Here is a 56,441-nt window from a genome sequence, read left to right as displayed (position 1 = left end):
CGGCGATCGCTGTCGATCCCTCCGATGCGGGCTACGAGAGCCTCGCCGAAGCCCGTGCCAGGGACGAGTTGCTCGCACGCCTGGACTGGATGCCGGCGGCCTGGCGAGCGAACCTCCAGCCTTGTGCCGGTAACGGCCAGTACGCCGACTACGTCAGCGCCACGTCGCGGATCGAGGTCTGCGTGCAGTACCCGTACGGCGATCCGGGCAAGGCGATCATCCCCGTGCTGAGCTTCCCCGGCATCGGCGCGATTCCCAACCTGCCGCAGACGCTGAAGGCGAGTGCCAACCTGTTGCTGTGAGGTGGTCGCATGTTCGAATTTTCCCGCTCGTCGTCCGCCGAGGCCGAGAGGCCGGAACCCTTTTCGCAGGAAGGCCCCTCCCTCTGGAGCGCTTCGCTGAGGAGTTGGGACCTGTGTTTCGAGATGGACGAACAGGACCGCGTGATCCGGGTCGGTGGGCGGCAGGCGTATCGTCTGCAGTGCGTCCATGGGCGTGGCGAACAGCCGCGGCCTTTCGCCGAGTATCTGGAGCGGCGCGCCCCCGGTGCGCCGACGCTGGCCGGCCTGCGCCGGGGCGAACGTCTCGACCTGACGCTGCGCAGCGATGCCGCCGCGCCATTGACCTGTCGTTTCCAGCCGATGCAGCCGCTCGACGGCCTGGGACGCTCGCTGCTGCTGGGCATGGACATCTCCGACCTCAACTGGCAGTCCGACAGCCAGCAGCACCAGTTGCAGAGCCTGAGCCTGGGCAAGCTGATCCTTTCGCGTCTGCGCCATGTCTCCCACGGGCACCTGGCGGAGGCGGTCCAGGAGATTCTCGAATCGCTCTCCGGCGCGTTCCAGATGCAGGCTATCGCCCTGCTGCTGGGCGACGGCAAGGGCTTCTGCACGGTCTTCGCCAGTCATGTACGGCCTGGCAGCGACAGTTTGCTGCGACCGACCCTGCAACTCGCCGACGACGATCTGCGCGAAGGGGCGGGCGCGCGCTTGCTACGCCGTGGCGAAGGCGCCTCGACGCTGCTCCGGCAGATCGGCGAGGACGCGCTCTACCTGGTGCCGGCGGCCATGCGCGGTGGCCGCCTGGGGGCATTGCTGGTGCGGCCGATGTCGCTGGAGCAGCTCGCCCAGGGGCCCGCGCCGCAGGACTGGCAATACCTCGCGGAACTGCTGGCGAACCAGGTGGCGGACCGCTGCGAACTCCACGAGCAGCACGACAGTTCGCGCAAGCTGGGGCTGTTGCAGGAGATGATCGGCGGCGGCTGGTGGCGTTACTGGGCGGAGCAGGAACTCTTCGAACTGGCGCCGGCCTTGCACGACAGCCTGGGGTTGACCGGCGAGTATCGTCGGGTGCCGCTGGAACACCTGCAGGGCCTGCTGCAACCGGCGGACGCCGACGAACTCGGCCTGCGCCTGCGTGCCAGCCTGCGCAGCGGCCAGGCGTTGGCCCAGGACCTTTGCCTGCGTCAGCCGGATAGCCGCGGCGAGCGCCGCTGGCTGCGCATCGAGGGCCGGCCGCTGGGGCGCGGCAGCGCGCTGGGGCTGTCCGGCGTGCTGCTCGACATCAGCGAAGGCCGGCGCCAGGAGGAACGGGTACAGGCGGCCCACGCGCGGCTGCGCAGCCTGATCGACAGCGCGCCGGTGGTGATCTACGTCCAGCGGGTCGAGCAGGGGCACCTGGTGCCGGAGTTCTACAGCGAAAGCGCGAGCAACCTGCTCGGCCTCGACCTGCAGGGACAGAGTTGGCAGGCGCTCGCCGAACGGGTGCATCCGGATGATCTGGAGGCCTTTTTCGCCCGTGGCCGCGAGTTGCTTCGCGAGGGCCGGGTGAAGACCCGCTATCGCCTCGCCGATGGCCAGGGCAACTGGCACTGGCTCTACGACGAAGCCAAGCTGCTGCGCGATGCCCAGGGCCTGCCCAGCGAGGCGGTGGGCCTGTGGCTGGACGTGACCGAGCAGCACCTGGCGGCACAGCGTATCGCCGAGAGCGAGGAACGCTACCGGGTCCTGGTGGAGGATTCGCCGGCGCTGATCTGTCGCTATACCGCCGACCTGGTGCTGACCTACGTGAACCGGACCTTCGCCGATAGCCTCGCGACCAGCCCGGAGCGCCTGGTCGGTCGCCGGCTCGACGAGTGGCTGGCGGCGGAAGACGCCAGCGCCTTGCGCGCGCGTCTGCTGGGCTCGCCGCGGGAGGGCGCCAGCGAGGTGCCGGAGCTGCGCTTCAACCTGCCGGGGCAACGTTTTCTCTGGCTGGTGTGGGCCGAGCGGCCGTTGTTCGACGCCCGTGGCGAATTGTGCGAGGTACAGGCGGTGGGGCGCGACAACACGCCGGTGCGCCGGGCCCAGCAGCAACTGGCGCAAGGCGCCAAGATGGCCAGCCTGGGGGAGATGGTCAGCGGCCTCGCCCACGAGGTGAAGCAGCCGCTGCACGTGCTGCGCATGACCCTGTTCAACATGCGCCAGCGGATGAACAGCGTCGGCCTCGACGGCGACTACCTGGGCGAGAAACTGGAGCGCATGGATGCCCAGGTCCTGCGCGTCGACCGCCTGGTCAGCCACCTCGGCGTGTTCAGCCGCAAGTCGGCGCTGGAGGCGCTGCCGTTCGACCCCTATGCCGCCTTCGAAGGCGCCCTGGGCCTGCTCGGCGAGGGGCTGCGTCAGCACGCCATCGAGGTGGAGTGCCCGGCGCCGACGCAGCGGATGGTGGTGCGAGGGCAGGCGGACCAGTTGGAACAGGTGATCATCAACCTGCTCGCCAACGCCCGCGATGCCCTGCTTGGCAATCCCGGCCTGGCCAGCCGGCGTGTTCGCCTGGAGCAGGTGGCCTGCCGCGAACCGGGCTGGGTCGAATTGCACGTGCACGACAACGGCGGTGGGATCGAACCGCTCCTGCTGGAGCGGATATTCGAACCCTTCTTCACCACCAAGGCGGAGGGCAAGGGTACCGGCCTGGGTCTCTCGGTCAGCCACGATCTGGTGCGCAACATGGGCGGTAGCCTGACGGCGGCCAACCAGGGGGAGGGTGCGTTGTTCGTGGTTCGCTTGCCGCTGGCGGCGCCCGCCGAGGCGGGCGGATGACGTCGGTGGGAGCGCGGCAAAAAAGTGCCGGTGTCAATTCTTTCGCGCAAATCAAGAAGGACTTGAAACCGTATATGGGACAGTAGGTTAGCTCCTTTCGGGGCCGCTTAGAAGAAGAGCGGCGTTGTCGGCTAGGAGCGACATAGGAGCGTTGGGAGAGAAAGCCGCATCGCACTGTGTAGTGCTGGATTGCCGAGGAACGGCGGGCCTGTCGCATCATCATAGCCCAACAGGCTCGGCGGCATCCAGAATGAAGAACGCGCAGCCTGGGCTGCGCGTTCGATGGATGCCGTTGAATAGCATGCGGTGCAATCATGGCGGCTTCGGTGGTGTGCTGCGGGTCGCCGTGCCCTTCCTGAATCCTCGATCCCCCGCCATGAACGCTTCCAGCATATGCGGGATCAGCGTCGCCGCATCAACGGCCTCGCCATACGCCTGCGCGTGTAGCGCGGCGTAGCGGTCGAGGTCGACTTTCAAGCTGGTCGGGCAAACGAAAGTCAGCTTGGTGCTCTCGGTCTTCGGCAGCGGGCCGAGCCGCAGCTTCTTGGTCGTGCTCATCGTGAAGTCCCCCGGTTGAAGAACAGCGGCTGGTACGGCCGCAGCACCAGATCCCGGTTGACGATGATGCGAACCGGCAGGCCCGGCCGTTGCGTTAAGGTCGGCTGGATGTTGAGGTTGCGCCGGGTCATCTCCTGGCCGACCTGATTGATGCTGTCCTGCGCGCTGTCGCGCCCAGCGATGATGACGCGATCACCATCCTGCCGGTTCTCCGGCGCGGCCAGCTCGGCACCGACGCCCAGCAGCGTGGTGAGTGCCGCACCGGCAAAGATGCGGCCCCAGTGGTAGTCCACATCGTCCTCCAGCCCGGCATAGCCGGCTGGGTCGGTGCCGGCCAGGTTGTCGAGCGTGAGCGAAGACGTGTCCGGCAGGATGATCCGGTTCCAGACGACTTGAACGCGGCTCTGCCCGTAGCTGACCTGGCTGTTGTATTTGCCCAGGATGCGCGAACCCTGCGGAATCAGCAGGAAGCGCCCGGTGGCTGTGTCATAGACCGGCTCCGTCACCGTGGCGATCACGTCGCCGGGCAAGTCCGACTTGATGCCCGTCACCAAGGCACCTGCGACCACTGTTCCGGCCATAACCTGATACGGCGAAATTGGCAGAGTCAGATTGCCGGAATTACGGGTTTCAGTGGGGCCAGCTTTCATGAAAGCCTCTTTCTGGTCTTGCCGGTTTTGCACCGCTGTCGGGTCAGCAGGTTGGGCCGCCGTGGAGGCCGGCCCGGCCGCCAGCGGGTCAAACGCCGCATTGGCGGCGAAGCCCGGCGCAGCGGCCACCTGTGTCTGCGCTACCGGCGCCGCATTCTGCCCACCCGAGCGGAAGAACACGGACGAGGCCGCGGCCGCCTCGGCTTCTTTTCGCAGGGCATCGTTCGGGTCGTGACCGGGGGCCGCGTAGGCAGCCGTCGCCGGTTGCTGCGACTTCACGATAGCCGGGCCAAGATCGCCCGGCAGCGGTGGCCCTAGTTCGGGAACGGCAGGCAGCAACGCCGGCGGCAGCTTGGAATAGTCCGTCGGCAGCGCATCCAGTCCTTCCGACTTTGACACGCGATCGACGTTGTAAAGCTCGGTCTGCTCGCCTGTGCTGCGTCGATGAGGTTGCAGCGACCACATCAGCGCGCCGAGCACGGCGACCGCTAGGACGCCGGCAAGGATGGCCAGCGAGCGCCGGTTCAGGCGTGTGACTGGACGCGGCTGGGCGCGCAGCGCCACTGCCTCCGGCGCCACCTTGTCCGCCTGCGGCGCGGCAAGGTCGGGAGTGTCATCCTGGCTCATGGTCAGTTCCTCCGTGCAACACCATCGGTGCGCTCGATCCGCACCACGTCGCCGCCATCGCCGCCCAGCCGCAGTTCGGCCGCGCCGAACAGGCGATCCACGACGTAGTACGGCGAGCGAAAACGGTAGTTCACCAGTTGCCCGTCGCCCTGCGCGCCGATGACAAACAGCGGCGGCAGCTCGCCCTGGGCGATGCCCGGCGGGAACTGGATATAGACCTTCTCTCCATCATCGAAGGCGCGCAGAGGCTTCCACGGCGGGTTGCTGCCCGATACCGCGTAGCGGAAGCGGATCTTGTCCAGCGACAGGCCCGTATCGACAGGCGTTGTTGCCTGCGCTGCCTGCGCCTGGCGCTGCAACGCGAGCATTCGGTCTTTCGGATAGTCCCAGGACACCGACGCCATCCATGCCCTCTCGGTCGAGGTCAGCTCCAGCAGGTAGGTGCGCCGACTGGTGGTGATGACGAGATTGGTTTTCAGACCGGAGCGGATAGGCTTGACCAGCACATTGACGCGCAGATCGGCCCCGCCGCCGCTGGACGTGTCGCCCACGATCCAGCGCACGGTATCGCCGGCGGCGACCGTTACCAGTTCCTCGCCCGGTTGAAGCGAAACCACCGTCACGCGCCCCGGCGACGCATAGACCTGATAAAGCGCGCCATCGGTGAACGGCCACACCTGAATCGCGTTGACGTAGCCCTCACGGGTAGGCGCGATACGCGCTTCTGCATTGGCACGGGAAACGCGCACCTTTTCGTCGGCCGGCTCCGGCGCAACGGGGGCCTCATCGAGTTCCGGCAGGGGCTTCAACTGCGCCGGCAGCGCCAGCGGTTCAGGGACGGCGACGACTTCGACGGGCTTGGGCGGTTCGGGCAACGGCTGGGCCAGCACCGTCTCGTCGAGCGAGATGGATGGCGGCGGCTTCCCCTGCGAGGCGCAGCCCGCGAGGGCCAGCAGCGTCAAAGGAACAACGTAAAGGCGGAAACGAAGTTTCATGGTTTGGCTCCTTCGGAAGAATCCAGTTCGCGGCTCCATGACAGGCCGTTGACGTAGATACCCAATGGGTTCTTGAGCAGGCGCTGTTCAGTACGCGGGGTTTGCAGGACGGTCGAAAGCACGGCGTTCCAGCGTTCGGTGCCGGCGGGCGCACCGTTGACATAGCGCTGCTCTGTCCAGCGCACGTTGAAAGACGTGTCGCTCGCGCGAACCACGCTGGTGATTTGCACCGTTACCGATTCCTTGCCGATGCGGGCGAATGGGTCATTGGTGCGGGCGTAGTCGTTGAGCACCGCCGCGCCCTTGTCGGTGGTGTAGTCGTAGGCATCGAGCCAGTTCTGCCGCACCACGATGGGGTCGATGGACAGCGAGCGAACCAGCGTCACGAAGCGCGCCAGGTGGTGCGCGATCTGCGCGTCGCCGGGCCGGTACGGCGTGGCGGCCTCTCCCACGGCGCGCACCTGCCCGGCTTGATCGACCTCGATGACATAGGGCGTCACGATGGACTGCGCCGAGCGCCACACCAGGCCGCCGGCCATCAACAGCGCGAGCACTAGGCAGCCGAAGGCCATCAGGCGCCAATTCTTCGCCTGCACGCGGGCGGAGCCGATACGGTCGTCCCACACCTGGGCGGCGGCTTGATACGGGGTGGCAGGCTGCGGCGTATCGGCGTAGCGCACCTGCGGTCGTTTGAATCGCATGGGTGTTCTCCTTGAAGGTTAGGTATCGGAATCCCGCAGGCTCGGGCCTTGCCCGGAGCCGCCGCCGTCGCCGCCGCGCAGCGTGTGGGCGGCAGTGGTCGCGGCATGGGTAGCCTGCTGGCGGCGGTGCATCCGCTTGGCCCAGGCCGGTTGCTGTTGCTTCTGCGAGCCTGCGGTGCCGTCTGCGGTCTGGCCGGGGCCAGCACCGTCGCTGCCGGCTTCTGTGCCGTTCCAGCCAGCGCGGAAGGAGTCGGCCACCTTCTGCCCAACAGCGGAAGCACCAGAGGTGACGCTGCGGCCTGCGGCTTGTGCGCCAGTCTTGGCGACATTGCCGAGGCCAGCCGCCGCGCCCTTGGCACCGCCGCCGGCCGCAGCGGAACCGGCCTGGAACGCCGATCGGGCACTGCCGGCCGCCGAAGTCGCGGCACGCGCACCGGCACCGGCCAGCTTTGCGGCCGCCGGGGCCATTCGTGCCCCGGCCATGACGGCGCCGCCCACGCCCGTTACGGCGGCGCCGATGGCAACGCCGGTGCCGACAGCCCCGACCGCAGCACCAGCCATCGCGCCCGCACCAAGCTGTGGCGCACCGGACACCAGGCCGGTGGCGATACCGGGGCCGAAAATGCCCAGCGCCAGCAGCGCGAGCGAGGCCAGCATCACGACCAGCGCGTGGTCGATGGATGGTTCGTCGGGATGCACCTGGAACTCGGCGAACAGGCCTGAACCGATGCCGACGATGACGGCCAGCACCAAGACCTTGATGCCTGACGACACCACGTTGCCTAGCACCTTTTCCGCGAGGAACGAGGTCTTGTTCCAGAGTGCAAACGGGATCAAGACGAAGCCGGCGAGCGTAGTCAGTTTGAACTCGATCAGCGTGATGAAAAGCTGTACGGCCAGCACGAAGAAGCAGAGGATCACCACCAGCCAGGCGATGAACAGAACCACGATAGGGTCGATGTTCACGAACACCTCGGGGAACCCAGCCATGTCCCCGATCTGTTCCAGAATCGGCGCGGCTGCGTCGATGCCGGTCTTCGCCAGCCGGCCCGGCTGAAGGAAGTTCTCCATCGTGATGGCCGAGCCGGTAGCGGTAATTCCCAAGCCGGCGAACGAGCGGAACACGATGCTCGCCAGCCAGTTGAAGTTGCCGATGATGTAGGCGAACGCGCCGACACAGAGCACCTTGCGCAGCAGCTTGGCGATCACGTCGTCGCCCTGGCCGGTGGCGTGGCTCATGGCCCAATACAGGCCAGCGATCGTCATGTCGATGACGATGAGCGTGGCGGTGAGAAATGCCACTTCGCCCTGCAATAAGCCGAAGCCCGAGTCGATGTAGCGCGAGAACGTATCGAGGAAACGGTCGATGATGGTCACGTCGTTCATGGCGAATCCTCGGGCGGAGTGAGCGGAACGGCGCCCTCTGGCAATTCATCTGCGGGCGTATCGAAGCTCGGCGGAATCGGCGGGAGTTCAGCCAGCGAGTTGTATTCATCCGGCCCGGTATGGCCGGCGAAGAAGCGCCGCCGGAAGGCTTCAGCGGCGGCGCGGCAGGCATCCTCGCCCACGGCCTGCCGGTCGGCCGCGCATTGCCCGCGCAACGCCTTGAGCCGCACCGGATCTGCGGCCAGGGCGTCGGCCAGGTTCTCGGCCGGCTGCTGGCCGCACGCGGTCAGCAGCACGGCCATCAGGACGGAAGCGCATCGCATGGCCGCCTCCGGTCAGTTGTTATAGAAGTTGACGGACTGCGGCGTGTACGGCGTGCCGGTGCCCAGAAAGCGCCGCCGCACTTCGCGGGCGCGCTCCATAGCCGCCGCTTGCCGCGCCAGTTCCAGTGAAGCGGCCCGGTCTTGCGTGATCTGGAGCTGCTGCGCCTGGATCGACTGCTTGGCCTGCAAAGCCAGGAGCTGGTTCGTCGCCTGCATCGCTTGCAGCGCGCCGGTGGCCGACTGGCTCTGGCTCACGAGATCGGCCAGCGCGCTTTCGTCTTGGGCGAGGTTCTGCGACACCTGCGCCTGCATCCGCATCGCGGTGTGCAAGCCGTTCAAGGTGTTCTGCCAGCGTTCGCGGGCGTCCTGTGCCATGCGGTCGCCGCTGATGGTGGCGGCGTACTGTTCCGGGTACAGGCGGGCGAACGTGGCATCCATGCTCTGCACGTCGTAGGCCAAGCCGCGCGCCTCGGCGATCAGGCGCTCGGTGGTGGCGAGCGTCGAGCGCAGGCGGTTGACGATGTTGAAGTCGAGATTTGCCAGGTTCCTGGCCTGGTTCATCAACATCTGCGCCTCGTTCTGAAGCTGGTTGATCTGGTTGTTGATCTGTTCCAGCGTGCGCACGGCGGTCAGCGTGTTCTGCACGAAGTTGGACGGGTCGAACACCGTCAGCGCGGATGCGGGCTGCACGGCCAGCAGCGATACCGACAGCACGGCAGCGAGTGAGACAGAGAGCAAACGGGGCTTGGTCTTCATGGTGAAACCTCCAGCGGTTGAGAAGCGAGAAAGGAAGCTGCCGCCGGAGCGGACGGCAGCAGGTCGGCGGCCCAGCCGAGGCCGCGATGGCGCAGCCACGCGCCGGCGAAGCCGGGAGCGCCGGCCTGCGTCAGCACGCGGTCAATATCGCGTTGGTCTTGAGGGGTGGATGCGCCCGCGAATGCGAGCGCGACAGGCCCCAGGTCGAGGTCGAACAGGCGATTGCCGAGGCGCGACTGGTAGTAGTAATCGCGCTTGGGCTGTGCGGTCGCCACGATCTCAATCTGGCGGCTGTTCAAGCCGAAGCCTTCGTAGATCGTGCGAATCTGCGGCTCGGTGGCCTGCGGGTTAGGTAAGAAGATCCTGCTCGCGCAGCTTTCGATGATGGCTGGCGCGATGGTCGAGTCCTTGATGTCGGCCAGCGACTGCGTGGCAAAGATGACGCTGACGTTCTTTTTTCTGAGCGTCTTGAGCCATTGCCGGATGCGGGCCGCGAAGGACGGCTCATCGAGGAACAGCCACGCTTCATCGAGGATCAGCAGCGTGGGCGCGCCGTCAAAACGTTCGTCGAAGCGGGCGAACAGGTAGCGCAGCACTGCTTGCACGGCGGCGGGGCTGTGCATCAGTTCTTCCATCTCAAAGCCCTGCACGTCGGCCATGCCCAGCCGGTCGTGGTCAGCGTCCAGCAGCTTGCCGTGGGCGCCGCCCAACACATAGGGCGCGAGCGCTTGGCGCAGCGCGTTGGACTGCAATAACACCGACAAGCCGGTCATGGTGCGCTGCTCCACTGGCGCACCGGCAAGGCTTCGCAGCGCCGACCAAATGGCAGCCTTCTCGTCCGGGCCGACCGTCACGCCTTCGTGCAGCAGCCGGCCCTCCACCCATTCGGCGGCCCAGGTGCGGTAGCCCTCGTGGGCTATTCGCGCGAGTGGCTGGAAGGCGATGCCGCCATCGGCACCGAGGTCGTAGTGCTCACCGCCAAGGCCGAGGATGGTGGCGCGCATCGAGCGCCCCATGTCGAAGGCGAAGATCCGCGAGCCGAAGTAGCGCCGGAACTGCATGGCCAATATGGCGAGCAGCACCGACTTGCCCATGCCGGTCGGCCCGGCGACAAGGGTGTGCCCCACGTCGCCGATGTGCGTCACCAGCCGGAACGGCGTCGCGCCATCGGTGCGGGTGACGATCAGCGGCGGGCCATCGAGGTGTTCGTTCTTCTCCGGCCCAGCCCATACCGCTGACATCGGCATCATGTGCGCCAGGTTCAGCGTCGAAACGATGGGCTGACGCACGTTCGCGTATGCGTTGCCGGGGACGGACGACAGCCAGGCATCGACTGCGTTGAGGGTTTCGGGGATGGTCACGAAACCCCGGCCCTGGATGACGCGCTCCACCATGCGCAGCTTCTCGTCGGCCACGGCCGGGTCGGCGTCGAGCACCGTCACCGTGGCGGTGAGGTAGCCGAAGGCGACTTGATCGCTGCCCAGCTCCTGCAAGGCGGCATCGGCGTCGGCGGCCTTGTTGCTGGCATCGGTATCGACCAGCGGGCTTTCCTGCTGAAAGATCGTTTCGCGCAGCAGCGCGATGACGTTCTTGCGCTTGGCGAACCATTGGCGCCGCAAGCGCCCCAATTCCCGTTCCGCCTCGGCTTTGTCCAGGCACAGGAAGCGCGTACTCCAGCGATACGCAAAGCCCAGGCGGTTGAGGTCGTCCAAGATCCCCGGCCAGGTCGAGGTCGGGAAGCCTCGTACCGACACCACGCGCAGGTGCTGATCGCCCAGCATGGGCGCCAGGCCGCCGACCAGCGCGGCATCGGCCAGCAGTGCGTCGATATGGAACGGCACGTCGGGCACGCCGACGCGATAGCGCCGCGTGGAGACTGTGGCATGCAGGTAGGTCAGCGTCTGGCTATCGTCCAGCCAGGCAATCTCCGGCATCACACCATCGAGCAGGTCGAACACGCGATCGGTCTCTGCCACGAAGGAATCAAGCCGACCACGCCAGTCCACACCCTCAGTGGGCCGGTTCTCGTACAGCATCCCAGCCGCACGGGCGCGAGACTCTTGCGGCGGTAGGTGTTGCAACGTGAAGTGATAGACGCTCTCGAAATGGCCATCCGACTCCTCGAACGCCGCGCGTCGCTCCTCATCCACCAGCCAGGACAGTGGTTCGGGAAAGGAGGATTGCGGATAGCTCGATGCCCGCATCCGCTCGGCCTCGATATAGAAGGCCCAGCCAGACCCGGTACGGCGAAGCGCGTTGTTCTGCCGCGCCGACGTGGCAATCAGCTCGCCCTGTGTCGCACTGTCCAAGTCGGGGCCGCGAAACTGGAACGTGCGTTGAAACGAACCATCTTTGTTCAGCACAACGCCCGGCGCGACCAGCCCGGCCCAGGGCAGCCAGTCGGCAAGCAAGGCCGGGCGCTGACGATATTCGGCAAGGTTCAGCATGGCGTCCTCCCCTCACACGTCCAGAAGCGGGCGGTGTTTGATATGCCGCGCGAAGACCTGCATGAACTGCGGATCGACGCGCGCACCCCATACGGCCAGCGAGTGGCCGACGATCCAGAGCACCACGCCGGGAATCCACAGTTGCAGGCCCAGCCCGACGGCGGCGGCTAGCGTGCCGTTGGCAATCGCCACGGTGCGCGGCGCACCGCCCAGCAGGATCGGCTCGGTCAGCGAGCGATGCAGCGGCACTTCAAAGCCCGGAAGATCGGTGGCCTTACTCATACGACGGCCCCTCCGGAGAAGCTGAAGAACGACAGGAAGAACGAGGACGCGGCGAACGCGATGGACAGGCCGAACACGATCTGGATCAGCTTGCGAAAGCCGCCGCTGGTATCACCGAACGCCAGCGCAAGCCCCGTCGAGATGATGATGATCACCGCCACGATCCGGGCGACTGGCCCTTGGATGGATTCGAGGATGGAGGTCAGCGGCCCTTCCCACGGCATCGAGGAACCGGCGGCCTGCGCCGTGCCCGCCAGCAACAGCATCAGCGCGGCCAGCAGCAGCCCTTGCCCTGCGGGACGGGCCAGGTGGCGCAGCCGCGCCATGCTGGACAGGCGAGAAATAGGATTTACGGAAAGACGGAAAGCATCAACGTGCGTCATGGCAGTTCTCCAGGTTGGTCAGGGGTCGAGGAAGGCGCAGCGGCAGCGGCTGCAAGAGGAACCGGCGGCAGCTCGGGAAACGGCGTTTCCAGCGCATCTGTCAGGCGATAGCCCGCACCGTCGAAGCCGACGACACGGGAGATGGTTTCGACGTGACGTTTGCGGCCACGGCCTGCGATGTGAATCACCACGTTGACCGCCTCGGCGATCAGGGCGCGGGGCGGATTCACTGCCACTTCGAGGATCAGTTGCTCCAGACGCAGCAGTGCGCCCAAGGCGGAGCCGGCATGGATGGTGGCAATGCCGCCGGGGTGGCCGGTGCCCCAGACCTTCACCAAGTCCAGGGCTTCGCCGCCACGCACTTCGCCGACGATCACGCGGTCAGGCCGCAGGCGCATCGTGGCCCGCACCAGCTCGGTCATTGTGACGACGCCGGCGCGGGTGCGCAGCGGCACATGGTCGCGGGCCGCGCATTGCAGCTCGATGGTGTCTTCGAGCACCAGCACGCGGTCGCCTGTGGCGGCGATCTCGGCCAGCAGCGCGTTCGCCAGCGTGGTCTTGCCGGTGCTGGTGCCGCCGGCGATCAGGATGTTCTGCCGCTCGCGCACGGCGCGGCGCAGGAACTCGGCCTGCCCGGCGGTCAGGATGCCGTCGGCCACGTAGCGATCCAGGCCGATGATGCTCACGGCCCGCTTGCGTAGCGCGAAGGCTGGCCCCGGGGCGGCCGGAGGCAGGATGCCCTCGAAACGCTCGCCGGTTTCCGGCAACTCGGCGGTCAAGAGCGGCTGGCCGCGATGCACCTCCGCGCCGACATGCGCGGCGACCAGGCGGATGATGCGTTCACCATCGGCCTCGGGCATCTCCACGCCCAGCGGCGAGCGACCCGACGACAGCCGATCCACCCACAGGGTGCGATCGGGGTTGAGCATGATTTCCACAACATCCGGATCTTCGAGCGCAGCGGCGATCAGCGGCCCCATCGCCGTGCGCAGCATCTGGATGCGGCGATCCTGGGACGCCGCGGCGGATGAGCGAGATTCAGGCGGAATCTGCGGAACGGCACTCATGACGCACGCTCTGCAGCTCGCTCATCGGCGGACGCCATCGCTGCTGCGTCATCCATCCGCATCGGATCGGGGTGCAGTTCCTCCACCACGTCGCGCACCAGACTGCGGCCACGCAGCAGGTGGCGACCCAACTGCTCGACGAACTGCTCGAAGCGCGCTTTGCCCTGGGCGCGGGCCGCGTCCTTGTGGGCTTCTGGCACCGGCGTGCTGATGGTCAAGAAATAGCGGATGAACAGCGCCAGCGTTTCGATCTGGATGTTCTGGTCGCGCTCCATGCGTTCGGTCTGCCGCGACAGTCGATCCAGCCGCTTGGCAATGGCGGCCTCACGCTGGTCGCCCGCATCGGGTGACAGCCAGGACGCCAAGGCCGCTGCGACGATGGAGGACTTGGACACGCCTTTCTTGGCGGCAAGTTCATCCAGGCGCTTGGCGTGCTCGGGCTGGATGAAAAGATTGAGGCGGTATTGGCTCATAGGTCGATTCCGTCGTTGGGGTCGAGAGAAGCCAGCCGGGCCGTGCGCTGCATGGCCGGGTCGAGCTGGCCGGGAAGCGGGAGCGCCAGGTCGTCGTCATCGAGCAGCTCCAGGTCGTTCGCACACGCGTCCAACTCGGGCTCGTAGGCGACGGTTTCGGAGAGTTCGAGCTGGCGGCGCGGGCCGCCGTCATCGGTGCCGCCCGGACCATCGGCGGATACCGAGGTCGGCGCCGTAGGTACGGCCGGGATCGCCAAGCCGCTCCAGTCGTCGGGGCGGGCTGGCGGCGCGTCGGCGTACCTCCCGACTGCGAGCACGGGCGGTGGCAGGACGCGATCCTTGAAATTGGCGTCGACGTAGTAACGCAGCTTCTTCGCGCGGATCGGGGCAACGCTGGACACCATGACTACGGCGTCCTCAGGTGGAAGCTGCATCACCTCGCCGGGCGTCAGCAGCGGACGTGCAGTTTCCTGACGCGACACCATCAGGTGCCCCAGCCACGGAGCGAGGCGGTGGCCCGCGTAGTTGCGCTGCGCGCGAAGCTCGGTGGCGGTGCCGAGGGTTTCGGAAATCCTTTTCGCCGTCCTTTCGTCGTTGGTGGCGAAAGTCACCCGGACATGGCAGTTGTCGAGGATGGAATGGTTCTGCCCATACGCCTTGTCGATCTGGTTCAGGCTTTGAGCGATGAGAAAGCTGCGGATGCCGTAGCCGGCCATGAAGGCAAGCGCGGACTCGAAAAAATCGAGGCGACCCAGCGCCGGAAACTCGTCCAGCATCAGCAGCAGCTTGTGCCGGCGCGCGATGCCATCGCTGCCGTCGAGCGATTCGGTCAGCCGCCGCCCGATCTGGTTCAAGATGAGCCGGATCAGCGGCTTGGTGCGGCTTATGTCGGAGGGCGGCACCACCAGATAGAGCGATACCGGGTGCTCGGCGGAAATCAGGTCGGCGATGCGCCAATCGCAGCGCGATGTGACTTCGGCCACGGTCGGGTCGCGGTACAGGCCGAGAAACGACATGGCGGTGGAGAGCACGCCCGATCGCTCGTTGTCCGACTTGTTGAGCACTTCGCGGGCAGCGGATGCGACAACCGGGTGAGGCGCATCGCCCAGGTGCTTCGTCGTCATCATCCGGTGCAGCGTCAGCTCGAACGGACACGCCGGGTCGCTGAGGAAGTTGGCGACGCCGCGCAGCGTCTTGTCCTCGCCTGCGTACAGAACATGCAAGATTGCACCGACCAGTAGCGCGTGGCTGGTCTTCTCCCAATGATTGCGCTTCTCTAACGCACCTTCAGGGTCAACCAGAATGTCGGCGATGTTCTGCACGTCGCGCACTTCATGTGCGCCGCGCCGGACTTCAAGCAGCGGGTTGTAGGCGGCCGACTGCCTATCGGTGGGGTTGAAAAGCAGGCAGTGCGAAAAGCGCGAACGCCAGCCCGCCGTGATCTTCCAGTTCTCTCCCTTAATGTCGTGAATGACGGCGGACGCCGGCCACGAAAGCAACGTAGGCACCACCAAGCCCACGCCCTTGCCCGAGCGCGTGGGTGCGAAGCTCAGGACATGTTCCGGCCCCTCATGTCGGAGGTATTGGTCGTCGTGTTGGCCGAGGAAGACGCCCGCCGGGAGGGTCAGTCCAGCTTTGCGGATGTCGACGGCATCGGCCCAGCGTGCCGAACCATAAGTCGTAACCAGCCGCGACTGCCGAGAACGCCATACCGACATGGCGATGGCGACGAGTAAAGCGAACAAACCGCTACCACCCGCAATCGCACCGCCTGTGTCGAAGACGTGCGGCGCGTAGGCATCAAAGAAGAACCACCATTCGAACAAGCGCCACGGGTGATAAACCGGTACACCTAGAAGATCGAACCAGGGCGATCCGAGGCGTACTTGATAGCCAAGGGTCGCTGCTGTCCATTGTGTGGCGCCCCAGACGCCGGCGATCACGATGCCGATTACCACAGCGATCTGGCCGAACAGAACGTTCGTCCCTTGCATGACCTGTCCTCCGATTTCTCCTGCGCTGGTGTCTCATTGAAAGCGTTGCACAGGGGGTGTCGCAGGCGTCAGGATCGGTTCTGGGCTAGTGCCGGTCAAAGACCGTTCGCAGCACAATGGTCGAGGGAAAAGAAAGAATGAGCGCGGTGGCGAGTCAAAGAAAAGCGCCGCAAGCGAAAGCGCACTGCGGCGCATACAGAGTTCCAAGCAAGTTACCCAAAAAAAGCCGTCAATGGGCCTTGCTTCCACTCATAGGCAATATTTAGATATCATGAAAAACGATGATATTTAAGATTGGAATAAAAATGAAAAATATCAAGAGTATGGATCTCAACTTGCTCAAGGCGCTGGACGCATTGTTAGACGAACGCAATGTGACACGGGCGGCGGCCCGTCTGGGACTAACCCAGCCGGCCTTGAGTGGCATGCTGACGCGGTTGCGCGAGAGCTTCGGTGACCCGCTTTTCGCGCGCTCGCAGCGGGGTATCGTTCCAACGCAGCGGGCGCTGGATCTAGGGATGCCTGTCAAGCAGGTGCTCGCCGAAATCGACGCGCTGCTCCAGCCACCTTCCTTCAATCCGGCCACCGCACAACTGACCTTCTCCATCGCCGCGACGGACTATGCGCTGCGTGCCGTTGCTGTCCCATTTCTATCGGCACTTAAACGGCACGCACCGCGTGTACGAGTCTCATTAGTGCCAGTCGAGAGCGGGCAGCTACAGAACCAGCTTGAGCGCGGTCAGATCGATTTAGCCCTCCTGACGCCAGAGATCACTCCGCCAAATCTGCATGCCCGAGAGCTGTTCAAGGAACACTATGTGTGTGTCCTGCGGGAAGACCATCCTGCGGCTATGGGGCGCAAGCTGACCGTTAAACAGTTCTGTGCTCTCGACCATGCGCTTGTTTCCTACGATGGTGGAGGTTTCCGCGGCGTCACCGACGATGCGCTAGAACAGTTGGGCAAACGACGCAGCGTCACACTGTCGGTCAAGAGCTTTCTGATCTTGCCAGACATCCTGCGTGCCAGTGACATGGTTGCGATCTTGCCGAGCCGCTTGGTCGCCGGTATGGACAAGCTGGCTATCTCCCTGCCGCCGGTGAAGATACCGGGGTTCACCAAGACGGCTGCTTGGCACGAACGCACCCATCACGATCCAGCACATCGCTGGATACGAGCACTGCTGTTCACTTCCTGTGCTAACAACAAGTAGGCAAGATCGCTCCTATCGTCATGCTCAGCACAACTCTACCTCGCACTACAAATAAGCAATCAGTCGGCTCAATTGGAGACGCGCCCTTTCGTAGCGCCGCTGCGAGATAGCCTAGTCGGTGGATGGCAGAACCTAGGCCTTGATATCATATTTTATGATATCAAAAATAGAAACTTAGGATTTCACTTATTGCAGATGGAGGCTCATGATTTGCTCCATGACCACTTGAATGACGCAGCCACCCCTGTTGCGTCATCGACATTTTGTGAAGGAGCTTCGATATGAGCAAGCAACAGAACGCCATCCTCTGGCCCGAAGGCTACACGCCGGGCTTTACTGAGAATTTCGCCTCCAATGAGATCATCGCCGCCGGCTTGAGCGCGGCCGACGTATGGCCTCTACTCGTCACACCATCGCTGTGGCCAAGCTACTACGCCAACTCGGCTAACGTGTGCTTTCATGACGGCAAAGGCCCGGTACTGGCCGACGGCGATCGGTTTTACTTCGAGACCTTCGGCTTCCCGGTAGAGGGGCAGTGCAACGAATACGTGCCACCTGCGGATGGGCAACCCGGCCGCGTGGCCTGGCACGGCTGGTCCGGCGAGGAAGGCACAGATACGCGCCTGGATGTGCATCACGCCTGGCTGGTTGAGAACCTGGACGGCAGGCGCGTGCGCATCCTCACGCAGGAAACTCAGAAGGGCAAACCGGCCGAGGAGCTGCACAACGCCAAACCCAACCCGATGATCAACGGCCATCAGGACTGGCTCGACAGCTTGGTCGAGGCAGCGCGCAAAGCCAAGCAGGCGTAGTGGTCTCCGGCCGCTTGATCCCAAGCGTCTGAACGGAGAAAACCATGATGAGAACTCCCCTCAGGATTCTGCTGGTCCTGACTTCGCAGGCAACGATGGGCGACGAACTGCTCAACCGCGAATGGTTCCGCAGTCGGACCGAAGCGAAGGTGCTGATCGAACGTTGGCGACAGTTCTACAACGAGCAGCGGCCGCATAGCGCGCATGCTTACAAACCGCCGGCGACGATCCGGCGCAACTGGATCCAATCCGATAGCATCCCCTCCGAACTCACTGCCTGACTGGCTACAAAGTTCGTACTCAGGTCACCTTGGCGCAGGCACTGAAGGTGGAGCCACCCGGAATGGGTGCTCCCACCGCCTTACGCGCACTGGCTCGAACTCTCCCGAGGCGCCGGCAAGCTCGTCACATAGCGACTAGAGAGAGGAGGTGACCGTACGAGTTCCCAGCGCCCGATCCACTCTGGGAGCTGGGTCGCCTAGCGACTACGCTACCAATGGAGCTAGCGATCAACTCGATAACTTGAGCGTGATAACGCCCAGGATGATCAACGCCACGCCAAGGTATCGCATCAGGGAGGTTGGGTCGCCATAGAAATGAATTCCGACTAAGAAAGTTCCCGCCGCTCCGATACCCGTCCACACCGCATAAGCAGTCCCAATCGGTATCTGACGCTGAGCAAGCCATAGGAAGGCGCCGCTAATTGTCATGAAAGAGACGGCTACTGCGACCCCACTCCAACGCGATGTTGGCTCTTGCGCCATTTTCAGCCCGACCGGCCATCCGATTTCAAACAATCCAGCCAAAACAAGATAGATCCAACCCATTGCGATTCTCCTTCAAATTTTTCATATCCGGCATACATACTCCGGCATGACCACCAGCTTAGAACTTCGGCGGCTCTTTAGGCGTGGTGTGGGGCACATCGCCATCTTCGTAAAAGCGCTTTCGCGTAGCCTCGGCAACCCGGTTACATAGTTGGTCGCCCAGCATTGGTCGATCCAACTTGCATTGCTTGCGCAACTCTTTCAGACGCTCAGGATTGAGCGCTAATTCATCGACTGTCGGAAGGTTGGCTTTATCTGGTTTCCCAGATGGGCTGCAGGCTGCCAATGTCGAGGAAAGCAATATGAGAGCAATCTTCTTCATGGTTAATTTTCTTTGGGAGATTGTGTGATGGTTTACCGCCGACCTTTGGCATCTGGAGATTTGATCGAATGAACGCGTTCCATGAAGCGAGTCAGCATTTCTGACGGCTCGCTGGCCGGCCGTAGTAGATAGGTCGTGAGCATTGGCGAACGTCCAGTCAGCGGCCGTGCGACCACCCCCTGTTCCCTGCTGGCTGTGATATGCGCGCCTCCTGTGAGGCCTAGTGCAAGTCCCGCCGAAACCAGGACCATCATTAGATCGCTGGAAGTCACGCGTTCGGCAATCAGTGGCTCTATGTCCACGCGACGTAGCACCCGTTCAACTTGCCGAGCATGGCCCTCACACGCCACCGCGTCGCAGAGCACCAGCGGATACCGCAACAGCTCTTCTAGGGGAATCTGTTTGTGGGATAGCAAGGGGTGCCGTGCGGGCACAGCTACCATCAGAGGGTCACTCCACACCGGCACGGCGATGATGCCTTCGCCGACTTCATCCGATTGAGCGAAGCCGAGATCGTACAGTTCGCCACACAATCCCTTGATTTGCTGTGCCAAAGGCACCTCGAAGAAGCGAACTTCCACTTCCGGCTCTTCCTGCCGGCAGAGCGCCAACAACGCAGGCAGGCGCGATGGCGTGATTCCATCAGACAATGCAATACGGAGCTGGCAATGAAAGCCATTGGCTGCGGCGTTCACACTGTCGCGCGCCTGCTGCAAAGCTGCGAAGACACGCGGCACGCTCTCAAAGAAGAGCCTGCCCGCACGAGTCAAGCGGGTGCTCCGAGTGGTTCTCGCAAATAGCGCTACGCCCAACTCTTCCTCAAGTTCCTTGATGGCGCGCGACAGCGGCGATGTCTCTATGTGGAGGCGCTCTGCGGCTCGGGCAAAGTGCAGCTCCTCTGCCACCGCCAGAAAGTAGCGCAGGTGTCGAATTTCCATGTTCGCATTCCTCATCACTCAGGCCTCACCACCTTCGCCTTGCGTCACGCTATTTAGCTAGCCTTCGCAAGCTGCTCCAGCATGTTTCTGCGATCAAACAGGAGAGCCGGATAATGCTTTTGCCAGGACGCCCCATTGCATGGCTGTCTCGGCCCGCGTGCGGATCAGCGAAGCCTGCGCTGACAGCACCCCGGCCTCAGCCTCGGCCACCACCGTGGCGTCCACTTGTCCCGCCTCGAACAGACGTCGGCTGCGATCGAGCTGACGCTCCGCGACTGCGACACCCTCGGCCTGATGCTCCAGTGCTGCGTGCTGCGTATGCCAACCGAGATATGCGTTCTCTACGTCCTGCAAAGCACTCAACAAAGTGCGCTCGAACTCCGCACGGGCAGCTCGGCTGCGCGCCTCTCCGGTCTCGATGCCGGCACGGATCGCGCCACCATCGAAGATCGGCAACGACACCCCGGCCCCAAGTGAAAAAATGTTTCCAGTGATGCGGGTTCCCACACTCTCTACGCGCTGCCGTCCGCCGCTCAGGTCCAACACCAGCCTGGGGAAGCGTTCGCCTTCGGCTGCGTTCCAGCGCGCGGTTTCGGCGGCGAACTTCGCTTCGGCGGCGCGCACGTCGGGCCGCTCACTCAGCAGGTCCGCAGGTATGCGTGTCGGTGTCCAGTCCGGGACGGCGAGCGACGCAAGAGTTGGGGAAGCTGCAGGCGCTCCGGGCGTTTGTCCCACTAGTACATCGAGTGCATGCGTCGCCTCGCCGCGCGCACGCCGCAGTTGCTCTTGCTCCACGCGCAGTGCGACGACGCCGGCGCGGGTACGCTCGATGTCGAAGCCGGTAGCTTGTCCGGCCTCGAACTTCCGTTGCATCAGCAAGACGAGTCGTTCTGCGGATGCCAGCCGCGCCGCGGCTAGCGCTTCGAGCTCACTGGCTTGGCGCTGCTGCACAGCCGCCGACACTGTTTCAAACGCGACCTGCCACCGCGTGGCAACCCACGCTTGTTCGGCTGCCACCGCATCCAGGCGCGCACCTTCTGCTGCCTGCGAAAGCCGTCCCGACAGGTCTGCCTCCCACGATGCGGACAACGTGGCGCGGCCATCATTGCCGATTGCAACGTTCTCTGAATAGTCGCGTCCTCGAGTTGCCTGCGTGCCCGCGGACAACGAGGGGAGCAGGGAGGCCCGTGCTCGCCGCGTGGCGGCCGATGCCTCGTCCACGCGCGCTCGCGCAATCGTCAGTTCGGTATTGCGCTCCAGCGCCGCCCGGACCAAGGCATTGAGGTGCGGATCGCCGTAGGCCGTCCACCAATCGACGGGAAGAGTACGGCGGGACGATTTGTCCAAGATGCCTTCACCTCCCTCTTCATTTGAGAAATGGGCCGGTACATCCAGGCGAGGTGGATCGGCAGAGTGCGGGGCATGGCTGCAGGCCGCAAGAAGCAGTAGCGGAGAAATCATGGCAATGAGGCGATAGCGTTCAAGAATTTGAGACATGGCAGCTCCTTGCGCTCCGAAAAAGTCTTGACGGACTGTTGTATGGCTTCTACTATACCGTCTGGACTGTATATGACTCAAGCTTTTTTGGAGCACGACCATGCCGCCCCGCGCGAAAACAAAGTTGCCCCCCCCGTCCACTGCCCATAGCAGCGCCGATGCGCAGCCCGGCCTCCAGCAAGGAGCCCAGCGAACTCGCGACCGCATCCTGCAGGCCGCCCGCGAACTGGTGCTGGAGGAAGGTGCCAGTCGCTTGACACTGGACGCCGTCGTTGTGCGGGCCGGGTTGAGCAAAGGGGCGTTTCTCTATCACTTCAAGACCAAACGCGATTTGTTCGTGACACTGATCGACGAGATGATCCGGGCGTTCGACGCGGTACAAGCCAATCACGAGCGCAGGTTTGCCGGAGATCCGGACCCCTGGCTGTCGAGCCAGGTGGAAGCGATGCCCGACGACGAGATGCAGAAGATGGGCGCAGCGCTGCTCGCGGCAGCTGCGGAAGATCCAACACTTCTCGACCCACTGCGCGAGTGGTACCGCGTGCAGTACGAACGCGTGCGTCGATCCCCGCGTGGCACCGAGACCGCGGCACTCATCATGCTGGCATTGGATGGCGCCCTGTTCGCCGATCTTCTGGGTTTGCCAATACTCGCACCCGCAGAGCGGCGGCATTTCTTTCGGGCGCTCCAGGATCTCGCCTCGGGCCATCTCGAACTTGTCCCGGCAAAAGGACGCACATGAGTCGCGTCCGTAGCGGTGTCATGACCGCGTGCGCACCGCGCTCCTTGGCGGTTGCTTGCACACTATCCATTTCGACTCTGCTCTCAGGGTGCGGAAACTCGCAATCCACCGTATCCGAGCCTCCGCGCGCAGTGAAGCTCGCCGCCGCGCAGTCGGATCTCCCGCATAGCTCTCGCATCGAATTGACTGGCTCGGCGCGAGCAACCGAGCGCAGCATCCTAGGATTTGAAACAGGAGGACGGATCGCCAAGTTGAACGTCGACGTGGGTGAACGGTTCTCCCGCGGCCAAGTCCTGGCAGAACTTGATGCGCAACCTGACCGGCTTCGCGTGACACAAGCGCAAGCATCCCTGGCGGCCGCCGAAGCCGGCCTGATGGATCGACGTGTACAGACAGATCAACAGCGCCGGTTGCTCGAAAGCGAAGTCATCTCCCCTGCTGCGTTCGAGAGCGCGAAGGCGCAGCTAGCGGTCGCAGAGGGTCAAGCGCGCACTGCCAAGGCGGCGCTTGGCCTGGCCGAACGAGCACAACGTGGCACGATGATCGTCGCTCCTTTCGATGGTGTCGTGGCGGAAAAGCTGGCTTTGGCGTTCACCGACATTGCTGCTGGTGCGCCGGTATTTCAGGTCGACGGCGTGCGCAGTGGCACTGAGATCATCGCGAACGCGTCTACTACACAGGCACCTCACATAGATGTCGGCCAACGCGCAGAACTGAGCTGGAGCGGAGCCGAACAACCAATCCGAGCGGTGGTACGTCGTGTCGGTCTGCGCGCCGAAAATGGCTCGCTCCTACCCGTGGTGCTAGTGCCTGAAGATAACGCGCAAGCGCGCGCACTTCGGCCAGGTATTCCCGTACAGGTCGTGCTCGACGCACCTGCGGCAACCTCCAAGACCTCTCGGCCCGAGACTGTATCCATACCTTATGCCTCGCTGGTGCTCGGCACGAAGCCGGGCGAGGCTTCCGTCTTCGTCTACACCCCTGAAGATAAGAAGGTGCACCGTCGCGCGGTGCGCTTCACGCCGGTACAGGAAGGAGACAGCGCGCGCGTCCTCGCTGGACTCAAGCCCGGCGAGACGGTGGTTGCCGCCGGAGGAGGATGGCTCACCGATGGACAGCCAGTGACACCACTGGAAGCCACCACTCAATTGACCAAGCGCTAACGCGATCCACCAGGTTACTTCATCATGAAGATCACCGAGATGGCGCTGCGCGCCAGTCGACTTACCTACTTTGTAGCGCTCATCATTTTCGTCGCCGGCATCGCGACCTTCCTGAATTTTCCTTCTCAGGAGGAGCCGACTGTCACGGTCCGCGATGCGATGGTCACGGCGTTGAACCCGGGGCTGCCCGCCGAACGCGTTGAGCAACTCATTGCCCGGCCGATCGAGGAGCGCTTGCGCGAACTGGCAGAGGTCAAGCGCGTGACGAGCACCGTGCGCGCAGGCAGCGCCATGATCCAGGTCACGATCTGGGACCGCTACACCGACTTGGCACCGATCTGGCAGCGCGTCCGGGCCAAGGTCGCCGATTCGAAGGATGCCTTACCACAGAGCACGATGGGGCCTTTCGTCGACGAAGACTTCGGCCGCGTCGCGGTTGCCTCGATTGCGGTCACTGCACCAGGTTACTCCATGAGCGAGATGCGCGTCGCGCTCAAGCAGATGCGCGACCGCCTGTACACCGTGCCTGGTATTGAGCGCATCACTTTCTACGGCCTGCAGGAAGAGCGCGTCTATCTCGAATTCGATCGGCCTAGGCTCGCGCGATTGGAGCTGACACCACAGGGGGTGATCGACCAACTCGTCAAACAGAACGTCGTCGCTTCGGGTGGACAAATTGTTGTCGGCGGCATCAATGCAACCTTGGCGGTCAGTGGCGAAGTGCGTGACGCTCCCTCCCTGCGAGCAATGCCGATCGCGCTGCCACGACCGCAAAGTAGTACGGCGCCCGTGCCGACGATCGCATTGGGTGAACTGGCGCAGGTGAGTGTGCGGCCAGCCGATCCGCCGGAATCTGCTGCCATCTACAAAGGCCAGCCCGCTGTCGTCATGGCGGTTTCGATGGCCTCCGGTCAGAACGTGGAGCAGTTCGGAAAAGCGCTCAAAGCACGGGTTGCAGACCAGGAGAAGCTGCTGCCGGCGGGTTTCGATCTGTCATACGTCACTTTCCAGGCCGATGTCGTCAAGCACGAGATGGGCAAAATGAACCACGTCATGATGGAGACGATCATCGTCGTCCTCGGTGTCGTCGTGCTATTTCTCGGTTGGCGCACCGGGATCATCGTGGGCATGATCGTGCCGTTGACGATCCTCAGTGCACTCATCGTCATGCGCGCGATGAACATCGAGCTTCAGAACGTCTCGATGGGCGCCATCATCATTGCGCTCGGCTTGTTGGTGGACAACGGCATTGTGATTGCCGAAGACATCGAACGCCGCCTGGCCGGTGGCGAAGATCGTAAGCATGCCTGCCTCGAGGCGGGCCGCACGCTCGCCATTCCGCTGCTCACGTCCTCGCTCGTGATCGTGATCGTGTTCTCGCCGTTCTTTTTTGGCCAGAACGCCACGAGCGAGTATCTGCACAATCTCGTGGTCGTGCTGGCACTGACGTTGTTCGCTTCGTGGCTGCTGTGCCTGACTGTCACGCCCCTATTGTGCTACCACTTCGCCAAACCCCATCACAAGCAGGAGCAGGGCGACGCCTATGACACCCGCTTCTACCGTGGCTACCGGCGCGTACTGGAGTGGGTGCTCCACCATAAGGCGGTCTATGTAGCGTCGATGATCGCGGCGCTTGCCATTGCGCTGTATGGCTTCACCACCCTGCCGTACGATTTCATGCCCAAGTCCGACCGGCTTCAGTTCCAGATTCCGGTGCAGCTCGCCCCCGGTACCGACTCGCGCGAAACGCTCGCCCGCGTGAAGCAGATCAGTGGTTGGCTGGGCGACACGAACATCAATCCAGAAGTCTCCGATCACATCGGCTACGTCGCCGATGGTGGCCCGCGCTTCATCCTTAGCCTGAATCCACCACTGCCGGCATCGAACATCGCGTACTTCGTTGTCACATTGAAGCCGAAGAGCGACATCGACGCCGTCCTCGCCCGCACCCGCAGCTACTTTGCGCAAGCACATGGCGACGTGCGCGCCGAGCCCAAGCGTTTCTCGCTCGGTGCGACCGAGTCAGGGACTGCCATTTATCGCGTCAGCGGTCCGGATGAGGAGGTATTGTTGGGGGCCGCGTCCAAAATCGAAGCAGCGCTGCGCAAGCTGCCCGGCACCATCAACGTCAAGAACGATTGGGATACGCGCGTTGGCCGCATCGACGTACGGGTCGACCAGGACCGCGCGCGTCGGGCGGGCGTGACGACTGAAGACATCGCTGGCGGGCTGGATGTCCGCTACAGCGGCAGATCGATCTCGGTTATTCGCGACGGTGACACCTCCGTCCCGATCGTCCTGCGCAGTATCGTAAGCGAGCGTCGCAGCACGGCAGACGTAGGCGCGACGCTCATCTATCCCACCAACGGCGGTCCAGCGGTGACGCTGGCTCAGGTCGCAGACGTATCGCTCGCGAGCGAGCCCTCGGTCATCCAACGGCGCAATCTCATCCGCACGATCACCGTGCAAGGACAGAACACCTCTTACACCGCCCAGGAGATCATCAACCGCCTGGCGCCTAGCGTCGCTGCCCTGGACCTGCCCGCGGGCTACTCGGTTGAACTTGGCGGCGAGATCGAGGAAGCCGCCGAATCGAACGCCGCGCTGTCGACCTACATGCCCCTCGCATTTCTGGCGATGCTGATGCTGTTCGTATGGCAGTTCAATTCTTTCCGCAAGCTCGGTGTGATCCTCGCGACGATCCCTTTCACGCTTATCGGCGTGGTATTGGCTCTGAAGCTGACCGGCACACCTTTCAGCTTCATGGCGACCTTCGGCGTACTGGCCCTGTTCGGGATCATTGTCAACAACGCCGTGCTCTTGCTGGAACGCATCGACCAGGGGCTAGCGGAAGGCCTGCCACGCCATGAAGCCTTGGTTGGGGCCGCGATACAACGGCTTCGTCCAATCGTGATGACCAAGGTCACCTGCATTTCGGGACTGGTGCCACTCATGCTCTTCTCCGGACCATTATGGAAAGGGATGGCGATCGCGATGATCGGTGGGCTGGCACTCGGAACGCTGGTGACGTTGGGCTTGATTCCGCTGCTTTACGAAGTCCTGTTTGGAATCAAGCGAATTGGGCCGTGGAACCTGAGTGTCGCCACCGCGCATGGAGATCGCTCATGAGTCTCTTGCGAGCCGCCGCGTGCTGCGCATTCTCAGAATTCGTATGCACCCACGCTTCATGCGTATGTCTCGCTAGGCTTATGCGATTCAGCACCCATCCGCTGATCTGGAAATCCTGGTCGATTGTCATTGCCGCAGGGGTTCTAGGAGCGGGCTATCCACTGGGCCTGCGGGCCATCACGGCGGGCGGTCCGATGCGCTGGGTCGGCCTCTGTGTGGCAGTGACGTGCATGGCGGCCAGCGGCGCACTTTTGTGGTTCGCGCTCAAGCGGATTCCGATCAGCGCGGCCTCTGCAGCCTGGGCAGGAATCGGGCTACTTGGAAACTTGGGCGTCGGCGCCCTCCTACTAGGCGATGTCGCATCGGTAACGCGCTGGTCTGGCACCGCCCTCATCGCAGCAGGCATTGCCTGTCTTAGTTTCGTTTGATCAAGGAGACCCATTATGAAGAGCAAAACTGCATTGATCCGCGGCGGCATCTTTTTTTGCGTAGCAGGCGCGCTCTCTGGATGCGCGACCAACAGCATGACGCGCTCCGGATTTCTCGGCGACTACGAGAAGTTATCGCCGACACGATACGAGAACGTACTGATGTACCGCGCAGCGGGATTCGAGCCCAAGCGTTATGCCGCTGTCGTGGTGGAAGAAGCGCAGATCAAGACCGCCTCGGGTCGCATCGATGGGCTCGATGACGCGCAGCAGCGCGAAGTGCTAGACCATGTGACGAGCGAACTGAAACGCCAGGAAGGCAAAAGTCCCGCCCCCCCAGGTGGCGCGGGACAGGTTCGGGTGCGTGTAGCGGTCACCGAACTGCAGACACCGAATCGGGCAGTCAATGCAATGACGACCCTGCTGGTTGGACCCGTGACGACGGGTGGTGCCAGCCTAGAGTTCGAAGCAGTCGATTTAAGGACGGGACGCCGGGTTGCTGCCGCCAGTTGCTTCGAGCGCGGCAACGTCATTAAAGAGTTCGCCGGTTCGTACACATTGCTGGGTCATGCCAAAGCGGCGATCACGAACTGCATCGAGCGCATCGACAGCGCTTGGCGGGACACGCAGCCATGAGCAACGCTTCACAGGCTTGGCTCCGGCAGGATGCCATGGTCGGCGGTGATCACAAATGGCTGGCGGGTGGCGACTGGACGATAGAGCACTACGCCAGTCTGGCAAAATCCGTGTCCGCCGCCCGCATCAGTCATGCCGAGGGGTACGCCACTCCCTTACTCGACTGGACGCAAGTCCAGAGACTGGACACCGCCGGCGCGGCTCTGCTGGTGGAAATTCTCGGGCCAGACTCGATACTCGACCGGCCGGAGGCAGCTCCAAATCTGTCCTCGGATCGCCTCGCCCTAATGAGAGCGCTGGCCGCCGCTGCTACCGATCAGCAGAAGACGGAGAAAGCAGCGGTGAGCGGGAATCCTCTGCTCCGCGGTCTGGGACGCATAGGCCTGACCTTGGAACAGGGCTGTCGTGCGTGTCTTGGTCTGGCCGGGTTCGTGGGCCAGATCATCGAAACATGGAGCCGTACCGTTCGTCACCCGCGTCGCTGGCGCGCGACCTCGGTGATCGCTCAAATCCAGCGATCAGCGGTGGACGCCATTCCCATCGTGGCGCTACTGAGCTTCATGGTAGGAATGGTGGTGGCGTTCCTGGGAGCAACGGTGCTGGCCAACTTCGGTGCGAGCATCTTCTCGGTGCATCTGGTCGCCTTCTCGTTCATGCGCGAGTTCGGAGTGCTGCTCCCGGCCATATTGATTGCAGGCCGTACCGCAAGCGCGTACACCGCCCAAATCGGTTCGATGAAGGCAAATGAAGAGATCGATGCGCTTCGCTCCAACGCGCTCGACCCCATCGAGTTACTGGTGCTGCCACGCGTGCTGGCGCTTCTTGTGTCCTTGCCACTGCTCACCTTAGTAGGCATCTTGGCTGGCATTGCGGGCGGCGCCACCGTATGCGCACTGAGCTTGGAAATTCCTCCCGCACAGTTCCTTGCCATCGTGCAGGAAAAAATCGAGGTGCGCCATTTTCTTGTCGGAATGAGCAAGTCCCCGCTCTTCGCGGTGATGATCGCCGCTATCGGCTGCCATGAAGGGTTCAAGGTCGCCGGTAGCGCTGAGTCGGTAGGCGACCACACGACGTCTAGTGTCGTGCAATCAATCTTCATGGTGATCCTGATAGACGCCATCGCTGCACTGTTCTTCATGGAGATGGGCTGGTGAGCGCGGTGAAGCAAGACACCGACAACGGTGTGCGACACGCTATTGAAGTGCGCGGCCTGGACAACAGGTTTGGAACCCAGCAGGTCCATCAGGACCTAGACCTGGACGTGCGGCGCGGGGAAATCCTTGGCGTGGTGGGAGGGTCAGGCACCGGGAAATCCGTGCTCTTGCGTAGCGTCGTCGGGCTGCAGAAGCCGCATTCGGGCGTGGTCCGTATCGGGGGGCGCGACCTACTGCGAGCCCAATGGCTTGCGCGCGCGCGTATGGAGCGAAGGTTCGGCATTCTGTTCCAGAAGGGCGCGTTGTATTCATCGCTGACCGTCTTGGAGAACGTCGCTCTTCCTTTGATCGAGCATGTCGGTCTGGCGCGGCCTCTTGCCGAGCGTTTGGCAAGAAGCAAGCTGGGCTTGGTGGGGTTGCCTGCCGGAGCGGGAGACAAGTATCCGGCCTCGTTGTCCGGAGGCATGGTGAAACGAGCAGCACTGGCGAGAGCCTTGGCGCTTGATGCGAACATCCTGTTTCTTGACGAACCCACCGCAGGACTGGATCCAATCGGGGCTGCATCTTTCGACCAATTGATTCTGACCCTGCGCAATGCACTGGGCCTCACGGTGTTTCTGGTAACCCACGACCTCGATACGCTGTACACCATATGCGACCGTGTCGCGGTCCTGGCGAACCAGAAGGTACTCATCAACGACGGCATCGAGGCAGTCGAGCGCTTCAAGCACCCGTGGATACAGGAATACTTTCACGGCCCCCGTGGCCGTGCGGCCGCACAGGCCACTGGTGCTTCCAGCCAAGAGACGCAGCCATGAAACCCCTCCGCATCTGCATCATTCTTCCGTCGCGCACGCATTGGGCTGGGCGCACGCAATATTTAAACTCTGAGAACGAGGTGGTCTGATCATGGAACCACGTGCCCATCATGTATTCATTGGTCTGTTCGTCGTGCTGCTCGGTGCGATTGGTATTGGCTTCGCGCTTTGGCTCAGCGACACACGTTCCGACCACGATTACCAGTATTACCGGATTATGTTCGATGAGCCAGTGACCGGGCTTACGCCCGGCAGCCAGGTTCAGTACAGCGGAATCACGATTGGCGAAGTCGTTGCACTTTCTCTTTCACCGCGAGACCCAAGGCGGGCGATAGCGCGCGTACGCATCAATGCCACCATCCCGGTCCGGCAGGATACCCGCGCTGAATTGGTCATCACGGGAATTACCGGCAACGCGGTGATCGAGTTGAGCGACGGTGGGCCAAACGTGCCATTGCTGGATCGGAGAGAGGACGAGGAACCGTTGATCCTCGCACCACGTTCGGCGATGGCATCCCTGGTCTCCGGTGAGGGGAACAGCATGACGACACTCAACGGCATCTTGCTGCGCACGCAGGAGTTACTGTCGAAGGAGAATTTGGCTCTTGTGCACCGCAGTCTGGTGAATCTTGAACAGACCACGGGCGCGGTCGCTGACCAGAGGGCCGAGATCGCGACGTTAATCAGCAATCTGACCGAAGCAAGCAGAGAATCGACAGCTGCCGTGCGCCAAGCAAATAGCACTCTTCGCGATGCCAACCTGCTACTAAATAACGATGGTAAGCAAATCATGGTGAACACGCGTGATGCAACGGCATCCCTCGAACGCGCCGCTTTCAGGGTTGAGACGCTACTGCAAAACAATCAGGAATCGCTGAACCAGGGCTTGGCCGCCACAGGTCCTGCCATGCACGAACTCCAGCAGGCGCTGGCCAATCTAAACACCGTGCTGCGCCGACTGGATCGCAATCCGGCGCAATACCTGCTCGGTGGAGAGAACATTGAGGAAACCAAGCCGTGAACACTTCCGCCAGGATGATTCCCGTCGCTGCCGTGACTATGACGCTAGTACTCGGCTTGTCCGCGTGCAGTGTGCTTCCCAAAGCAGCTCCAATGGTCACCTACAAATTGCCCGACTATCACATCGCCCAGGCGGAGAGTACGCCGCGCGCCGTTCCGGGACCCGGGGCGCTGCGCGTCTACGCCCCTGAGAGTAGTCGCGTCCTGGATTCGGAGCGGCTGTTCATTGCGCAGCCCGATGGTCGCTTGTCGGCTTGGCAAGGAGTGCGTTGGGCCGACCCCGCACCGGTGCTGCTGCGTGACCGAATCGTCGAAGCCTTCATGCGCGATGGGCGGTCGACTTCCGTGATTACCGATAGCACCCCAATGAGCGCCGATATGGAGTTGCGCAGTACGCTGCGGGCGTTCCAGCTCGAATACCGCGGCACTGAAGCGATCGCCGCGGTTCGGCTCGATGTGCAACTGGTCGATCCGGCCAAACGGACTGCTATTGCCAGTAGACGCTTCGAAGCAATCCAAGCCACAGGCAGCAAGCGAGAGGCCGATGTGGTGAGCGCGTTCGGTGTCGCCACGGATATATTGGCCGGGCAGATCGTTGAATGGGCAGTTCAGGTCGGGGCAGCGCGTTTGCGAGTTGCACCGGAATTGGCAAGCAACCATGCACCCACAGCGTCGTCGATAAGCACAGACTAGTCGTCTTAACGGAGCACAGAAGCTAGGGCCAAAACGCTGCTCGACACCTTAACTCGGTACGACAGCCTACGGCCCCGATCCAATCCCAGGACCTCTTTGCCGTCCAACCTCCCATGACACACCGCCGCCGCGTACAGTCGCGGCGATCTGCTGCCCCAGTCGTGGCTCGATTATCGGCCGCCAAGGCACCAGACTGAATCCCATGCCGTCATCGAGCAGCGCATAGCGACCGCTGGCGAGCATGACCGAGCGCCGGTAGATGCCGGCTACGCGCTGCCCGTCTGTGACGTGCCGATGCTCCAATCCGCTATCGGCGGCAATGTGCTGGGCGGCCTGCGCCAGCTCCCGATTGCGCAGCGTTTCCAGCAGATTCCGGGAGAGAATCAGCCGCTGCCCGCGCCGCTGGGCCAGCCCCTGTTCTTCGAGGAAGTCGGCGCGCTGCTGCAAGGCTTGCCTAGCATCGCCGCCAAAGCCCAGGTCGCCCAGTCCCTTGCCGCCGCCGATCAACTGCTGATCCAGCCAGGTCGCGCCGATGACGCGGGCCTGCCGTTCAATCGGCAGATGCGATTTCAGTTCGACCGCCACGCCGCCCAGCCGCTGCGCGTCGTACTGGCGGCCACGCTCGGCCAAGTCGTCCGGCACCTTCCATAACCCCTCGGCCACGCGCTCCACGATGCCGGCCCGCCGTAGGGCTTCCAGCCGGCGGATATGGGCCGCCACAGCCTCTTGCGGGTCGCGGCCGGGCTTGGCTCGGCCTTGCTCGATCGCCAGGTGGTGATCGGTGCGGTACAGGCCATTGCTCGCCAGCGTGGCGATGTTCTTGTCGGCCGCCCGCACCTCGGCGGAACCGCGTACCTCCACCACCGCGCCGATGGGATAGTTCGCCAGCTCGTCGCGGGCGTCCAACGCGACGTAGTGGGCTTTGCCGTCCAACCCGTCGATGACCAGATAGCCGCGGTCGTGCAGCTCGTCGGCCAGACCCTTAGCAGCCACGCGACCGACGATAGTGCGGCCGTCGTCGCCCGGCTCGAACACCGCCAGCTCGCGAGGCTTGCCGCTCATGGCCCGCTGCATCGTTCGGATGATGTCGCCACGCTCGCCCAGGGCACGCAAGGTCTTCTCCGCGTCCGCATGGACGGCCCAGGTGCCGGGCTGCACCTCGTCGGCCAGGCCCAGGCGCTGCAAGTGTTGCAGGCGGCCGATCAGCAGCAGGCGCTGGCGTTGCAGCCGGGGTTCGTTGAAGCGTTCGATCTGCACCCGGCCATCCTCGCCGGCCTCGCGCTGCAACGTGCGGTCGAGGCTCGTCCACCGCTCTTGCTCCACCTCGCGCTGCAAGGTCTGCTGGATCTCCAGTTCGGTGCGCGGCCCCAGCCATTCCGTCGCCAGCTCGGCGGCGCGATGGCGGAAGCCGTGGGCGATGTAGTCGCCCGCGATGATGAGGTCTTTGCCGGTATCGTCGCGTCCGCGCACGATCAGGTGCGTGTGCGGGTTGTCGGTGTTCCAGTGATCGACCGCCACCCAATCCAGCCGCGTCCCCAGGTCGGCCTCCATCCGGTTCATCAGGTGCCGGGTGTAGGTGCGCAGGTCGTCCAGCTCCGCACTGTCTTCAGGTGAGACGATGAAGCGGAAATGATGTCGGTCGTCCTGGCAGCGTTCCTTGAAGGCATCGAGGTCGGCTTCGTCGGTCTGCGGCCCGTAGGCACGGCCCGGCTCGCCGTTCCGGCCGGCACCGTCGCGCTCGATGTAGCGCAGGTGCTTGGCGAGCGACTGCGGACTGGCGTTGCGCTGGTTGACCAGCAGCGTCTTGATGGTCACGCGCCGTGACATAGGGGTCAGCTTTGCGCCTGCGAAGCGCGCCGCCGTATGGCCGCGTCCAAGCCGTGAGCCGGGCCGCTGGCCGGCGTGCTGGCCGCTCCCGCCAGCGGTAGGACGGCGCACCGCCGACTTGCCGCCGCTGGCCTTGCCAGCCTGCTTGAGCACCTTGGAAACGAAGCTCTGGCCCTGGCCTTTGCCTCGGTTCTTCGGCGCGCCAGGGCGCACCCAGAAATCATGGTCGCCGCGGTCGGTCATGGCTGTGCTCCCTGCAAGCTCCGGCGTGTCCGAGCGTGCGAAGCACGCGGACATGCCTGCATCGGCGCGTGCCTCGCGCCCCACGCGGCACGGCGGCGAAGCCGCGCCGTGCCGCGCCACCCCCACGTGCAGACTGGCTTTGCGGGCGGCAGAGTGCCGAACCCTTTTGTCTTGCCTTCCGCCTTTGCCCCTCGCTCCCGCTCCGGGCATCGGCGGCCCGGCGGCGCTGCTGCACGAGCAGCCAGCCCGCCGGCGAACACGCCAATGGCCGCAGGCCAGGCGCGTTCGAGGCAAGACGCCTGCACGTTGGGCGGCTGCGCCGAAGGCAGCGCGAAGTGCGGTGCGAATGCACCCGCACTGCACGCGCGACGACACGGCGACGAACAGTAGAACGACATGCCCGATGGCACGATGAGAGGCGCGGCAAAGTGCAGCGAATCGGCGGCCATCATGGACGTGTCTCCAGCCAGATCGGATGCGCAACGCCGATCACGGCGAACGCGCTGACCGGCCCGAAATAGCGGCTGTCGAACGACGCCGGGTTGGTCGCGCTCAACAGGAACAGTTCGCCCGGTTGGAGACGGCGGCAAAGCTGCAAGGATGGCAGCGGCCGGCCCAGCCGGTCGGCAGGCAGGGCGGCGGCCACCGGCACGCCGTCGATGCGAACCTGGCCGGCGACGATGCAAACGTGTTGTGGCGCGACTGCGCCCACACGTTTGAGCAGCGGAACGCGGGTCGGCAGGTAGCCGCGCTGCGCAGCCAGCATGGCGGCCCTGTCGGGCAGCGGCATCAGCACGATGCTGTCCACGGACAGCGGACGTGGCCGCGAGGCGGTGCGCGGGTCGAACGGTTCGATGCGATACCAACCGACCGCCACGCTGTCGGACGGGTTGTAGGCCATTCGCGGCAGGGGCTGCACGAACGCCGCCCAGGCCAGCGCAGCGAGGCCGACGGTGGCGAAGCCTGCCAGCACGAGGCGAGCGCGCAGGCGCGAGCGAGGATGCGGCACGGGGCCGGTCGTGGAAATCGTGGTCATGGCAATGCCCTCCCGGCCAGCCAGGCGGCGTGCCGTTCTGCGGTGTATGTGGGTAGCGCCGAGCGCGCTGCGAGCCGGTTCGCGAGCGTGCGCCAGTACGCGGGCGATGTGTCTGCGGCTGCGATGCCCAGCGCCTCGATGCCGTCGATGCGTTCCAGCACGGCGCGCACGTTGGCATCGCCTTCGGCGTGCAGCAGCAGACGCGCGCCCGGCTGCACGCCGGGGATGCGCTGCACGGCGTCCAGCGGCGTGGCGGTCTGCATCACCATGAGCTGCCAGCGGATCGTGCCGTAGTCGTTGGCCTGCCAACGGATGCGGCACAGAACCGCGTTCGGCAGGAACACGGCGCAGCGCCGCCAGCGGTCGAGCTGGAGCGTGCGCGCCGGTTCGCCGAAGCGCAGGTAGAGCTTGAAGCGCGGTTCGATGTAGGCCAGCGCCACGCGCGTCAGCGGCACGTTGCCGGCCTGGCCGGCGAGTGTCGAAGGCGCCGGCGGCGGCGCAGCCGTGGGCGCACTTGCTTTGGGGGTGTGGGCGGTCGAAGCGGATGCGTTCACGGCGTGCCCTCCGGGGGAAACTCCCGCTCCAGCAGGTCGCGCAGCAGTTCGGCTACGGTCACGCCTCGCGTGAAGGCCGACACCTTGATGCGCGCCCGCATGGCGGGCGTGATGTCGAGCGTCAGTCGAGCGGTGTAGAGGTCGCCTTTCTGCACGGCATCTGCGTCGCCCTGGCGAATCCACGCTTCGGCGTGCGGATTCGCTGGGGGACGCGCACCGATGCCGACGCGCTTGCTGCGTGGTGGTGGCTTCCCAGTCATGTCGGCCACCGCAGCAGTTCGTCGGTGAGCGCGGCGATCTCGCGGGCAGCGGCGCTGTCGGGCGCGGTTTCGCGGGCGAGCCGGCCAGCGGCTACGCTGTCGGCAAAGACGATGCGCTGGTGGATCTCCGAGCGCAGCGCGGGCAGCGGCTGTTCGGCCAGCGATTGCCGTGCCTCCCTGCCGATGATGGTGGTGCTGACGCGCCGGTTGATGACGAAGGCCGCGCGCAGCGCTGGCCGGAACACCTGTGCTTCGCGGATCAGTGCGACCATCTCGGCAGAAGCCCATACGTCGTAGGGGCTGGGCTGCACGGGGATCAGCACGCGCTCGGCCGCCAGCAGCGCGGAACGCGCGAGGGCGGCGATGCGCGGCGGGCCGTCGATGATGATGTGATCGGCCCGCCTGGCGAGTTCTGGCGCTTCCTGATGCAGCGTTTCGCGGGCAAGGCCCACGGCGCTGAACAGACGGGGCAGGCCCTGCTGGCTACGCCGCTGCGTCCAGTCGAGCGATGACCCCTGCGGGTCGGCATCCAGCAGGATGACATGCAGGCCGCGCATCGCCAGTTCGCCGGCGATGTGCGTGGCGAGCGTGGTCTTGCCGACGCCGCCTTTCTGGTTGAGAAACGCGAAGATCATGGCGCGGCCCTCCGAGCTGGAAAGCCGGCCTGGCCGTGCCGTTTCGTGGTTGTCCACCGAAACGGCGCGCTTCTACTAAAAGTTATGTATTTCTTGTTAGGTAAGTTAGAGGGAACGCAAACCCGCGCCGTTGTTGGCTTTCCGGCGTTTTCGTACTCCTGATAGCACGAGGGTCGTACTCCTGATAGCACGATACCCGGTACTCCTGATAGCACGAGGCCGTCCACAGGTTCTCCCGCAGTTATCCCCGTGCCGCGTGCGGCACGGGCCGGAAGGTCAGCAGCTCGGTGTTGTCGTCCGGCATCCGCTCGATGCCGAGGACGTAGCCGGGCAACGACTGCCGCGCCACCAGGGCGCGCACGTCGTAGGCGAAGTCCGAGAAGCGGGCCGCGCTGCCGGATTTGCGGTACAGGTGTCGGAAGTCGAATTGCCAGCCGTGCTCCTGCCGCCCGCCATGCTTGCGCACCAGGCGGTACAGCCAGCGTTCGATACCGCCCTTCAAGCGGAAATAGGCCGGGTCGATGGTCAGCACCAGGGCGGCGTCGAGCACGCCGGCATAGAACCAGTCCGGCAAGATCAGCTCGATGCCCAGCGGGGTGCCGCTGGCGTCGGCGAGTTCCTTCCACTCGTTGATCCACGAGAAGCGATGCAAGCGCCTTCCCGTGGTTTCGCGGATGGACGTGGCCACCGTGGTCGATTGCAGCCGGTCGAGGGCGGCCTTCAGGCGCTGGTAGTCGTTGAGGGACGTGCCGCGCCCGATGAAGCGCAAAATCTCGTAAGGCGTGGCGCGTATCCAGCGCGACGGGCGCAGGCCCGCGTCGCGCGCCTCCACGATCTGCGAGGCGGCCCATATCAGCACGTCGGCATCCCATATCGTTGCGATGCCGTGCTCCTGCGTGCCTTCCACGCGAATGGTGACGTTCCCGCTGCGGAAGTCGATCGGCGCCGTGCGCCGCGACTTGGCAAGCGAGAAGAACGGAAAGGCCATCAAGTCCTGGGAATCGCGTGGCGCCATGTCGCCCGGCAGCGCGCGGAACAGATCGAGCTGTTCGCGCTGCGGCAAGGCTTGCCCTGGCGGGCTGGACATGGCGAAGGCCACCCACGCGCCGACGATCAGCGGCCATCACGGTAGTCGCCCGCGTGGCGCTCGGCGTATTCGGGATCGGACGTGGCCTCGTAGCTGCGCTGGTCGGCCCAGGCATCGAGGTCGGACACCGCGTACATGACGCGGCGGCCGAACTTGCGGAACTTGGGGCCGCCGCCGATCACCCGCTGCTTCTCCAGCGTGCGCGGCGACAGCCGCAGGTAGTCGGCGGCTTCGTCGTTTGTCAGGTAGCGTTGAGGCTGCGAGGTCGCAGTGACGGCAGCGGCGGCAGGCCGCGAGGGAGCAGGTCGCATGGGATGTACCTCCATCAAGCCCGGCCACACCACGCGGCCGGATAGAGGCACTCTCAAGAAAGCAAGGCTTCTTGCTAAGGGACGATTCGCACGGGTCGAGAAACGTCCCCCCTAATGCGACGGGAACATTGGAAGCTGCGCTAGTCGGCGGTAGCCGCCGTGCATCAGCTCATCGCCGCGGCGTACCAGCCGCCGTACGCGGGCACGCAATGCACTGTCTTTGTGCCAGTCGGCCGCGACGGCATCCGCGCCGAACAGACCTTCGCCCACCTCGCGCAAGGAGGCTCCCGCGAGGGTCGCGTCGAGCGCTTGCAAGGTATGCAGTTCCAGCAGCGCGGCGGGCGTGGGGCGGGAGCGGGCTGTTGCCACAGGCGTGGCCACGGTTGCGGCAGATAGCGCATCCAGCTTCGCAGCGAGCGTGCGGTAGCGCGCACAGGGCGTGGCGCAGGCGCGTGTGGCGTAGAGATAGGCCGAACCATCTTCCAGGTCGGGTGCGAGTGCCAGCCGAACGCAGCAGCCTGGCCAATGCGATACGAGCACCAGGCGCTTGCCGTCGTGGGTCAGTTGCTTGCGCCCAGGAATGCGCCAGAACTCGAAGGTATGCGCATCGGGTGGTGGGTCGGCGTCGGGGTATAGCTGCACCACGGCATCGTGATCGGGGAACCAAGCAGGATGTGCGTCGCGCGCATCCAGGCCGGGATCTTCCAGCAGGCGCAGGCCCCAGGCCTGCGCCGCATCAGGCTTGCGACGCCGGCGTAGCCAGTCGCGCCGGTAGCTTGGATTCCTGCGCAAATACTCCCAAGCCAGCGCTGGGCCATCGAGGTGCAGCGTGTAGAGATACGCGGCCGTGGGATACCAGTGTTGGCTGCTGCGGTCAGTCATGGCGAAACCTCCCTGTTTCTGGGAACGTCGCCACAATTCCGCTGTGCGGGAGCTATCGAATCGCCATCAAGTGGTCATCAAACTCGGGTTACGCTTTAACTGCTGGTGTCAAGACAGATTCGCTCCAGTGCATTGCCGAAATCGTCTAAATGCGACGACTGCACCGCCCGGAAATGGGGTGCAGCATTGAACACCGTGCCGAATCTCGCGCCTGGCATCATGACTGTTTTGGTCAGGAGCGCACCACCCTGGTGCAAGCATGCGGATCAAGACTTGCCAGGTCTTGGCTAAGACCGAAATAGTCACAATGCGATACTTTTTGCCTGGTCGCGCTGGAATGCGTCAATCGGTGATCGAACCGTTTTCCTGAGCCAGTCGAACGTATTCCGACAGCGGCCGCGTCGGCTGGAAATACCGATCTCGTATCACGGGCTGCTTGAGCGGCCCGACGATGGACGCCAGATCGGACAGCTTCACCGTCGCCAGGGCAGGCATCCCGATCCCGAGGTCGATCAGGCCGTAGGCCGTATCGCCATCGGTCGGATCGAGCGCGGCCAATAGCCAGGTCGCATGTGCGTCCGGTGTGAACAGGCGCACCACGGGCAGCGGGTCACATTCCTGGCCTGCGGCGCGGGTGAGGCCGTGGGCCAGTAGGTGCACCCGGTCTTCCTCGGTGACAAGCGTGGTCAAGGCCGCGCCCCTTCCACGAACACACGCAATCGCCGAGGCGCATCTGTGCCTGCGGACGGATGCACGTATGCGCAAGCGCACGAAGCCGCAAAAGCGGAGAGGCACGAAGGCGTATTGGTGGAAGTCAGGAAAGACACGGATGCGGTTCCCTGGGTCTGAGGAAATCCGCAGATGCGGATCTCCGTAAAAGCACGGAAAAGGAAAACATCACCACCAAATGAACACTATAGATTGTAGTCCTATAGGGCGCAATGGGCTGTCATCTTGGTTTTTTGGGGAAACCATAGGTGGCAGCGAAGAACTCATTGGCAGCGGCGATTCGGACGGTAAGGAAGGCGCGTGGTTTGAGCCAGGAAGCGTTCTCCAACGTGTCCAGTCGCACCTACATGAGCACGCTGGAGCGCGACCTGAAAAGCCCAACCATCCAGAAGCTGGCCGATCTGTGCGAGGTCATGGAAGTGCATCCGCTCACGCTGCTCACATTGGCTTATGCCGGTGACAGCACCCGCGAAGCTGATGAATTGCTGGCACAGGTGCGCCAGGAACTCAGGGCGATATTGGAAGAGCCCGACACGCCTTAGCGCGTTGGCGTGTGGTACTGAATTGCAGCAAGCGGAGCGCGCAGCGCCGCAGGCGCGAAGGCGTGAGGGATTGAAGCCGGATGGCCGTGACGGCTTGCCGGCACGGGGCGAAGCCCGAAAGCCCGGCGGCGCTTACAGCGCCGACACGCCACACACCGCTCGTTGACACGGATTGCGAGCCACAAGGCACGCATGCAGGCCCGCCGTGACGGGCGTATCCAGCACGCGGCAGCAGCAGAAATCCTGCGCGTGCGGTGCTGCGATCAGCAGCATCGCGCCCCGCCGCAGTGGGCGGGACGCGGTAAGCGGCTGTCAGGCCGCCTTCGGCTTGTTGCGCGACCAGATCAGGTCGTGCGTGCCGTCCTCGTTCTCGATCAGGCGGGCATAGACCGTCGCCGGGAACGAAGGGTCGTCGATGGATACGGACAGGTATTCCCGCCCGGCCTCGCTGGTCTTCTTCCACGCTGCGCCGACTTCGTGGCCAGCCGCTTGCAGGTGGAAGTCGGGGGCGTTCTCGGTGTCGCCCTTGTCGTTGGGAACCAGCTTGACCTTGACGTTGAGCGTCAGGGTGCGAAGCGTGCCGGTGAAGCCGTCTTTCTCTGCGGTGAAGGTGCCGATGTTAGCCATGATGTTTCTCCTTTCGGGTTGAACAAGGTCGCGCCAGTGCGTCCTTGTTGTGATCCGGCCGGCGGGGGATGGGCTGGTCGCACCGCACAGCGGTCGCAACAACGTGGAGAACCTGGAAGCGAAAAGAATTTGTCCCGCGAGGAATGCGCGCAGCGCAGGGGAAATTGTTTTCGCTGCAAGGTTGCGGCCATCAAGCACAAGGCGCAGCCGCGCCACCGCCAGGATTCACAACAAGACAAGGACGCACAGGCCGCCCGCTCCCGAATGGAGACGTGGCCAACTCGGCATCCCCGCGTGACGGCTGCACCGGCTTGCGCCCTGACGCGGGCCAGGTCAATGCCCCGACGACAAGGCCAGAGCGCCCCTGCCGCAGCTCACGGCCACATACTGAGGCGTGGTGTGGAAGCTCCATAGAAGCGAGGCTGGGCGGCGTGTCGGTGAACCGTCTTTCGTGACGTACAGACAACGAACCGCCAGCGTCGGGGACGGCACGCTTTCGTGCAACCTGCCGCAGCAAGCCGGGGCGTAGCCACACCAGCCCCGCCCATTGCGGCGGGGCTCGGTCGAATCGTTGGCGGCGCGATGCGCCGCCACACTTGCTGGCTTCGTGGATTTCGCGCACGAGCGCCCTTGTGCGTGGCCCCATCGCCGCCTGTCCGAAGGCGGCGATGGGGCGTTTTGGCTTTGAGCAGTGAAACCGGGCGCGGCCACCGCCGCGCCCGGAGTTTTCGACCACCGGCCCCAAGGCGGCACGGCTTGGGGCCGGTGCGGCTCGTTATTCCTTGGTTTCGATGATCCACCACACGGCGCGCGGCAAGGCGCGGCCCGTGAGGGGATGCAGATCGGTCAGGTCGGCGCGGGCCGTCCAGCCACGCGGCGGACGGTAGCCGCGCACGTCGCCGTCGCCGTGCCAGCGGCGGGCGCGCACCGTGCCGGAGGCATAGGTCGCAGCTATGCGGGGGCGGTTTGCGGGTTGGTGGGTCATGGCAGGCATCCTCAACATGAAGCGCCCCGGCCGGAACCGGGGCGCTATCTACGGTGCGAAGTCACGCGGCCAAAGCCTCGGCCTGCGGCTGGTCATCCGCCACGGCGGCCACTTCTTCCTGTGCTTCGGCTTCGCCATCCGCCGGCGCGTCCTGCCCGGTCTGCTGCGGGCCTTCGGAGCGGAAGATGGCGGGCATCCAGCCGGTGCCAGCGGCCAGCCGTTCGGCTTCGCTGGCAATGTCGCCCTTCTTCAACTTCGCCAGTCGGGTGACGTGCGAGGGCGCGAACCCGCCAACGGCTTCCAGAATCGCGGCCTTCGGCACATGCCGGAAGTAACCCTCATTGGTGGGCTGCCACCACGCGGCCATATCCAGCCCCACGGCCTGCGCCAGTTCCGCGCCGGGCTGGTGCGGCGTGGCGCGAGGCGTCACCACGTCCACCGTGGAAGCTAAGCACACGGCCAACAGCCGCACCAGTTCATCCTGTGATTTCGCCAGCAGCGCGGCGAACAGTTCGGCGCTGTCCTCCGGCAAGGTTTCGCCTGCCACCTGTTGCAGTTCGCGCAGCGCCACGGCGGCGGGTGATTCCGGCCAGTCCGGGGCCATGCCTTCCAGCCGGTCTTGCACCGTGAGGCGCACACCCAGCGGCAGGTCGTGCCCGTAGTGCCTTTCCTGCAAGACGGTCTGCACCATGCCATGCACCACGGCGGCCAGCGCTGCTTGCGGATGCCGTGCAACTTCGATTTGCAGCGCAGCGGTACGGTGCGCGCTCAACCGCTGCGCCAGTCGGTCAGACATGGCGGCGGTCTTGGGCTGCTCGTCGTCCTCGCCTGCGTCCTCGTTCGCGGCTTCGCCTTCGCTGCCGAAACCCTGCCGCAGCCGCTCCAGCGTGCGCAGTGCCTTGGCCTCCGCTTCGCGCAGCAGCCCGCGATGAATCGCGGCCTGCCCGTCGCGGTCGATGGTGACAATGGCACCGGCTGCGGCCTTCACGTTGGCCGCATAGTCCAGCAAGCCATCTTCCAGCGCCTGCAACTGCTCGCCCAGGCGTTCGCCTTCTTCCTGCAAGGCATCGGCCTTTTCCTCGTCCTCGTCGTCCAGCGCGGCATCCACCGCCTCGGCCAGTTCGTGCAGCTTGGTTTGCAGCTTCTCGATGCGCTGCGCGTCGCGCTTGTTCGGACTGCGGCGTTCCCTTGGCGCACGCTGGAAGGCTTGCAGATCGGCATGGGTCATGCCCGGCGTGGCATCCACCCACGCCCAGCCCTCGGCCTGCACCTTGGCGGCGATACCTGCCAGCTTGTCCTGCGCCAGCCGTTCCAGCAGTGCGGCATCGGTCAGATACACGCCTTTGTCGCCCTCCGCGAACAGGTCGCGGCGGATGCCACCGCCTTCCTGCTCGTAGCCGTCCAGCCCGACAAAGCGCACCAGCGGATGCCGGTAGGCGTCGATTTCGCGTTCGGTCAGGCGGTCGCGCAGGTTGTGCGGGCCGCGCTGCCATGTGGGCGCATCGTAGAACGCGGCTTCCTGCGCAGCATGGTCGTCGGTGATGGCGAGGGCCATCAACTGGTCAAGGCTCACGGCCTCGGCCCGGTAGTCGGCCAGCAGGCGCGGCGACACGTTGGCGAGTTTCAGACGGCGCTGCACCACCAGCGGCGTGACGCTGAAATCCGCTGCAATGTCCTCGATGCTGCGGCCTTCGGCCACGAGCGCGGCGAACGCCTCGAACTGGTCGGCGGGGTGCATGGCTTCGCGCTGCACGTTCTCGGTGAGGCTGGCCGTGCGGGCGGTGCCATCGGCCACCAGCAGGCAAGGCACCTCCCATTCCTTGCTAATGCGGTGCTTTTTCGCCAGCAGCTTCAACGCTGCGAGGCGACGGTCACCGGCCACGACCTCGTAATGCTCGCCATCGGCGGCGGCAATCACGATGAGGTTTTGCAGCAGGCCGACACGCTGGATGCTGGCGGCGAGTTCGGGAATGGACATGCGCGGGGTCTTGCGCACGTTGCGGCCAGTGGGACGCGACACCAGCCGCGACAGCGGAACCAGAATCAGGTTCTTGGTCGGATCAGCGGCTTCCAGCGGGATAGCGGCGGCGGTGTTGATGGCGCGGGCTTCGGTTTGGGTAACGGCGTTCATGGTGATAACTCCTATCGGTTCAGGGATGCAGCAGCGAAGAAAGCGACAAGGGCTGCTGCCTGCCCCTGCCGCGTGGGGATTCAGGCTTTCAACTGGCGCATGCCATCGGCCAGCAGCCAGAGGGCGCGATTTAGTCGGATGTTTTGGTCGATGCCCTGCACCGGGCGGGTTTGCTGTCGGCGCCCGTTGGCGCTGCGGCCACGCAGCCCGCCTTGGGTCAGGTTTTCTTGGGTGCGGTTGAACACGCTCCACAGGTCGGGGCGGCGGTCGTCGAAGCGGCGCGGCATCAGGATTTGCGATTCCGTGATGGGCGCGGGCTTGTCGGGGTCGTCGTACTTGAGGGCGAGCGCGGCGCGGGCGAACACTTCGGATTCGCCATCGTCCAAGGTGATGCCGCGCATGGCATCGCGCGATTCCTTCACCCGATCGAAACCGCTCAAGACTTCGTAAGCCCCCTCAATGACCAGACCGGCCACGTCGCCTTTATGGGGCACTCGCACATCGGCCACGGTGTTGCCGCAGACAAGGCCATTGCTGCACACGAACCGGAACATTCCGGCCAGCATCTGATAGCTGCTGGTGCCGTCGTGCGAGTTCAGCAGCACGATTTCGTTGGCCTCCGCGCCGTTGATCTGGCTGGCATGGCGCAAGCGAATCATGTGTTTGGTGTGCTCGCGCTTGCCTTCGTCGCGCACGCGGGTTTGCGTCACCATGAAAGGCTGGAAGCCTTCTTTGCGAAGCTCGGTCAGCACGGCGGCGGTGGGGATATAGGCGTACCGCTGCGAACGGCTCTCGTGCGGGGCATCCGCGAAGATGGACGGGGCCACGCGGTGAATCTGGTCGTCGGACAGCGGGTAATCGCTGCGCAGCGAGGGGGAGCGGAAAGCGAAACGGGATGCGAGTTGCATGGTCTTTCTCCTGACAAAAGAGGTTTGCTGTTCACACCGCACACCGGATTTCTAGATTCGGAGCCCAGCCTTTCGGCTGTTTGGTGCGGTCGGCACGAGGAACCCGGTTGGCCCTGTTGCCACCGTCTTTCCTGAGTTCATCGCCCGCGCCCAAAGGAGCGCGCGGACGGGGGCCGTCAAGGAGCCAAGCGCAGGGTTGGTGCGGCCCGCAGGCGCAGCCGAGGACACGGCCCTGCGCGCCTTGACGGCACACGGTCGCGGGCTACGGTCGCGGGTAAGGTGATGAAGTCAGGGGAGACGGCTGGACAAGGCAACGGCCATCCCTTTGTGCTGACCGCACGCAAGCGAAGCGCGCAGGCCCGAAGCTGGAAGCCGGGCCGTAGGCGTCAGCGATGCGGAAGGCTGGCGAAGCCAGTCCCGCCAGGGATGAGCGACTAGCGAACCTGGAGCAGCGCGATCCGCGAAGCGGAGACGCAAGAGGACTCTTCGTTTACCATTTGTTTCGCAAGCAAATGATGGGAAAGCAAGAACACGGAGATATAGAGATGATTGTCTGCATCAACCGCCTCAAACAGTTCGGAATCTTCAGCGACTTCAATGGAACGAAGATCCAAAAGTTCGGCCGGTACAACCTGGTCTATGGTTGGAATGGAACAGGCAAGTCAACGTTATCGAATCTATTCTCTTGCTTTGAGCTTCGCTCGATGGTTCCCCGCTTCAGCACGGGCCAATTTTCAGTAGTTCTGGAGGATGGCTCAACGATCACGGAATCCACACTCCACTCATCCCAATTGAATATTCATGTTTTCAATCAACGCTTCGTGCATGAGAACATTGATTGGGACAAATCCGTAAAGAGCATCCTTCTTATTGCGAAAGAGAAGATTGATGACTTGCAGAAGCTGGAGAAGCTGAAGAGCGAGCTTCAGTCGAAAAAGAAGGCTCACGACGACAAGCAAAGCGATATCAAGAAGCAGCGTGAGGCATTAGAGAAGTTCCTGACCAATGCTGCCAAGAAAATGAAGCTTGGACTTCAGGCGATTGATACGAGCGACAGTTATTACTTGAATTACGACCGCCGCAAGCTCTTCAACTTCATACAGAATAACGGCGAGACAATTATCAAGGCGGAGTCGGTTCTTCCAGATGAGAGGGTTATCGACCTTACGAATGCCGCCAAGCCAGATCAGCTTCCAAGCATTGCTTTCGCCTCAACGGCCATTGAGCCGGACTACTTTAAGAAAGCGGCGGGCCGCATCAGAGATTTGATTGGGACTACGGCGGTCAATCAAGCAATCCAGCGGCTGACCGATAACCCGGAAATCCGCGAATGGGTTCAAGCAGGCTTGGAAATCCATAAAAACCACGACTCGCAATCCTGCGAGTTCTGCGGCTCTCCGTTCGCCCAGCTTCGTGCCGAGGCGCTTGCTGCCCACTTCAGCAAGGAGTTCACGGAGTTTCAGAGCCGACTTCAGAACGCGGCGACATGGATTGAATCTCAAGGCGCTCCAGCTAATCAGTTTCCCGCATCGACCGAGTTTTATAAAGAACTATCGGCCGAGGCAGAGAAGCTTCAAAAGGACTACGCAACTGCTGCTGAAAAGATCGACCAGCAAATCGACGCCTGGCGGGAAGCCCTGAAGGCCAAGATCACAGACCCTGGGAAGACAGACATTCAGATCTCGGATGTGGTTGAAGACGATGTCACCAATTTCAATGACATCCTGAAATCGATTGTTGCTCTCGTTGGAAAGCACAACAATAAGACTTCAAATTTCAAATCTGAGACCTCAAAAAGCAAGGTGGCACTGGAGCTTCACTTTGCTGCGGCTGAGGTGCAAGAGTTTGACTATGCTGGAAGTGAGAAGAAGTGCAATGACCTTGAGTCAGAAGCAAAGAACGACCATAAGGAAATTGAAAAAATTAGTCTAGAGGTCGGAGCCATAGAAGCGGCGCTCTCGAATGAAACGGTCGGGGCAAAGGAGTTCAATGACATCCTGCATCGCTTCATTGGCCGCTCTGAGCTTTGCCTGAACTTCAATCAGAAGAAGAAAGGCTATGAGATCATCAGAAACGGGGTTGGTGAGCACGATGGGAATTTGAGCGAAGGTGAGAAAACTGCGATTGCATTTGTCTATTTCATCACGAAGCTCAAAGAAAATGGAAATAACATCAAGGATACGATCGTCGTCGTTGACGATCCGGTCTCAAGCTTTGATTCTAATCACTTGTTTCACGCCTACTCGTTTTTGAGAACGCAATGCACTGAAGCCAAGCAACTTTTTGTGCTGACTCACAACTTCACTTACTTTAAGCTAGTGAGAGACTGGTTCACTGGCACCAATAGGAATCGAGTCAAAAAAGGCAACGCCGAGAATTGCTTCTTTTATCGCCTGGATGCGCCACCTGGCTCCCCTCGTCACTCCCTACTTGTGGATGCCGACGACTCACTCAAGAACTACGGTTCCGAGTACCACTATATCTTCAAGAAGCTCTACGAATATAGGGCGCACACAACACTCAATCGAGATGAGGCGTTCTTGACCGCCAACCTCGCCCGAAAGCTTGTTGAATCGTTTTTCACCTTCAAATATCCAAGGCGTCGAAGCGACATTAGTCAATTGATGGAGGCTGGCCTAAAAGATTGCACCATCACGACACCAGAGCTTAAAGAAAAAATCTACCGCTTTATCAATAAGTATTCACATAGCGACGTTATTGAGATAACAGAGGAATCCGCAGAAAACTTGGCAGGCGAAAGCCACAGCGTCATCGGGAACATCTTCCAGTGGCTGGAAGAGGTGGACAAGAAACATTACGACGAGATGATTCAGGTTGCGACGGCCTGAGCATCAGGCCGCGAGGGCCATAGCTATGCCACCAGGCGCAGCAAAAAGGGGCCGAAGCCCCTTGGGCTAGATCAGCCCATGCTCGGCGAACGATGCCGTTTCGTTGCCCGCAACGATGATGTGATCGAGCACGCGCACGTCCACCAGACCCAACGCTTCCTTGAGCCGCTGGGTCAGCGCCCGGTCAGCCGCGCTCGGCTCGGGGTTTCCGCTCGGATGGTTGTGCGAAACGACGACCGCCGCCGCATTGAGCCGCAGCGCCTCCTTGACCACTTCGCGCGGATACACCGACGCACCGTCAATAGTGCCGTGGAACATCTCCCTGTATTCGATCAGACGATGGCGCGTATCCATGAACAGCACTACGAACACCTCATGCTCGAAGCTGGCCAACTTTGTACGCAAGTATTCCTTGACCGCCGCCGGCGAAGTGAACTCTGCTCCGCGCCGCATTTTCCGGTCAATGACCTGGCGCGCAGCTTCCAGAATGTCGTCGGCCGATGCCGGTAGATAGCGCCCGTGCGCGTCGCGCACCAGCAGACAGGAATCGAACGAGGGAAAGGACAGTTGCGACATGATCGTGCTCCGGTTGCTCGGGCGGAATTGCCCGGAACCGGCGGCAGCACGGCGCAGCGCAAGCAGTCAGGGGTCGCAGACGGCCGCCAGGACGCAAGCGCGCATGGCGCGCGCCGCCCTTGACGGCGAGAACGCCGTGATACGGTGAAGGGAACAGCAAGACCGCCCACACCCGCCCACTGCACAGAGTCGATTTTTGGCAAGCGGAGCGCGCAGGCCCGGATCAACGAGCCGGGACGGAGGCGTCAGTGATGGAAGCCCGACAGGGGCGAGACTCGCGCAGCGAAGCTCGATGCGCAGCACGACAGCGCGACGGCGGCACGCCGGGACGCCCGACTGCTTGGGACAGGACTACTCGTTGTCCGTCTTGCGCTGCTCGATTTGCAACTGCGCCCGTTGCGTTGCCTGTTGCAGCCGCTCCACCAGCACGCCCCTCGGCGGCAAGGCGGTCAGATACTCGGCAACGTGGATGCCGGACTTGTCCAGCTCCAGCAATTCGATCTGCTCGCGCTTCTTGCCGGTGCAAAGGATGATCCCGAGCGGCGAGGCTTCCTCCGGCTCCCGTTCGTGCTTGTCTAGCCACCGAAGGTAAAGCTCCATCTGCCCTTTGTAGGCCGCCTTGAAGTCACCTACCTTCAACTCCACCGCAACCAGCCGCCGCAGCTTGCGGTTGTAGAACAGAAGGTCAAGGTGGAAATCCTCGTCGTCGATCGGAATGCGCTTCTGCCGGGCGACGAATGAGAAGCCCGCGCCCAGCTCCAGCAGGAAGGACTCCATTTCACGGATGATCGCCGCTTCCAAGTCGCCTTCCTGCCAAGTGTCCCGCAGGCCCAGGAAGTCGAGGATGTACGGGTCGCGCATGACCAGGGCCGGCGACATGCGCTGCGCATCGCGCAGGGTCGCCAACTCCTGCGCTATGGTTTCTTCCGGCTTTTGGGAAAGCGCCGTGCGCTCGTACAGCATCGAGTCGATACGCTCGCGCAGCGTCCGCACGCTCCAGCGTTGGGTGCTGGCCATCTGTGCGTAGTAGTCCCGCTGGAGCGGGTCTTTCAGCGGCATCAGGGCGATGAAGTGCGTCCAGCTCAATTCTCGTATCAGTGATACGAGAATTCGCTCGTCGGGGAAGGTGGCGGCGAACTGCACCATGCGGCGCAAGTTCTGCTCTGCAAAGCTGCTGCCGTACTCCTCCACCAACTGCGCAGCCAAGGTGGGCAGAACTTCCTTGCCGTAGGCGCCCCGGCGCCTGTCCAAGACCTGCGTGTGGATGCGTTGGCCGATGCGCCAGTAGAGCATCGTAAGCTCGCTATTCACCGTCGAGGCGGCGCGCAAGCGCGCCGCCTCGATCAGTGCCCGAATGTCGCCCAGCAGCGCCGCGGGCGCTGCGAGCGATGCTGCTGATGGCCGGCGCCCGTTCATGCCACCGCCTCCGCAAGCTGCCGCGCGCCCGTGATGGCTTGGCGGCGGCTGGCCACCAGCTCGGCCGCCTCGCGCACCGGCTTGTCCTCGGTGTGGACGTAGTGCATGAACATCGCCACGGTCTTGTGGCCCGTCAGCTTCATTCCCACTTTGGTCGGCACACCGGAATTGGCAATGTCGGTGGTCGAGCGATGACGGATGCCGTGCGTGCCTACGTGCGGCACGCTGGCGGCCTTGAGCGTCCGGCACCAGCCGCCATAGTGCTCGCCAAAGGTCAGGTGCTTGGCCGGGTCGTTCGGCGACGGCAGGACGTAAGGGCAGCCTTCCAGACGCGGCGCCGTCGAAAGCAGCCGATAGGCTTCCTCGCTCATGGGCTTGGAAATGCCGCCAACCTTGCTGTCGGGCCACACCACGCGCCGGTTCTCGAAGTCCAGCCAGCTCCATTCGAGCGGGCAGATTTCGGAGCGCCGCGCCGCAAACTCGAATTGCAGCCGGATCGCCAACGGGATGACGTAGTTCTCCAGCCCCTCCGCCTCCAGTTTCTCCAACTGGCGGAAGATCCGCACCATTTCCTCGTCCACGATGAGCCGGGTTTCCTTGCCCGGCGGGTACATCGGGACGTGGCGGCACGGATTCGTGCCGTCCGGGCGGAAGCCCCAGACTTCGGCCAAGTTGAACATCTTGCGCAGCACGCCGAAGGTCTTGTTGGCCTCGGTCGGCTTGTAGGCCAGCTTTTCCATGAGCCCCGCAATGTCGGGCCGCTTCACGTCATGCACCTTCTTGCGGCCCAGCAGCGGGATGATGTTGCGGTCGATGACGCCCTGGTAGCCGTCCTGCGTGCTGACCTTGTTGCGCTTCTTGGAGTAGTCCTCCATGAACTTTTTGCACAACTCGGCCATCGTGGGCGCCTTGCGCGCCTCGGCCTTGGCACCGCCGGGATCACCACCCCGGCGAACCTCGGCCAGCCAGTCCTGCGCTTTGACCCGCGCCTGTTCGACGGTTAGCTCCCCGTAGAGTCCCAGCGAGGGCTTGCGGGGCTGGCCAGAGTTCGTGCGGTACTGGAGCATGAACACCCGGCGTCCCGTCGAGGTAATCTTGCAAAGGAAGCCGGGCACGACGGTATCCCGTAGTTCGATGTCCTTCGCCTGGGGTTGCGCCGACTCTACGGCGGTCTTGGTGAGCTTGATCTTTGCCATGATGACTCCTTGGAACGACCCGGATTCCAGGAGCCAGATAGGAGCGGCGCGAGGGAGAACCGGGTCAAGTTTCAGAAAGCACCGGCATATGATGGAAGCGCGTAAGCTATTGATAAACCTGCTGTATCGGGCTACGTCGCAGTCCAGCGAACTACCGGGCTGGAGTCATCGTGAAACAAAAAACGAGCGGGCCTCTGACCCGGGAAACCAGCATAGGTTGCCGGGCCGGAACAGGGAAAGGTCGCAGGATATTTCAGCGGAGCGGCGCCCGCCCCTCGCAGGGCGGGCGCCGGGTCTCAGTTGGCGGCTGCGTCGTTGCTTTCGGCGGCGGCTTCCTCGGCGGGACGCTCCAGCGCCACCTGGCGGATCGACAGGCGGATCTCCGCCGGCAGCACGCGCTTGGCGGCGCCTTCGGCCAGTTCGCCGAGCAGTTCGTGGTAGCTCAGCTTGCCGGCCTCGTCCTTGCGCAGCACACGCAGGTCGAGAAGGGTCTGGATGAAGTGGCGGAACAGGCTCTTGTCGAAGAACTCCGGGGCGTTCAGGCCATGCAGGATCGACAGGCGTTGGGCCATCACGGTGCAGAGGTTCTCCAGTTCCTCGGCGGTCAGGGCGTTCTGCCCGGCGTTGAGCAGCAGGGCGATGGCCATGTAGAAGCGCTGCAGGGTCTGGGTCACCGAACGAGCGAGGAGGATCAGCAGCACGTATTGCCGCGAGCTTGGCGCCGGGCGGATGAAGGTGTCGTTCTCCTGGCGCAGCAGGCCCTGCTCCACCAGGGCCGCCAGCCACTGGTCGATCACCGCGTCGAGTTCGTCCAGGCTCCAGCGGATGAACAGTTCCGCCTGCAGGTAGGGATAGAGCGCGCGGGCGAAGCGCAGCAACTGTTCGCGGCTGATCCGCGAGTTGCTCTGGAAGAAGCTGGCGATCAGCGCCGGCAGGGCGAAGACGTGGAGGACGTTGTTGCGGTAGTAGGTCGCCAGCACCGCGTTCTGTTCGTCGAGATAGAGGATGCGGCCCAGCGCGTCCTTCTGCTCGGCCAGCAGGTTCATGCTCTTCACGTATTCGATCAGGGCCTGGCCGTCGCCGTCCGGCAGGGTCGCGCTGGGCGAGTAGGGCACCTTGCGCAGCAGCGCCAGGTAGAGGTCGAGGATTCGCGCCAGGGCGCTTTCGTCGAGGGCCTGGCGGCTGGTGGAGAGCAGCGCCAGGGCGACCAGGTTGACCGGGTTGATCGCCGCCGCGTCGTTGAGGTGGCGGGCGACGTCCTTGGCCAGCAGGTTGGTGGTCTGCGGCAGCCAGTCGGGGCGGTATTCCGGGCCGAGGTCCTGGTCCTGCCAGTCGGGCTGGTGGCGGTCGAGGAACTGGTCGAGATGGATCGGCTCACCGAAGTTCACCCAGACCTGGCCAAAACGCTGCTTCAGGGCGCCGACCACCTTGAACAGGTCGAAGATCGACTCCTTCTTCTTGGTCGCGCCGCGCAGTTCGCCGAGGTAGGTGCGGCCTTCCAGCACGCGCTCGTAGCCGATGTAGACCGGCACGAAGACGATCGGCCGGCGCGAGTCACGGAGGAAGCTGCGCAGGGTGATGGCGAGCATGCCGGTGCGTGGGTGGAGCATGCGCCCGGTGCGCGAACGGCCGCCCTCGACGAAGTACTCGGTGGAGAAGCCGCGGGAGAACAGGGTGTGCAGGTACTCGTTGAACACCGCGGTGTAGAGCTGGTTGCCCTTGAAGCTGCGGCGCATGAAGAAGGCCCCGCCGCGGCGCAGGATCGAGCCGATCACCGGCATGTTCAGGTTGATCCCGGCGGCGATGTGCGGCGGGGTCAGGCCGTTGCGGAACAGCAGGTAGGAGAGCAGCAGGTAGTCGATGTGGCTGCGGTGGCAGGGCACGTAGACGATCTCGTTGCCTTGGGCCACGTCCTGCACCCGCTCGATGTGGTTGACCTTGACCCCTTCGTACAGCTTGTTCCAGAACCAGCTGAGAATGACTTCGAGGAAGCGGATCACCGGATAGGAGAAGTCCGAGGCGATTTCATTGGCGTAGCGCAGCGCGATGCCTTCGGCCTTCTCCTGGGATATCCGTTCGCTCTCGCATTCCTCGTTGATCGCCTGGCGTACCAGCGGCGCGCGCAGCAGGCCCTTGACCAGGTTGCGGCGGTGCGACAGGTCGGGACCGATTACCGCGGTCTTCAGGTTGCGGAAGTGCACCCGGAGGATACGGTTGACCATGCGCAGCGTGCGTTCGTGGCCCTTGCCCTGTTCCACCAGCTCGCGCAGGTGGATCGGCGCGGAGAACTGCACGCGGGTCTTGCGTCCGAGGATCAGGATGCGCGCCAGCTTGCGCAGGCGCCCGGTGACCGCCCAGTTGTCGGCGAACAGTAGCTTCCAGGGGCTCGATTCGCTGTCCGGCGATTGTCCCCAGAACACGCTGACCGGAATGATCTGCGCGTCGTCGAGACCGTTCTGGCCGACCGCGGCGAGCATGCGCACCAGGGTCGGCGAGGCGCCGCGCTTGTCCTGGCGGCCCAGCCAGTCGGGTTCGGGCGTCAGGTAGAAGAATGCCGCCGGCTCGATGGCGTCGCCTACCGCTACCGGCATCACCGGACGCGGCAGCCCGGCCTTGCGGCATTCGGTATCCACTACCGCGAGATCGCTGACCGAAGGCTGTTGCAGCACGTAGAGCACCGGCTTGCTGCGGTCGATCTTCAGGGTGAAGGCCGATTGGTTGATGGTTTCCGAGCGTACCCAGAGGTACAGCAGGCGGCGCAGGGCGCCAAAACCAAAGCGGCGGAAAGGGTAGCGGGGCATACGGTGTCTACTGGCAGTTGATCGGGACCCGGCGTGACGGGCGCGGCTAGTTTGCCGCAATCCCCGGAGGGCCGCAAAAGAACGCAACGCGTCCTACGGCGAACGGCGGCGAACAGGTTGCGAATGTAGAACCTTCGGCAAGCGTTCGGGTTCTGTCACGTTTTGCCAAGGTTCTCCCGATGCCCCGTATTGCCAGGCGGCGGGGCGCTTCGGCTATAGTCCCTGCGCGTTTTTCGCGGCCCTGGCCGGACATGGCGGCGGCCGCCGGAACAGGTAGGGGACCATGATCGAAACAAGAAACCTCGGCAAACGCTTCGGCTCGCGGGTGGCGGTGGACGACCTGTCCTTCCAGGTGGCGACGGGGGAGGTACTGGGCTTCCTCGGTCCGAACGGCGCCGGCAAGTCCACCACCATGAAGATGCTCACCGGCTTCCTGGCGCCCAGCGCCGGCACCGCGAGCATTTTCGGCTTCGACATCCGCAACCGCACGCTGCAGGCGCAGCGGCTGATCGGCTACCTCCCGGAAGGTTCGCCCTGCTACGCGGAAATGACCGTGCAGGGCTTCCTCGATTTCATCGCCGAGATCCGTGGCTACCGTGGTGCCGGCAAGCGCGAGCGGGTCGCCCGGGCACTGGGGCTGCTGGAATTGGATGAGGTGCGCCGGCAGACCATCGAAACCCTCTCCAAGGGCTTCCGCCGGCGTGTCGGCCTGGCCCAGGCGATCCTCCACGAACCGCGGGCGCTGGTGCTCGACGAGCCCACCGACGGGCTCGATCCGAACCAGAAGCACCAGGTCCGCGAACTGATCCGCGGCCTCGCGCAGGAGCGCATCGTGATCATCTCCACCCATATCCTCGAGGAAGTCTCGGCGCTGTGCAGCCGCGCCCTGGTGATCGGCGGCGGGCGGCTGCTGGCGGACAGCACGCCGCTGGAGCTGGCCAGCCGCTCGCGCTACCACCAGGCGGTGACGCTCTACAGCGACGACCCCCTGGATACCGTGGCGCTGGCGGTGCTGCCGGGCGTGGCGGGCATCGAGGAGAACCCCGCCGAAGGCAGCCTGACCGTCCTGGCGCAGCCGGGCGCGGTGATCTTTCCCCAGGTCAGCGGGCTGGTCGCCGAGCGCGGCTGGCGGATCCGCGAACTGGACGTGGAGCGCGGCCGGCTCGACGAGGTATTCCGCAACCTGACCCGGGGGACGGAGGCATGAAGCAACTGCCGGTGATCTTCAAGCGCGAGCTGGCGAGTTATTTCGCCACGCCGCTGGCCTATGTGTTCATCGTGATCTTCCTGGTCCTGGCGGGCGTGTTCACCTTCTACCTGGGCAACTTCTACGAACGCAACCAGGCCGACCTGGCCTCCTTCTTCGCCTTCCATCCCTGGCTCTACCTGTTCCTGGTTCCCGCGCTGGCCATGCGCCTGTGGGCGGAGGAGCGCAAGTCCGGCTCGATCGAGCTGCTGATGACCCTGCCGCTGACCCGCTTCGAAGCCGTGGCCGGCAAGTTCCTGGCCGCCTGGGCGTTCGCCGGAATCGCGCTGCTGCTGACCTTCCCCATGGTGCTCACGGTGAACTACCTGGGCGAGCCGGACAACGGTGCGATTCTCGCCGGCTATCTGGGCAGTTGGCTGCTGGCCGGCGGCTACCTGGCCATCGGTTCGTGCATGTCGGCCCTGGCGAAGAACCAGGTGATCGCTTTCATCCTCGCCGTGGCCGCCTGCTTCCTGTTCATGCTCAGCGGCTTTCCGCTGGTGCTCGATGCGTTCAGCCAGTGGGCGCCGCAGTGGTTGCTCGATGCGGTGGCCTCGCTGAGCCTGCTGACCCGCTTCGATGCCGTCAGCAAGGGCGTCATCGACCTGCGCGACCTGCTGTATTTCGTCAGCCTGATCGTCGCCTGGCTGGCCGCCACGGCGGTGGCGGTCGACCTGAAGAAAGCCGAATGAGGGGGAGTCGATGAAACGCGTGTTGTCCTCTGGCGCCGGGCTGTTGCTGATCGCGCTGGCGTTCCTGGCCTTCAACATGGTCTCCGGCCTGCTGTTCAGCGGCGCGCGGCTCGACCTGACCGAGCAGAAGCTCTACACCATCAGCCCCGGCACCAAGCGGATCCTGGCCGGCCTCGACGAGCCGATCAACCTGTACTTCTTCTATTCGGATAGCGGTGCCCGGGAACTGGTGCCGCTGCGCAACTACGCCAGGCGCGTCGAGGAACTGCTGCGCGCCTACGAGCGCGAGGCGAACGGCAGGATTCGCCTGCAGGTGATCGATCCCGAGCCGTTCTCCGAGAACGAGGACAAGGCCACCGAGTTCGGCCTGCAAGGAATTCCCCTGCAGCAGGGCGGCGACAACCTGTACTTCGGCCTGGCCGGCAGCAACGCCCTGGACGGAGTCCAGGTCATACCCTTCTTCCCGCTCGATCAGGAGGAGTTCCTCGAATACGACATCAGCCGCCTGGTGCAGACCCTGGCACAGCCGCAGCGGCCGGTGGTAGGCCTGATGTCGTCGCTGCCGCTCAATGGCGGCTTCGACATGGCCAGCCGGCAGCCGACCTCGCCGTGGATGGTCATGGAGGAAATCCGCCAGCAATTCGACCTGCGCAGCCTCAAGAGCGATGCCACGGAAATCCCGCCGGAGGTCTCGGTGCTGCTGCTGGTGCATCCCAAGCAGTTACCCGAGCAGACGCTATACGCCATCGACCAGTTCGTCCTGCGCGGGGGCAAGCTGCTGGCGTTCGTCGACCCCTTCAGCGAGGCCGACAGCGGCAGCGATTTCGCCGCTACGCTGGATGGCGACAAGTCGTCCGACCTCGCGCCGCTGTTCGAGGCCTGGGGGCTGCGCCTGCTGCCGGGCAAGGTGCTCGGCGACGGCGCCTATGCGATGTCCATCAGTCTTGGCCGGGACCAGCGTCCGGCCCGGCATCCGGCCTGGCTCAGCTTGCCGCGCGAGGCGCTGGACCAGGACGACATCGCCACTGCCGGCCTGGAAAGCCTGACCCTGGCGACGCCCGGCATCCTCGAAAGGCTCCCCGGAGCGAGCACCAGCTTCACGCCTTTGCTGCAAAGCTCGGCCCAGGCGATGCCGTTCGATGCCTCGCGCTTCGGCCTGCTGCGCGACCCCGGCGATCTGATGCGCGAGCTGCGCCCGAGCGGCCGGCGGCATACTCTCGCCGCCCGTATCCAGGGGCCGGCGAAGAGTGCCTTCGCGGAGGGCATCGAGGGGCATCGCGAAGGCCTGAAGGAGGCGCGCAACATCAATGTCATCGTCGTGGCCGATACCGACCTGCTCAGCGATCGCATGTGGGTCCAGGTGCAGGACTTCTTCGGCCAGCGCGTGCCGCAGCCCTGGGCCGACAACGGCGCGCTGGTGGTCAACGCGCTGGACAACCTGTCGGGCACCGACGCGCTGATCAGCGTGCGCTCCCGCGGCCGGTTCAGCCGGCCGTTCGTGGTGGTCGAGCGCCTGCAGCGCGAGGCCGAGACGAGCTTCCGGCAGAAGGAGGAGCAGCTCAAGCAGCGCCTCGCCGATACCGAGCAGCAACTCGCCGCCCTACAGCAGGGTGCCGACCCGGAGAAGGCCGTCGAACTGACGCCCGAACAGCAGGCCACGGTGCGCCAGTACATGCAGGAGAAGCTGCGCATCCGCAAGGAGCTGCGCGAGGTGCAGTACCAGTTGAACGCCGATATCGACGCACTGGGCCGCACCCTGAAGCTGGTCAATATCGCCCTGGTTCCCTCGTTGCTCA

General features: G+C 63.8%; 52 protein-coding genes and 1 pseudogene (2 of these 53 only partly in view). 19 read left to right on the top strand and 34 right to left on the bottom strand.

Going from position 1 to position 56,441, the window contains the following annotated elements:
* Together VQ065_RS24685 and pprA are read left to right on the top strand one after the other, a co-directional pair.
* Positions 1-302, top strand: the 3' portion of a protein-coding gene (locus VQ065_RS24685; RefSeq protein WP_003120840.1) for a TadE/TadG family type IV pilus assembly protein. Its footprint begins 205 nt before the window's first position; only the last 302 of its 507 coding nucleotides appear in the window; its start codon lies beyond the left edge, outside the window; it ends in the stop codon at positions 300-302.
* A 9-nt stretch (positions 303-311) separates the two neighbouring features.
* Positions 312-3,080 carry a two-component system sensor histidine kinase PprA gene (pprA, locus tag VQ065_RS24680; RefSeq protein WP_003093823.1) on the top strand — a complete coding sequence of 923 codons (2,769 nt, stop codon included), beginning with the start codon at positions 312-314 and terminating at the stop codon, positions 3,078-3,080.
* A gap of 312 nt (positions 3,081-3,392) precedes the next feature.
* Here pprA and VQ065_RS24675 read toward each other — a convergent pair whose 3' ends face one another.
* The 13 genes from VQ065_RS24675 to VQ065_RS24615 are packed head-to-tail and all read right to left on the bottom strand — an operon-like array spanning position 3,393 to position 15,722.
* Entirely contained in the window at positions 3,393-3,638 is a 246-nt protein-coding gene (locus VQ065_RS24675; protein WP_000108283.1) for a DUF2274 domain-containing protein, read from the bottom strand.
* Complete coding sequence (locus VQ065_RS24670) at positions 3,635-4,915, bottom strand: TrbI/VirB10 family protein (protein ID WP_003092274.1); 1,281 nt, start codon at positions 4,913-4,915, stop codon at positions 3,635-3,637. Before VQ065_RS24670 ends, VQ065_RS24675 begins: the two co-directional genes overlap by 4 nt.
* A 2-nt stretch (positions 4,916-4,917) precedes the next feature.
* Positions 4,918-5,910: a P-type conjugative transfer protein TrbG gene (gene trbG / locus VQ065_RS24665; RefSeq protein WP_000776560.1), complete on the bottom strand. Its 993-nt coding sequence runs from the start codon at positions 5,908-5,910 to the stop codon at positions 4,918-4,920.
* On the bottom strand, positions 5,907-6,611 hold the full coding sequence (trbF, locus tag VQ065_RS24660) for a conjugal transfer protein TrbF (protein ID WP_001211312.1): 705 nt from the start codon (positions 6,609-6,611) through the stop codon (positions 5,907-5,909). Before trbF ends, trbG begins: the two co-directional genes overlap by 4 nt.
* An 18-nt stretch (positions 6,612-6,629) precedes the next feature.
* Positions 6,630-7,997 (bottom strand): P-type conjugative transfer protein TrbL, encoded by a 1,368-nt coding sequence (gene trbL / locus VQ065_RS24655; RefSeq protein WP_023093366.1) that lies wholly within the window; start codon positions 7,995-7,997, stop codon positions 6,630-6,632.
* Positions 7,994-8,320 (bottom strand): hypothetical protein, encoded by a 327-nt coding sequence (locus tag VQ065_RS24650; protein WP_014603538.1) that lies wholly within the window; start codon positions 8,318-8,320, stop codon positions 7,994-7,996. The genes trbL and VQ065_RS24650 overlap by 4 nt, the downstream gene beginning before the upstream one ends.
* A 12-nt stretch (positions 8,321-8,332) precedes the next feature.
* Positions 8,333-9,076 (bottom strand): P-type conjugative transfer protein TrbJ, encoded by a 744-nt coding sequence (gene trbJ / locus VQ065_RS24645; protein ID WP_003092277.1) that lies wholly within the window; start codon positions 9,074-9,076, stop codon positions 8,333-8,335.
* Positions 9,073-11,523: a conjugal transfer protein TrbE gene (trbE, locus tag VQ065_RS24640; RefSeq protein WP_000933135.1), complete on the bottom strand. Its 2,451-nt coding sequence runs from the start codon at positions 11,521-11,523 to the stop codon at positions 9,073-9,075. The genes trbJ and trbE overlap by 4 nt, the downstream gene beginning before the upstream one ends.
* A 12-nt stretch (positions 11,524-11,535) precedes the next feature.
* Positions 11,536-11,805 carry a VirB3 family type IV secretion system protein gene (locus tag VQ065_RS24635; RefSeq protein WP_003092280.1) on the bottom strand — a complete coding sequence of 90 codons (270 nt, stop codon included), beginning with the start codon at positions 11,803-11,805 and terminating at the stop codon, positions 11,536-11,538.
* Complete coding sequence (locus VQ065_RS24630) at positions 11,802-12,188, bottom strand: TrbC/VirB2 family protein (RefSeq protein WP_000150010.1); 387 nt, start codon at positions 12,186-12,188, stop codon at positions 11,802-11,804. Before VQ065_RS24630 ends, VQ065_RS24635 begins: the two co-directional genes overlap by 4 nt.
* Positions 12,185-13,255, bottom strand: a complete 1,071-nt coding sequence (gene trbB / locus VQ065_RS24625; RefSeq protein ID WP_023093367.1) for a P-type conjugative transfer ATPase TrbB — start codon at positions 13,253-13,255, stop codon at positions 12,185-12,187. Before trbB ends, VQ065_RS24630 begins: the two co-directional genes overlap by 4 nt.
* Positions 13,252-13,728, bottom strand: a complete 477-nt coding sequence (locus VQ065_RS24620; RefSeq protein ID WP_000085131.1) for a ribbon-helix-helix protein, CopG family — start codon at positions 13,726-13,728, stop codon at positions 13,252-13,254. The genes trbB and VQ065_RS24620 overlap by 4 nt, the downstream gene beginning before the upstream one ends.
* Positions 13,725-15,722, bottom strand: coding sequence for a conjugal transfer protein TraG (locus VQ065_RS24615; RefSeq protein ID WP_001163195.1), 1,998 nt, complete (start codon positions 15,720-15,722; stop codon positions 13,725-13,727). The genes VQ065_RS24620 and VQ065_RS24615 overlap by 4 nt, the downstream gene beginning before the upstream one ends.
* Before the next feature lie 305 nt (positions 15,723-16,027).
* Here VQ065_RS24615 and VQ065_RS24610 point away from each other — a divergent pair, with 305 nt between their 5' ends.
* The 3 genes and pseudogenes from VQ065_RS24610 to VQ065_RS24600 form a co-directional block, all read left to right on the top strand.
* Positions 16,028-16,933, top strand: coding sequence for a LysR family transcriptional regulator (locus VQ065_RS24610; RefSeq protein ID WP_023093368.1), 906 nt, complete (start codon positions 16,028-16,030; stop codon positions 16,931-16,933).
* Between the two features lie 281 nt (positions 16,934-17,214).
* On the top strand, positions 17,215-17,745 hold the full coding sequence (locus VQ065_RS24605) for a hypothetical protein (RefSeq protein ID WP_000043569.1): 531 nt from the start codon (positions 17,215-17,217) through the stop codon (positions 17,743-17,745).
* Between the two features lie 101 nt (positions 17,746-17,846).
* Positions 17,847-18,026: pseudogene (locus VQ065_RS24600) on the top strand (integrase core domain-containing protein); the annotation flags it as partial.
* A gap of 228 nt (positions 18,027-18,254) precedes the next feature.
* On the opposite strand, the gene VQ065_RS24595 reads toward VQ065_RS24600, so the two are convergent.
* The 4 genes from VQ065_RS24595 to VQ065_RS24580 form a co-directional block, all read right to left on the bottom strand.
* Entirely contained in the window at positions 18,255-18,572 is a 318-nt protein-coding gene (locus VQ065_RS24595; RefSeq protein WP_000539741.1) for a DMT family transporter, read from the bottom strand.
* 58 nt (positions 18,573-18,630) lie between these two features.
* Positions 18,631-18,894 carry an EexN family lipoprotein gene (locus tag VQ065_RS24590; protein WP_000717310.1) on the bottom strand — a complete coding sequence of 88 codons (264 nt, stop codon included), beginning with the start codon at positions 18,892-18,894 and terminating at the stop codon, positions 18,631-18,633.
* A gap of 32 nt (positions 18,895-18,926) precedes the next feature.
* The gene (locus VQ065_RS24585; RefSeq protein ID WP_000405670.1) at positions 18,927-19,832 is read right to left on the bottom strand and encodes a LysR family transcriptional regulator; all 906 of its coding nucleotides are present in this window, start codon (positions 19,830-19,832) and stop codon (positions 18,927-18,929) included.
* 93 nt (positions 19,833-19,925) lie between these two features.
* Positions 19,926-21,329 carry an efflux transporter outer membrane subunit gene (locus VQ065_RS24580; protein WP_000078291.1) on the bottom strand — a complete coding sequence of 468 codons (1,404 nt, stop codon included), beginning with the start codon at positions 21,327-21,329 and terminating at the stop codon, positions 19,926-19,928.
* Between the two features lie 100 nt (positions 21,330-21,429).
* Between VQ065_RS24580 and VQ065_RS24575 the strand changes: the two genes are divergently transcribed.
* The 9 genes from VQ065_RS24575 to VQ065_RS24535 all read left to right on the top strand — a co-directional run bounded on the left by VQ065_RS24575 (position 21,430) and on the right by VQ065_RS24535 (position 31,112).
* Positions 21,430-22,071 carry a TetR/AcrR family transcriptional regulator gene (locus tag VQ065_RS24575; protein WP_023093369.1) on the top strand — a complete coding sequence of 214 codons (642 nt, stop codon included), beginning with the start codon at positions 21,430-21,432 and terminating at the stop codon, positions 22,069-22,071.
* Entirely contained in the window at positions 22,068-23,234 is a 1,167-nt protein-coding gene (locus VQ065_RS24570) for an efflux RND transporter periplasmic adaptor subunit (protein WP_003092290.1), read from the top strand. Before VQ065_RS24575 ends, VQ065_RS24570 begins: the two co-directional genes overlap by 4 nt.
* A gap of 24 nt (positions 23,235-23,258) precedes the next feature.
* The gene (locus VQ065_RS24565; RefSeq protein ID WP_003092293.1) at positions 23,259-26,363 is read left to right on the top strand and encodes an efflux RND transporter permease subunit; all 3,105 of its coding nucleotides are present in this window, start codon (positions 23,259-23,261) and stop codon (positions 26,361-26,363) included.
* Positions 26,360-26,791 (top strand): DMT family transporter, encoded by a 432-nt coding sequence (locus tag VQ065_RS24560; protein WP_000055206.1) that lies wholly within the window; start codon positions 26,360-26,362, stop codon positions 26,789-26,791. The genes VQ065_RS24565 and VQ065_RS24560 overlap by 4 nt, the downstream gene beginning before the upstream one ends.
* Positions 26,792-26,806: 15 nt before the next feature.
* On the top strand, positions 26,807-27,427 hold the full coding sequence (locus tag VQ065_RS24555; protein WP_000837791.1) for a DUF3313 family protein: 621 nt from the start codon (positions 26,807-26,809) through the stop codon (positions 27,425-27,427).
* Positions 27,424-28,581, top strand: coding sequence for an MlaE family ABC transporter permease (locus VQ065_RS24550; RefSeq protein ID WP_000063629.1), 1,158 nt, complete (start codon positions 27,424-27,426; stop codon positions 28,579-28,581). The genes VQ065_RS24555 and VQ065_RS24550 overlap by 4 nt, the downstream gene beginning before the upstream one ends.
* 5 nt (positions 28,582-28,586) lie before the next feature.
* A complete protein-coding gene (locus tag VQ065_RS24545) occupies positions 28,587-29,399 on the top strand; it encodes an ABC transporter ATP-binding protein (protein WP_024944155.1) in 813 nt (270 codons plus the stop codon).
* Between the two features lie 91 nt (positions 29,400-29,490).
* Positions 29,491-30,420, top strand: coding sequence for an MlaD family protein (locus VQ065_RS24540; RefSeq protein ID WP_000433686.1), 930 nt, complete (start codon positions 29,491-29,493; stop codon positions 30,418-30,420).
* A 92-nt stretch (positions 30,421-30,512) separates the two neighbouring features.
* A complete protein-coding gene (locus VQ065_RS24535) occupies positions 30,513-31,112 on the top strand; it encodes an ABC-type transport auxiliary lipoprotein family protein (RefSeq protein ID WP_003124411.1) in 600 nt (199 codons plus the stop codon).
* A gap of 66 nt (positions 31,113-31,178) precedes the next feature.
* Here VQ065_RS24535 and VQ065_RS24530 read toward each other — a convergent pair whose 3' ends face one another.
* The 9 genes from VQ065_RS24530 to VQ065_RS24490 form a co-directional block, all read right to left on the bottom strand.
* On the bottom strand, positions 31,179-33,182 hold the full coding sequence (locus VQ065_RS24530) for a relaxase/mobilization nuclease domain-containing protein (protein ID WP_000132148.1): 2,004 nt from the start codon (positions 33,180-33,182) through the stop codon (positions 31,179-31,181).
* A 448-nt stretch (positions 33,183-33,630) separates the two neighbouring features.
* Positions 33,631-34,218: a S26 family signal peptidase gene (locus VQ065_RS24525; protein ID WP_003092304.1), complete on the bottom strand. Its 588-nt coding sequence runs from the start codon at positions 34,216-34,218 to the stop codon at positions 33,631-33,633.
* Entirely contained in the window at positions 34,215-34,772 is a 558-nt protein-coding gene (locus VQ065_RS24520; protein WP_023093372.1) for a DUF2840 domain-containing protein, read from the bottom strand. The genes VQ065_RS24525 and VQ065_RS24520 overlap by 4 nt, the downstream gene beginning before the upstream one ends.
* On the bottom strand, positions 34,769-35,032 hold the full coding sequence (locus VQ065_RS24515) for a hypothetical protein (RefSeq protein ID WP_000147048.1): 264 nt from the start codon (positions 35,030-35,032) through the stop codon (positions 34,769-34,771). The genes VQ065_RS24520 and VQ065_RS24515 overlap by 4 nt, the downstream gene beginning before the upstream one ends.
* On the bottom strand, positions 35,029-35,667 hold the full coding sequence (gene parA / locus VQ065_RS24510) for a ParA family partition ATPase (RefSeq protein ID WP_003092312.1): 639 nt from the start codon (positions 35,665-35,667) through the stop codon (positions 35,029-35,031). The genes VQ065_RS24515 and parA overlap by 4 nt, the downstream gene beginning before the upstream one ends.
* A gap of 241 nt (positions 35,668-35,908) precedes the next feature.
* On the bottom strand, positions 35,909-36,754 hold the full coding sequence (locus VQ065_RS24505; protein WP_022652188.1) for a replication initiator protein A: 846 nt from the start codon (positions 36,752-36,754) through the stop codon (positions 35,909-35,911).
* A 26-nt stretch (positions 36,755-36,780) separates the two neighbouring features.
* Positions 36,781-37,065 (bottom strand): helix-turn-helix transcriptional regulator, encoded by a 285-nt coding sequence (locus VQ065_RS24500; RefSeq protein ID WP_001247107.1) that lies wholly within the window; start codon positions 37,063-37,065, stop codon positions 36,781-36,783.
* Positions 37,066-37,176: 111 nt separating this feature from the next.
* Positions 37,177-37,947 carry a DUF2285 domain-containing protein gene (locus tag VQ065_RS24495; protein ID WP_003092318.1) on the bottom strand — a complete coding sequence of 257 codons (771 nt, stop codon included), beginning with the start codon at positions 37,945-37,947 and terminating at the stop codon, positions 37,177-37,179.
* A 342-nt stretch (positions 37,948-38,289) separates the two neighbouring features.
* Positions 38,290-38,637, bottom strand: a complete 348-nt coding sequence (locus VQ065_RS24490) for a DUF2958 domain-containing protein (RefSeq protein WP_016487838.1) — start codon at positions 38,635-38,637, stop codon at positions 38,290-38,292.
* A gap of 287 nt (positions 38,638-38,924) precedes the next feature.
* Between VQ065_RS24490 and VQ065_RS24485 the strand changes: the two genes are divergently transcribed.
* Positions 38,925-39,218: a helix-turn-helix domain-containing protein gene (locus tag VQ065_RS24485; protein WP_006379425.1), complete on the top strand. Its 294-nt coding sequence runs from the start codon at positions 38,925-38,927 to the stop codon at positions 39,216-39,218.
* 312 nt (positions 39,219-39,530) lie between these two features.
* Here VQ065_RS24485 and VQ065_RS24480 read toward each other — a convergent pair whose 3' ends face one another.
* The 4 genes from VQ065_RS24480 to VQ065_RS24465 all read right to left on the bottom strand — a co-directional run bounded on the left by VQ065_RS24480 (position 39,531) and on the right by VQ065_RS24465 (position 43,869).
* Positions 39,531-39,845 carry a DUF736 domain-containing protein gene (locus VQ065_RS24480; protein ID WP_001273857.1) on the bottom strand — a complete coding sequence of 105 codons (315 nt, stop codon included), beginning with the start codon at positions 39,843-39,845 and terminating at the stop codon, positions 39,531-39,533.
* A gap of 775 nt (positions 39,846-40,620) precedes the next feature.
* The gene (locus VQ065_RS24475) at positions 40,621-40,830 is read right to left on the bottom strand and encodes a hypothetical protein (RefSeq protein ID WP_022580212.1); all 210 of its coding nucleotides are present in this window, start codon (positions 40,828-40,830) and stop codon (positions 40,621-40,623) included.
* A 61-nt stretch (positions 40,831-40,891) separates the two neighbouring features.
* A complete protein-coding gene (locus VQ065_RS24470) occupies positions 40,892-42,961 on the bottom strand; it encodes a ParB/RepB/Spo0J family partition protein (RefSeq protein ID WP_000994919.1) in 2,070 nt (689 codons plus the stop codon).
* Positions 42,962-43,041: 80 nt separating this feature from the next.
* Entirely contained in the window at positions 43,042-43,869 is an 828-nt protein-coding gene (locus VQ065_RS24465) for a DUF932 domain-containing protein (protein ID WP_003092327.1), read from the bottom strand.
* A gap of 545 nt (positions 43,870-44,414) precedes the next feature.
* Here VQ065_RS24465 and VQ065_RS24460 point away from each other — a divergent pair.
* Positions 44,415-46,718, top strand: coding sequence for an ATP-binding protein (locus tag VQ065_RS24460; protein ID WP_006379607.1), 2,304 nt, complete (start codon positions 44,415-44,417; stop codon positions 46,716-46,718).
* Between the two features lie 66 nt (positions 46,719-46,784).
* On the opposite strand, the gene radC is transcribed toward VQ065_RS24460, so the two are convergent.
* The 4 genes from radC to plsB all read right to left on the bottom strand — a co-directional run bounded on the left by radC (position 46,785) and on the right by plsB (position 52,707).
* The gene (gene radC, locus VQ065_RS24455) at positions 46,785-47,294 is read right to left on the bottom strand and encodes a RadC family protein (protein ID WP_003092330.1); all 510 of its coding nucleotides are present in this window, start codon (positions 47,292-47,294) and stop codon (positions 46,785-46,787) included.
* Positions 47,295-47,645: 351 nt separating this feature from the next.
* The gene (locus VQ065_RS24450; protein WP_003092331.1) at positions 47,646-48,710 is read right to left on the bottom strand and encodes a PDDEXK nuclease domain-containing protein; all 1,065 of its coding nucleotides are present in this window, start codon (positions 48,708-48,710) and stop codon (positions 47,646-47,648) included.
* A complete protein-coding gene (locus VQ065_RS24445) occupies positions 48,707-49,906 on the bottom strand; it encodes a tyrosine-type recombinase/integrase (RefSeq protein ID WP_001062689.1) in 1,200 nt (399 codons plus the stop codon). The genes VQ065_RS24450 and VQ065_RS24445 overlap by 4 nt, the downstream gene beginning before the upstream one ends.
* 296 nt (positions 49,907-50,202) lie before the next feature.
* Positions 50,203-52,707 carry a glycerol-3-phosphate 1-O-acyltransferase PlsB gene (gene plsB, locus VQ065_RS24440; RefSeq protein ID WP_003092456.1) on the bottom strand — a complete coding sequence of 835 codons (2,505 nt, stop codon included), beginning with the start codon at positions 52,705-52,707 and terminating at the stop codon, positions 50,203-50,205.
* Positions 52,708-52,990: 283 nt separating this feature from the next.
* Between plsB and VQ065_RS24435 the strand changes: the two genes are divergently transcribed.
* The 3 genes in view from VQ065_RS24435 to VQ065_RS24425 are tightly spaced (at most 10 nt apart) and all read left to right on the top strand, a layout consistent with a single transcriptional unit that may run on beyond the window.
* Complete coding sequence (locus VQ065_RS24435) at positions 52,991-53,914, top strand: ABC transporter ATP-binding protein (protein ID WP_003092453.1); 924 nt, start codon at positions 52,991-52,993, stop codon at positions 53,912-53,914.
* On the top strand, positions 53,911-54,645 hold the full coding sequence (locus tag VQ065_RS24430) for an ABC transporter permease (protein WP_003092451.1): 735 nt from the start codon (positions 53,911-53,913) through the stop codon (positions 54,643-54,645). Before VQ065_RS24435 ends, VQ065_RS24430 begins: the two co-directional genes overlap by 4 nt.
* 10 nt (positions 54,646-54,655) lie before the next feature.
* Positions 54,656-56,441: the 5' portion of a GldG family protein gene (locus tag VQ065_RS24425; protein ID WP_003092447.1), read on the top strand. 62 nt of this gene lie beyond the right edge of the window; 1,786 of the gene's 1,848 nt are visible here — the first part of the coding sequence; the start codon lies at positions 54,656-54,658; the stop codon falls past the right edge of the window.

It is taken from the genome of Pseudomonas sp. KBN10P06128, assembly GCF_037574945.1.
Lineage (GTDB): Bacteria > Pseudomonadota > Gammaproteobacteria > Pseudomonadales > Pseudomonadaceae > Pseudomonas > Pseudomonas aeruginosa.
This window is presented reverse-complemented; position numbering and strand designations above follow the sequence as displayed.

Coding starts and splice junctions, on each gene's coding strand:
- pprA (WP_003093823.1), top strand. CDS start 312: ATGTTCGAATTTTCCCGCTCGTCGTCCGCCGAGGCCGAGAGGCCGGAA.
- VQ065_RS24675 (WP_000108283.1), bottom strand. CDS start 3,638: ATGAGCACGACCAAGAAGCTGCGGCTCGGCCCGCTGCCGAAGACCGAG.
- VQ065_RS24670 (WP_003092274.1), bottom strand. CDS start 4,915: ATGAGCCAGGATGACACTCCCGACCTTGCCGCGCCGCAGGCGGACAAG.
- trbG (WP_000776560.1), bottom strand. CDS start 5,910: ATGAAACTTCGTTTCCGCCTTTACGTTGTTCCTTTGACGCTGCTGGCC.
- trbF (WP_001211312.1), bottom strand. CDS start 6,611: ATGCGATTCAAACGACCGCAGGTGCGCTACGCCGATACGCCGCAGCCT.
- trbL (WP_023093366.1), bottom strand. CDS start 7,997: ATGAACGACGTGACCATCATCGACCGTTTCCTCGATACGTTCTCGCGC.
- VQ065_RS24650 (WP_014603538.1), bottom strand. CDS start 8,320: ATGCGATGCGCTTCCGTCCTGATGGCCGTGCTGCTGACCGCGTGCGGC.
- trbJ (WP_003092277.1), bottom strand. CDS start 9,076: ATGAAGACCAAGCCCCGTTTGCTCTCTGTCTCACTCGCTGCCGTGCTG.
- trbE (WP_000933135.1), bottom strand. CDS start 11,523: ATGCTGAACCTTGCCGAATATCGTCAGCGCCCGGCCTTGCTTGCCGAC.
- VQ065_RS24635 (WP_003092280.1), bottom strand. CDS start 11,805: ATGAGTAAGGCCACCGATCTTCCGGGCTTTGAAGTGCCGCTGCATCGC.
- VQ065_RS24630 (WP_000150010.1), bottom strand. CDS start 12,188: ATGACGCACGTTGATGCTTTCCGTCTTTCCGTAAATCCTATTTCTCGC.
- trbB (WP_023093367.1), bottom strand. CDS start 13,255: ATGAGTGCCGTTCCGCAGATTCCGCCTGAATCTCGCTCATCCGCCGCG.
- VQ065_RS24620 (WP_000085131.1), bottom strand. CDS start 13,728: ATGAGCCAATACCGCCTCAATCTTTTCATCCAGCCCGAGCACGCCAAG.
- VQ065_RS24615 (WP_001163195.1), bottom strand. CDS start 15,722: ATGCAAGGGACGAACGTTCTGTTCGGCCAGATCGCTGTGGTAATCGGC.
- VQ065_RS24610 (WP_023093368.1), top strand. CDS start 16,028: ATGAAAAATATCAAGAGTATGGATCTCAACTTGCTCAAGGCGCTGGAC.
- VQ065_RS24605 (WP_000043569.1), top strand. CDS start 17,215: ATGAGCAAGCAACAGAACGCCATCCTCTGGCCCGAAGGCTACACGCCG.
- VQ065_RS24595 (WP_000539741.1), bottom strand. CDS start 18,572: ATGGGTTGGATCTATCTTGTTTTGGCTGGATTGTTTGAAATCGGATGG.
- VQ065_RS24590 (WP_000717310.1), bottom strand. CDS start 18,894: ATGAAGAAGATTGCTCTCATATTGCTTTCCTCGACATTGGCAGCCTGC.
- VQ065_RS24585 (WP_000405670.1), bottom strand. CDS start 19,832: ATGGAAATTCGACACCTGCGCTACTTTCTGGCGGTGGCAGAGGAGCTG.
- VQ065_RS24580 (WP_000078291.1), bottom strand. CDS start 21,329: ATGTCTCAAATTCTTGAACGCTATCGCCTCATTGCCATGATTTCTCCG.
- VQ065_RS24575 (WP_023093369.1), top strand. CDS start 21,430: ATGCCGCCCCGCGCGAAAACAAAGTTGCCCCCCCCGTCCACTGCCCAT.
- VQ065_RS24570 (WP_003092290.1), top strand. CDS start 22,068: ATGAGTCGCGTCCGTAGCGGTGTCATGACCGCGTGCGCACCGCGCTCC.
- VQ065_RS24565 (WP_003092293.1), top strand. CDS start 23,259: ATGAAGATCACCGAGATGGCGCTGCGCGCCAGTCGACTTACCTACTTT.
- VQ065_RS24560 (WP_000055206.1), top strand. CDS start 26,360: ATGAGTCTCTTGCGAGCCGCCGCGTGCTGCGCATTCTCAGAATTCGTA.
- VQ065_RS24555 (WP_000837791.1), top strand. CDS start 26,807: ATGAAGAGCAAAACTGCATTGATCCGCGGCGGCATCTTTTTTTGCGTA.
- VQ065_RS24550 (WP_000063629.1), top strand. CDS start 27,424: ATGAGCAACGCTTCACAGGCTTGGCTCCGGCAGGATGCCATGGTCGGC.
- VQ065_RS24540 (WP_000433686.1), top strand. CDS start 29,491: ATGGAACCACGTGCCCATCATGTATTCATTGGTCTGTTCGTCGTGCTG.
- VQ065_RS24535 (WP_003124411.1), top strand. CDS start 30,513: ATGGTCACCTACAAATTGCCCGACTATCACATCGCCCAGGCGGAGAGT.
- VQ065_RS24530 (WP_000132148.1), bottom strand. CDS start 33,182: ATGACCGACCGCGGCGACCATGATTTCTGGGTGCGCCCTGGCGCGCCG.
- VQ065_RS24525 (WP_003092304.1), bottom strand. CDS start 34,218: ATGACCACGATTTCCACGACCGGCCCCGTGCCGCATCCTCGCTCGCGC.
- VQ065_RS24515 (WP_000147048.1), bottom strand. CDS start 35,032: ATGACTGGGAAGCCACCACCACGCAGCAAGCGCGTCGGCATCGGTGCG.
- parA (WP_003092312.1), bottom strand. CDS start 35,667: ATGATCTTCGCGTTTCTCAACCAGAAAGGCGGCGTCGGCAAGACCACG.
- VQ065_RS24505 (WP_022652188.1), bottom strand. CDS start 36,754: ATGTCCAGCCCGCCAGGGCAAGCCTTGCCGCAGCGCGAACAGCTCGAT.
- VQ065_RS24500 (WP_001247107.1), bottom strand. CDS start 37,065: ATGCGACCTGCTCCCTCGCGGCCTGCCGCCGCTGCCGTCACTGCGACC.
- VQ065_RS24495 (WP_003092318.1), bottom strand. CDS start 37,947: ATGACTGACCGCAGCAGCCAACACTGGTATCCCACGGCCGCGTATCTC.
- VQ065_RS24480 (WP_001273857.1), bottom strand. CDS start 39,845: ATGGCTAACATCGGCACCTTCACCGCAGAGAAAGACGGCTTCACCGGC.
- VQ065_RS24475 (WP_022580212.1), bottom strand. CDS start 40,830: ATGACCCACCAACCCGCAAACCGCCCCCGCATAGCTGCGACCTATGCC.
- VQ065_RS24470 (WP_000994919.1), bottom strand. CDS start 42,961: ATGAACGCCGTTACCCAAACCGAAGCCCGCGCCATCAACACCGCCGCC.
- VQ065_RS24465 (WP_003092327.1), bottom strand. CDS start 43,869: ATGCAACTCGCATCCCGTTTCGCTTTCCGCTCCCCCTCGCTGCGCAGC.
- VQ065_RS24460 (WP_006379607.1), top strand. CDS start 44,415: ATGATTGTCTGCATCAACCGCCTCAAACAGTTCGGAATCTTCAGCGAC.
- radC (WP_003092330.1), bottom strand. CDS start 47,294: ATGTCGCAACTGTCCTTTCCCTCGTTCGATTCCTGTCTGCTGGTGCGC.
- VQ065_RS24450 (WP_003092331.1), bottom strand. CDS start 48,710: ATGAACGGGCGCCGGCCATCAGCAGCATCGCTCGCAGCGCCCGCGGCG.
- VQ065_RS24445 (WP_001062689.1), bottom strand. CDS start 49,906: ATGGCAAAGATCAAGCTCACCAAGACCGCCGTAGAGTCGGCGCAACCC.
- plsB (WP_003092456.1), bottom strand. CDS start 52,707: ATGCCCCGCTACCCTTTCCGCCGCTTTGGTTTTGGCGCCCTGCGCCGC.
- VQ065_RS24435 (WP_003092453.1), top strand. CDS start 52,991: ATGATCGAAACAAGAAACCTCGGCAAACGCTTCGGCTCGCGGGTGGCG.
- VQ065_RS24430 (WP_003092451.1), top strand. CDS start 53,911: ATGAAGCAACTGCCGGTGATCTTCAAGCGCGAGCTGGCGAGTTATTTC.